A 55282-nucleotide genomic window follows, 5' to 3' on the forward strand; every position below is an offset into this window, starting at 1 on the left:
GCCGCCACCGCCACGCCTTGCCAATGCGCGCGGCGCTTGTCGGCCCGTTCGCCGCTGAGCTTGAGCACCGAGCGGGCGCATTGCAGCGGCTGGATCGCCGCCGCGCCCAGCTCGGTGGCTTTTTCGATCAGCGCGTCCATGCGCTCGTTGGCCGGCATGCCGATGGCCAGCGTCACGCGGCGCGCCAATTCGCGCTGCACCGGGTCGTGCACACCCACGCGCAGGTCCACGTCGTGCCGGCCCATGCGCGTGATCTCGGCGGCCCATTCGCCGCCCTGGCCATTGAAGACGGTCAGCGGGTCACCCGGCTGCAGCCGCAGCACCTGCACATGGCGCGAGGCTTCGGGTGGCAAGGTCAGCTCGGCACTTTCGGCGAGCGGGGCATCGAGGTAGAGACGGAGAACGGCCATGCCGCCAGTGTGCCGCAGCGGCGCAGCGTTTCACCTCGTGTAGGCTTGGCCTGCTCACGGCGCTCAAGGAAACCGCATGTCCCTCAAGACAAAGCCAGGTGCTGTCATCTTCGCCAAGCAGCTCGAACGCATGGCGACCTTTTATTCAGAAGTCCTGCTGTTGCCGGTCACGCATGCAGACGGGGACCACATGGTGCTGGAATCTGATGTGTTCCAGCTGGTGATGCACGCGATCCCCAGGCAGATTGCCGACACCATTGCCATCAGCGATCCGCCCGCCATTCGGGAAGAGACGCCGATCAAGCTGTTCTTCCCGGTGGCCAGCCTGGCGGATGCGCGGGCCAGGGCCGCCTTGCGAGGCGGGCAGCTGAACCCGAGCAGCCATGAGTGGACAGCGCGCGGCTTTCGGGCCTGCGACGGCCACGACCCCGAGGGCAATGTGCTGCAGCTGCGCGAGCCGGCGCCTTGACCGGCGCGGCTCAGTGCCCGAAGTACGCCGGCCGGTCCACGCGCTGGCAGTGCGCGCGGGGGACACGCTGCTGAACACCGGCGGGGCGACCAGCAGGCCAGCGGCCTGACGCCGTTTTCGTCCCAGCCGCGGCAGCAATCTGCTTTGGCGCTCGCCTGAGCCGCCTGCTTCAGGCGCTGCGCAAGGCGCCGTAGAAGCGCTTGACGGCCGCCATGCCGTGGTCGTCGCGCAACTGTTCGGCAAAGCGCAGCGCCAGGGTCTGCAGCTCCGGCAGCCCGCCGCACTTTTCGACTTCCAGCACGAAGCGGTAGCCGCGCATCAGGCCCAGCTGGGCCTTGCCTTGCGAAGTCAGCACGTCATAGAGACCGGTGTAGGTGGCATCCCGGATGGCCTGCTGCACGCGGGCCCAGAAGGCGCTGGCGTTGTCGTCATCAGCGGCCGCTTCGGCAACCGCTGCCGGCGCGGGGGCTGCAGCGCCGGCGTGCGCGCCAGCCTTGGCTGGCGGCGGCGCCACCGCGGCTGCACCGCCGGTCTGGCCCGCCAAAGCAATGAAGCCTGCGGCCAGCAGCTGCGCCAGGTCGGCTTCGCTCACGCCGTTGACGGCCTGCAGCCAATAGCTGTCAGGCTTGCTGTCGTTGATCACCAGCAGCAGGTTGCGCACCGGCCGGCTGAGGCTGGCCGCCTTGGTCTGGATCTCTGCCAGGCCGGCAGGGGTCTTCACATAGTGAATGCTCATCACGGGACCTGCTGCGGGCCCCTGGCCCGCCCAACGACGTTATGGACAGCCTTGCCCGTCTTCAGCGGGCTGTGGCTGGCGTGGGCTTGTCGCGCAATTCGCGGCGCAGCACCTTGCCTACCGGAGTCTTCGGCAGGTCTGTGCGGAATTCAATCACACGTGGCCGTTTGTAACCGGTCAAATTCGCTTCGCACCAGTGGCGCACGTCGGCTTCGGTCAATGCCGGGTCTTTTTTCACGATCACGACCTTCACCGCCTCGCCGGCTTTTTCGTCCGCCACGCCTACCGCAGCGCATTCCAGCACGCCAGCCATCTGGGTGATCACGTCTTCGATCTCGTTCGGGTACACGTTGAAACCCGAGACCAGGATCATGTCCTTCTTGCGGTCGACGATGCGGAAGTAGCCGCGCTCGTCCATCACGCCCACGTCGCCGGTGCGGAAGAAGCCGTCGGCCGTCATGACCTTGGCGGTTTCGTCCGGCCGCTGCCAGTAGCCGGCCATCACCTGCGGGCCACGGATCGCGATCTCGCCGGCCTGGCCATTCGGCACGGTGTTGCCGTCATCGTCCAGCAGCGCCAGCTCGGTGTTGGGCACCGGCAGGCCTATCGTGCCGGTGTAGGCCGCCACGTCCACCGGGTTGCACGAGGCCACCGGCGAGGTTTCCGAAAGGCCGTAGCCCTCGCAGATCGGGCAGCCGGTCTTCTCCAGCCACAGCCGCGCCGTTGCCTGCTGCACCGCCATGCCGCCGCCCACCGAGATCTTCAGGTGGCTCCAGTCCACCTTGTCGAAGTCCGGGTGGTTGGCCAGCGCGTTGAAGAGGGTGTTGACCGCCGGGAAGCTGTGGAAACGCTCGTTCGACAGCTCCTTGAGCACGCTGGGCAGGTCGCGCGGGTTGGCCAGCAGGATGCCGCAGCCGCCCATGCGCAGGCCCAGCATCATGTTCGTGTTGAAGCCGAAGATGTGATAGAGCGGCAGCGCGCAGATGGTGACCAGCTGCTCGCCGGCCGGCACCTTGCCGAGCGCCGGCTGGTACCAGGCTTCGGACTGCAGCACATTGGCCACCAGGTTGCGGTGCAGCAGCACCGCGCCCTTGCTCACGCCGGTGGTGCCGCCGGTGTACTGCAGCACCGCGATGTCGTCCGGCCCGACGGCGGGCGCGGTGAAGGTCTTGTTGCGGCCGGCGGCAATCGCGTCGTTGAAGCGCAGTGCCTTGGGCAGCTCGAACGGCGGCACCAGCTTCTTGGCCTTGCGCACCACGTAGTTGACGATGGCGCCCTTCAGGAAGCCCAGCGTGTCGCCCATCGCGGCCAGGATCACGTGCTGGATCGGCGCGGCGGCCTGCACTGCCTGGTAGGTGTGGGCGAAGTTCTCCAGGATGATCAGGCCCTTGGCGCCCGAGTCCTTCAGCTGGTGCTCCAGCTCGCGTGGCGTGTAGAGCGGGTTGACGTTGACCACCACCATGCCGGCCCGCAGGATGCCGGCCACCGCGACCGGGTACTGCGGCACGTTGGGCATCATCACCGCGATGCGGTCGCCACGCTGCAGGCCGCTGGCCTGCAGGTAGGCCGCAAAGGCACGCGAAAGCTCGTCGATCTGGGAGAAGCTGTAGCTCTTGCCCATGAACTTGTAGGCGGGCAAGCGGCTGTATTTCTGGAAGCTCTCTTCCAGCAGCGCCACCAGCGAAGGATAGACATCCGTCTTGACCTCGGCCGGCACGCCTGCGGGATATTGCTTCAACCAGACTTTTTCCATCCAGAACTCCATGTCCAACCCCCTATTTTGTCCTGCGCCGCTGCGCTGCAGCATCGGTGGATTCGATAGCGCAGGAGAACACGCGGGCCGGGGCTTGCCCGCGGGTCTTGGCAAATGCCTGTCCTGGCTTGCAAGTGCTGTGCGCACTGCGCGGCCCGGTCAGCAAAAAGCCGGGCAATGCCCGGCCGTTGAGGTGAGCGGCCGGGTCTACTCGATGGCCTTCACCATGTCTTCGACGACCTTCTTCGCATCGCCGAACACCATCATCGTCTTGTCCATGTAGAACAGCTCATTGTCCAGCCCTGCGTAGCCGGCCGCCATCGAGCGCTTGTTGACGATGATGGTCTTGGCCTTGTAGGCCTCCAGGATGGGCATGCCGTAGATCGGCGAGCCCTTGGTCAGCGCCGCGGGGTTCACCACGTCGTTGGCGCCCAGGATGATGGCCACGTCGGCCTGGCCGAACTCGCCGTTGATGTCTTCCATCTCGAAGACCTGGTCATACGGCACCTCGGCCTCGGCCAGCAGCACGTTCATGTGGCCCGGCATGCGCCCGGCAACAGGGTGGATGGCGTACTTCACCGTGATGCCCTTCTCGGTCAGCTTCGCGGCCAGTTCCTTCACCGCATGCTGCGCGCGGGCCACCGCCAGGCCGTAGCCCGGCACGATGACCACCGTCTCGGCATTGCCCAGCACAAAGGCCGCGTCGTCGGCGCTGCCGCTCTTCACGCTGCGCTGCACGGCGCTGCCGGCTGCGGCCGCAGTGGCATCGCCCCCAAAGCCGCCCAGGATCACGTTGAAGAACGAGCGGTTCATCGCCTTGCACATGATGTAGCTCAGGATCGCGCCCGAGCTGCCCACCAGCGAGCCGGCAATGATCAACATCGAGTTGTCCAGCGAGAAGCCGATGCCGGCGGCCGCCCAGCCCGAGTAGCTGTTGAGCATCGAGACGACCACCGGCATGTCGGCGCCGCCGATGGGGATGATGATCAGCACGCCCATCAGGATGCCCAGCGCGCAGATCAGCGCGAAGTCCAGCGTGCTCTGCGAGTGCCAGAAGCCGAACATGAAGAACAGCGAGGCCAGGCCCAGCGCCAGGTTCAGCCAGTGCTGGCCGGCAAAGGTCACCGGCGCACCCTGGAACAGGCGGAACTTGTACTTGCCGCTGAGCTTGCCGAACGCGATCACCGAGCCCGAGAAGGTCACCGCGCCGATGAAGGCGCCCAGCGCCAGTTCGATGCGGTTGCCACCAGGGATCGGCGGCACGGTGCCGTCGGCGGCCTTGGCGACGATGCGGAAGGCATACGGCTCGGCGACGACGGTGGCTGCGATGAACACTGCCGCCAGGCCGATCATGCTGTGCATGAAGGCCACCAGCTCCGGCATCTTGGTCATCTCGACCCGCTTGGCCATGATGGACCCGGCGCTGCCGCCGACCACCAGGCCCAGCAGCACCCAGCACAGGCCGGCGGTGGCCGACAGGCCGGCATCGCCCGCCAGCTTGAAGATCAGCGCCGCGGTGGTGAGCACCGCGATCGTCATGCCGGTCATGCCGAACAGGTTGCCGCGGATCGACGTGGTGGGATGGCTCAGGCCTTTCAAGGCCTGGATGAAGCAGACGCTCGCAATGAGGTACAGCAATGTCACCAAGTTCATGCTCATCACGCGCCCTCCTTCGCCGGCGCCTTGCGCTCTTTCTTCTTGAACATCTCCAGCATGCGCCGCGTGACCAGGAAGCCACCGAAGACGTTCACCGCGGCCAGCGCCACGGCGATCACGCCCATCGTCTTGCCGGCCGGGGTTTCGGTGAGCGCCGCGGCCAGCATCGCGCCGACGATGACGATGGCCGAGATCGCGTTGGTCACCGCCATCAGTGGCGTGTGCAGTGCAGGGGTCACGGTCCAGACCACGTGGTAGCCGACATAGATGGCCAGCACAAAGATGATCAGGTTGGTGAGGGTGGGGGAAATGACGTCCATGGGTGTTCTCCTCGCAGGCCGCTCAGACTTTTTTGACTTCGCCGTTCTGGGTCATCAGGCACGCGGCCACGATGTCGTCGTCCAGCGGCACCTGGAAGCCCGCTTCCTTGGTCAGCACCAGCTTCAGGAAGTCCAGCACGTTGCGGGCGTACAGCGCGCTCGCATCGGCCGCCACCAGCGCCGGCAGGTTGGTTTCGCCGATGAGGGTCACGCCGTGTTTCATCACGGTCTTGCCGGCTTCGGTCAGCGGGCAGTTGCCGCCTGCTTCACCATTCGGGCCGTTGGGGCCCTTGCCGGCCGCGATGTCGACGATCACCGAGCCCGGCTTCATCGCCTTGACCATCTCCTCGGTGATCAGCACCGGCGCGGCGCGGCCGGGGATCAGCGCGGTCGAGATCACCACGTCGGCCGCAGCCACGCGCTTGGCCACTTCGACCTGCTGGCGCGCGAGCCACGAAGGCGGCATCGGCCTGGCATAACCGCCCACGCCGACCGCGGCTTCCTTCTCCTCGGCCGTCTCGTAGGCCACATCGATGAACTTGGCGCCCAGCGACTCGACCTGCTCCTTCACCGAAGGCCGCACGTCTGACGCCTCGATCACCGCGCCCAGCCGCTTGGCCGTGGCAATCGCCTGCAGCCCGGCCACACCCACGCCCAGGATGACGACACGCGCGGCCTTCACGGTGCCGGCTGCCGTCATCAGCATCGGGAAGAAGCGCTGGTACTGGTTGGCCGCCATCATCACGGCCTTGTAGCCGGCGATGTTGGCCTGCGAGGACAGCACGTCCATGCTTTGCGCACGTGTCGTGCGCGGCGCGGCTTCCAGCGCGAAGCTGGTCACGCCTGCGGCGGCGATCTGCGCCAGGCCGGCCTTGTCGAAGGGGTTCAGCATGCCAACCAGTGCGGCGCCCGGCTTCATCAGCCCCAGTTCTTCCTGCGAGGGCCGCTGCACCTTGAGCACCAGCTCGGCACCAAAGGCGGCATTGCGGTCGACGATGGTGGCGCCGGCCGCTTCATAAGCCACGTCCGTCACGCTGGCAGCCAGGCCCGCGCCGGACTGCACGTTCACCGCATGGCCCTGGGCCACGAACTTCTTCGTCGTTTCGGGCGTCACGGCGACGCGCGTCTCCCCCGCTGCTGTCTCAAGCGGTACACCAATCAGCATGGATCTCTCCTCTCCAACGCCTGGAATCTGTGCAGCGGCCGAAGTGGGTTCCTTGCCTGCCTGCTGCTTGCTCTGACATTCAGCTTACAGGAGATAAGGAGAGGCGCCGGCATGCGAAAGACGTGGGTGTCGCGCGCTCGCCGCGAGGCCCCCTAGAACCCGTTGCCGCACGTGTCGCGGAGCCGCCGGATACCATCGCGCCATGCCTGAAGACCGCTGGAAACCAAGCGTCACCGTGGCCGCCATCATCGAGCGTGAAGGCCGCTACCTGCTGGTCGAGGAACACACCTCGCAAGGCCTGCAACTGAACAACCCTGCCGGCCACCTGGAGCCCGGCGAATCGCTGCCCGAAGCGGTCGCCCGCGAAGCCCTGGAAGAGACCGCCTGCCCCTTCGTGCCAGAGGCATTGGTGGGCGTCTACCTGGCCCGCCTGGTGCATGCGCGCACTGGCGAAGACATCCACTACCTGCGCTTCGCTTTTTGCGGCGCGGTGGGCGAGCCCGAGCCTGGCCGCGCGCTGGACGAACCGGTCGTGCGCACCCTCTGGTTGACGCTAGAAGAGGTGCGCGAAAGCGCCACCCGCCACCGCAGCCCGCTGGTGCTGCAGTGCATTGAAGAACACGCCGCTGGCCGGCGCTTTCCGATGGACACGCTGGTCACTCATGAAAGCGTGCAGCGGCTGGGGCCATTGCTGCACAAATAAGCACGACCGTTCGATCTTTTTACAATACGAAATATGACGCCACAACGTGTGGTCGTCGGCCTGTCCGGCGGCGTCGATTCCGCGGTCTCCGCCTGGCTTCTGAAACAGCAAGGCCACGAGGTCGTCGGCATCTTCATGAAAAACTGGGAAGACGATGACGACAGCGAATACTGTTCATCCAACATCGACTTCGTCGACGCCGCCGCGGTGGCCGACGTGATCGGCATCGAGATCGAGCACGTCAACTTCGCCGCCGACTACAAGGACCGCGTCTTCGCCGAATTCCTGCGCGAGTACCAGGCCGGCCGCACGCCCAACCCCGACGTGCTCTGCAACGCAGAGATCAAGTTCAAGGCCTTCCTGGACCACGCGATGCGCCTGGGCGCCGAGAAGATCGCCACCGGGCACTACGCGCGGGTTCGCGAGGTCAATGGTCAGCATCAGCTTCTCAAGGGGCTTGACCCGCTGAAGGACCAGAGCTACTTCCTGCACCGCCTGAACCAGGCCCAGCTGTCCAGGACGCTGTTCCCGGTTGGCGAGCTGCCCAAGACCGAGGTGCGCCGCCTGGCCGAGGAAATCGGCCTGCCCAACGCAAAGAAGAAGGACTCCACCGGCATCTGCTTCATCGGTGAGCGCCCCTTCCGCGAGTTCCTGAACCGCTACCTCAACCACGCCCCCGGCCCGATCCTGGACGACCGCGGCCGCAAGCTGGGCGAACACGTGGGCCTGAGCTTCTACACGCTGGGCCAGCGCCAGGGCCTGGGCATCGGCGGGGTGAAGGATGGAAGGAGGCTCGCCACCAGCGAGCACCTGCCCTGGTACGTCGCCCGCAAGGACCTCGAGCGCAACACGCTTTACGTCGTGCAAGGCCACGAACACCCCTGGCTGCAGTACCGCAGCCTGGTGGCCGCCGATACCAGCTGGGTCGCCGGCGCTGCGCCCACCGCCGGCCAGCTAGGCGCCAAGGCCCGCTACCGCCAAGCCGATGCCGCCTGCACCCTGGCCGAAGGCGCCGGCACCGGTTTCGCGCTGAACTTCAGCGAGGCCCAATGGGCCGTCACCCCGGGCCAGTCCGCCGTGCTGTACGACGGCGAGGTTTGCCTGGGGGGCGGGGTGATTGCGAGTGCGGAGTTGATGGCGGGCTGATCCGGTTTGGGGCGTAGCTCGACGAATGCTCGTTAAATCGAGCATTAATGACGTGCAGCTCGATTTAACGAGCAATCTGGTGGAAAAGCCGCCAGCTCGCTATGATGTTCGTCAAATCGAGGATTGATCTCTTAATGCTCGATTTAACGAGCATGAAAGTCGCCCAATCCACTGTTTTATCCGAAAGCCAGTTGGCCCAAAGTGCCGAACTCGGGCAGCGTTTGGCCCGGCTGCGGCTGGCACGTAAGGTCAAGCAGACCGACGCCGCATTGCGCGCTGGTTTGTCTCGCAACACCGTCTACCGGCTCGAAAAAGGCGATCCAGGCCTGGCCATTGGCCAGGTGCTTCGTTACTTGGAAGCCATTGCCCCCGGCAGCACGCTGGCCGATCTGATGACCGAGGCCGATCCCGCGCTGGCTGCGCTGCAGGTGCGCGAACGCTCCAGGCGCGTGCGCGACCTGAGCGCTGCCGAACTGGAAGCGCTGAACTTCTGAACTCTCAGACGATGGCCGCCCGCGAATCCAGACTCACGGCCTTCATGCACCTGGATACCGCTTGGGCGCCGTGCGGTCAACTGCTGCTGACCGAGGAGGGCGACCGTCTGCTTGCGTCCCGCTTTGCTTACGGGTTGAACTACCTCAGACGCAACGATGCCCAGGAAGTCGACCCCGTGAGCCTCGGCATCTCGGACCGGGCGGCGGTGCTGGGCAAGCAGTTGTTGCCGGTCCGGAACCTGTCATTTTTCGGCGGCATCCGGGATGCGGCACCCGACGCATGGGGCCGGCGCGTGATCGAGGCCAAGCTCAAGGTGCCGGCCAACAGCTTGCCCGAGTCGCAGTACCTGCTGCATGCTGGCAGCGAGCGGGTCGGCGCGCTGGACATTCGCAGTGGCCTCGACCAGGGCCCGGCCGCAGGGGTTGGCGGATGGCACACGCTGGCGCACTTGCTGGAGGCGGCTGATCGCATCGAGGAAGGGCAGCCCGTGCCCGCAAACTTGGAAGCCATTTTCATGGCCGGTACAGCGCTTGGCGGCGCGCGGCCCAAGGCTTCCGTGCGGGACGGAGCGGGTGTGCTCTGGCTGGCCAAGTTTGCCAGCACGCACGACAGCTTCGACGTGCCCGGCATCGAATGCGCCGCCCTGCAATTGGCAGGTGCCGCAGGGCTGAATGTGCCCCCGGTGCGGACGCTGATGCTGGGCCAGCGCCGCATCATGCTGATCCGTCGCTTCGACCGCTTCTGGGCCGCGCCGGGTACTGCCGTGGATGCCAAAGACGACCTCCTGGCAACGACTCCCGGCGAAGACCGAGCCGAACATCGCATGGCCTTCGTCAGCGGGCTCACCATGCTGGCCTGCGACGAAACCGAGTCACGCACCAAGGCCTATGCCGACCTGGCCGAGGCGGTGCGGCGCCACTGCCACCCCAGCGTGATCCGCCAGGACAACGAAGAACTGTTCAAGCGCATGGTCTACAACATCCTCGTCAGCAACGACGACGATCATCTGCGCAACCATGGCTTTGTCTGGGACGCACGGCTGCCGGGCTGGCGGCTCAGTCCGCTGTACGACGTGCTGCCACGCGCCAGCCTCTCGACCGAGCGCTTCCTGCACCTCGGCGTTGGCCCGCAAGGCCGCCTTGCCACGCTGGACAACGCGCTCGCTTCGCATCCCAGGTTCACGCTGTCACAGGCCCGGGCAAGTGAATTGATGGCCCAGGTGTGGCGCGCAACCCGCCAGTGGCGCGTCGCCTTTGAGTCCTCGGGCGTCTCGGACCTGGAGCAGAACAAGATCGCCCCGGCCTTTCGCCACATCGACGACGTCTCCGCGCCAGGTTTGCGCAAGCTGCTGCCTTGACCCACGAAACGCGGGCCGATTTCAGCAGGCCTCAGCCCTTGCCGCTTTACAGCCCCACCATGCCTGCCAGCTGCGCCGTCTCCAGCGCCCCCGTCTGGCTGCCGTATTCGCCGGTCTTGCTGTTGCGGAAGACGATCAGCGGCACGCTGTCCACGCCCATTTGATCGAACAAAGCCATGTTGGCCTTGACCTTGGCGAGCACGGCGTCGCCCGCGTTGGGGTTCACTTCGATGCCGCCCTGGCGTGCCATCAGCCGGGTTTCGTTCAGCTCCATCGCGGCGACCGGGTCGGTGGCGGCGAGGATGGTGGCGCCCTGGGTGAGCGACTGCGGGCGCAGGTAGGGCACCGGCACCCAGACCATCTTCAGCTTGCCGTGCAGCGGCTTGGACTGTTCCCACAGGTGGCCGCAGTGCGGGCAGGTGGTGTCGAAGTAGACGTAGACGGTGTTGGCCGCCATCACCGGGCCGACGGTGAAGCCCTGGGCCTTGGCCGACAGCTCGTAGGCCTGCTGCGGGTTGAGCTTGGTGGCCGAAGGCGCTGCGGCCTGGGCCGGCTTCTCGCTGCAGGCGGCCAGGCCGGCGGCCAGCAGCATGCTCGAGGTCTTGAGGGCGAAGTGTCGACGGTTCACTGCGATGTCCTTGGGAAAACGGATGGAAATGGCGCGCTGCCGCGGCTGTGACTGCTGCTGCAAGATTTGGTTTCAACGATTATCCGCAGGCTTTGGCTGACCCGCCGCCGGGCGGCTGCCTCGGGCCGACGAACGGCGCGCATGACGGCGGCGTGACTTTCGCGCTCCCGCTCCCATGGCATGCTCGCAGTTCCGCCTTCGTGGCTGACGCAGCGCATGCTGCCCGTTCCATGGCCGATGCTCAAGCCCCGCTGACGAACGACCCCACGGCTGCCAAGACGCCGACATCCGCGCCCGCCGCGGCACGGCTTGCCGGGCTGAAGATCCAGCGTGGCGGTCCGCAGGGTGGCCGTCGCAGGCGGCGGCGCTGGCCCGCAGCGGTGGCGGTGATCGTTGCGGCCGGCGTGTTCTGGCTGGTGCTGGTGCCGCGGCGGGCCGAAGTGCAGGTCACGCCGGTGCAGACGGCCTATGCCTCGCAGCAATACCAGCAGCTGGCCGCCTCCGGCTACGTGGTGGCGCAGCGCAGGGCCGCGGTCGCCTCCAAGGCCACGGGCCGGCTGATGGAGCTGACGGTGCGCGAAGGCAGCGTGCTGAAGAAGGGCGACCTGATCGCCAGGGTCGACGCCAGCGACGTGGCGGCCAACCTCGTCGTCAGCCAGGCCGGTGCGCGCCAGGCAGAGGCCGCGCACAAGCAGGCCGAGGCCGCGCTCACACTGGCCCAGGTCCAGCAGGCCAATGCCGACGATGACCTCAAGCGCGTGCAGGGCCTGGCTGCGCAGAGCTTCGTCTCGGCCCAGGCCGTGGACGCTGCGCTGACCAAATCCCGCGCCGCCCAGGCCAACACCGCCGCCGCTCGCGCCGCGGTGGAAACCGCCCGCGCCGCCATTGGCCAGGCCCGCGCGCAAGTCCAGGTGCAGCAGGTCAACCGCGACTCCACCGACATCCGCGCCCCGTTCGACGGCGTGGTGCTGGTCAAGAACGCCAACGTCGGCGACCTGATCACGCCCTTCTCCAACGCCTCCGGCACCTCGGCCGCAGTGGTCACCATGGCCGACATGGGCACGCTGGAGGTCGAGGCCGACGTGTCCGAATCCAGCGTCGCCAAGGTCAAGCCGGACCAGCCGGTCGAGATCACGCTGGACGCCATTCCCGACACCCGCTTCCGCGGCAGCGTCGCCCGCATCGTGCCCACGGTGGACCGCGCCAAGGCCACGGTGATGACCAAGATCCGCTTCGAGCAGCTGGACCCGCGCGTGCTGCCCGAGATGAGCGCCAAGGTCACCTTCCTGTCGCAGGCCGTCAGCGCCGAGCAGCAAAAGCCGCTGCAGGCGGTCAACCCCAAGGCCATTGCCGAGCGCGACGGCAAGCAGGTCGTCTTCCGCATTGGCGAGGGCGATCAGGTCGAGGCCGTGCCCGTCACGCCCGGCCGCCAGCTCGGCGAGCTGCGCGAGGTGGGCGGCAGTGGCGGCGCCAGCGGCCTGAAGACCGGTGACAAGCTGGTGCTCTCGCCGCCCGAGAAGCTGCAGGCGGGGCAGAAGGTCAAGCTGGTCACCGCGGCGCCGGGTACGAAGTAAGCCATGAGCGACCCGTCACATGACATCGCAGGCCATGCCGCCGCGCCGCTGATCCGCATCCGCTCGCTGTCCAAGGCCTACCGGCGCGCCGGCCAGGCCATCCCGGTGCTGCTGGACATCCACCTGGACGTGATGGCCGGCGAATTCGTCGCGCTGATGGGCCCTTCGGGCTCGGGCAAGAGCACGCTGCTGAACCTGATCGCCGGCATTGACCAGCCCAGCAGCGGCACCATCGAAATCGGTGGCGTGGACATTGCCACCCTCAGCGAAGGCGAGCTGGCCGACTGGCGCGCCGCCAACGTCGGCTTCATCTTCCAGTTCTACAACCTGCTGCCGGTGCTCACCGCGTTCGAGAACGTCGAGCTGCCGCTGCTGCTCACCTCGCTGTCGGCCCGCGAGCGCGGCGAGCGGGTGGACGCGGTGCTGGACATGGTCGGCCTGACCGACCGCGCCGACCACTACCCCAACGAACTCTCCGGCGGCCAGCAGCAGCGCGTGGCGATTGCCCGCGCGCTGGTGACCGACCCCGCGCTGATCGTCGCCGACGAACCCACCGGTGACCTGGACCGCACGACAGGCGGCGAAGTGCTGGCGCTGATGGACGCGCTGGTGCGCGACCTCGGCAAGACCATCGTGATGGTCACGCACGACCCGAAGGCCGCCGCGCGTGCGCAGCGCATGGTGCACCTTGAAAAGGGTGTGCTGGTCGATGAGGTGACTGAATGACCCACCCCCGAGCGCCTGCGGCGCTCCCCCTCAAGGGGGCGCAACCAGCGGCCCGGCAAAGCCGGATCCGCGGCTGCCGCTGGGTTGAGTCTTCGCATCGCCTGCCGGGCGTCGGCATGCCGCGTGGGACGCATTGAATGTTCTTGCTCAAGCTCCTGTTGCGCAACGCCTTCCGCCACAAGCTGCGAACGGCGCTGACCATCGTCGGCCTGGTCGTTGCCGTCAGCGCGTTCGGCCTGCTGCGCACGCTGATCGGCGCCTGGTATGCCGGCGTGGAGGCCAGCTCCAGCACGCGGCTGGTCTCGCGCAGCGCCATCTCGCTGACCTTCTCGCTGCCCATCAGCTACGCCCAGCGCATGAAGGCCATTGACGGCGTGACGACCATCAGCTGGGCCAACTGGTTCGGCGGCATCTACCAGAGCGAGCGCAACTTCTTCCCGCAGTTCGCGGTGCATGCCGAAACCTACCTGAAGCTCTACCCCGAATACGTGCTCAAGGAAGAAGAGAAGATCGCCTTCCTGAAGGACAGGCAGGGCGCCATCGTCGGCCGCAAGCTGGCCGAGACCTACGGCTGGAAGATCGGCGACCAGATTCCCCTGCGCGGCACCATCTACCCCGGCACCTGGACCTTCACGCTGCGCGGCATCTGGGACGGCGCCGAGAAGAAGACCGACGAAGGCCAGATGCTGTTCCACTACGAGACCATCAACGAGTTCATCCGCAAGCGCGCGCCGCTGCGGGCTGACAACACAGGCGCCTTCATCCTCGGCATCGACCAGCCGCAGAACGCCGCGCTCATCGCCCGCGCGGTCGACGCCGAGTTCAAGAACTCGCTGGCCGAAACCCTCACCGAAACCGAAGCCGCCTTCCAGCTCAGCTTCGTCTCGATGAGCGAAACCATCCTCGCCGCGATCCAGGCCGTCAGCTACATCATCGTCGTCATCATCATGGCGGTGATGGCCAACACCATGACCATGACCGCCCGCGAGCGCCTGGCCGAATACGCCACGCTCAAGGCCCTGGGCTTCTCGCCCGGTTTTGTCGTCAAGCTGCTGTTCGGCGAAAGCCTGGTCATCTGCCTGATCGGCGGCCTGCTGGGCGTGCTCGTCACCTTCCCCGCGGTGCATGCCATTGCCAAGGTGCTCGGCTCCTTCCTGCCCGCCTTCGAGATCACCGCGCTGACCATGGGCCAGCAAATGCTCGCCGCACTGATCGTCGGCGTGGTCGCCGCCGCTTGGCCCGCCTGGCGCATGAGCCGGATCGACATCGTGCAGGGCCTGCGCCATGTGGGGTAACGGCACACCCGGCCGCGGCGTACCGCGTCCACCCTCCGAGAGGGTGCTCAGGCCGCTTGGGAGCGGCCCGGCGCCGGCCTGAGCCCGCCGCCTTCACGGTTGCGATCAAATGAAACAGATACCTCTGAGCTACATTGCCCGGAACCTGTGGGTGCGGCGTGTGACCACGCTGCTCACCGCCGGCGGCATGGCGCTGGTCGTCTACACCTTCGCCACCGTGCTGATGATGAGCGAAGGCATCCGCGCCACGCTGGTCGCCACCGGCCGGCCGGACAACGTCATTGCGCTGCGCCGCGGCGCCGGTGCCGAGATCAACAGCGGCGTGGACCGGGCCCAGGCCAACCTGCTGGCCACGCTGCCGGACCTGGCCATCGGCCTGGACGGCCTGCCCATGATCAGCAAGGAAATGGTGGTGCTCAACTCGCTGCCCAAGCGCGGCAGCGGCACGCCCAGCAACGTCAGCATGCGCGGCACCGGGCCCACTGGCCTCGCGCTGCGCCCGCAGGTCAAGCTGATGGCCGGCCGCTTCTTCCGGCCCGGCACGGCCGAGATCGTCGTCGGCAAGGCCGTCGCCACGGGCTTCGAAGGCACGCAGCTCGGCCAGCGCCTGCGCTTTGGTGGGCGCGACTGGGAGATCGTCGGCGTGATGGACGGCGCCCACACCGCCTTCGACAGCGAGATATGGGGCGATGCCGAACTGATGATGCAGGCCTTCCGCCGTAACGCCTTCTCTATCGTGCTGTTCCGCCTGTCAGACCCGGCCGGCGGCCTGGCCCATGTGCAGTCCCAGCTCACTGGCGACCCCCGTGTCACCGTCGAGCTCAAGCCAGAGATCCGCTTCTACGAGGAGCAGAGCGAAGCCCTGGTCAAGTTCATCACCATCCTCGGCACGGCGCTGTCCATCATCTTCAGCATCGGCGCCATCGTCGGCGCCATGATCACCATGTTCGCCGCCGTCGCCCAGCGCACCGGCGAGATCGGCACTCTGCGCGCACTCGGCTTCCGCCGCGGCACCGTGCTCATCGCCTTCCTGGCTGAGAGCCTGCTGCTCAGCCTGGTCGGCGGCCTCATCGGCCTGGCCGGCGCCAGCCTGATGCAAACCGTCAACATCAGCACCACCAACTTCCAGACCTTCGCCGAACTGGCGTTTCAGTTCAAGCTGACGCCCGGCATCGCCGTGCAGACGCTGGTCTTCGCCCTCTTCATGGGCTTCATCGGCGGGTTCATCCCGGCTTGGCGGGCGGCGAGGTTGAAGATTGTGGATTGCTTGCGGGCGGCGTAATCTGTCTGATCAGCCCACGGGCAGCTTTGCTCGGCGGCCACTTTTCATGAACGCGGGCAAAAGGTTTCTAGTCCAAACAGAATGGGATTTCGAATGGATGTCATTCTTCCGCAGGGTCAATATTTCAAGGGATTTTTGGGACCCTTTTCTTGGAGAGGGGTGCCTAATTTTGCAGTTTTAACTGGCGAAAATGGGGCAGGCAAGACTCAACTGCTTGAAATGATATACCAAGCGACTCAGGGACACATCCCAAGATCAATACTGCCGAATGTGACTATTCCTCGGGATTCTGTGGCGTTCTTCCGACAAAGTTTGCTGTTGAGCCGAGAAGGTGGACCGGTCGAATTGATTGAGGTTCAAAAGAGCGCTGAGAAGTACGCGCGAGCTGTTAAAAGTGGTGACCCTATTGAAGATGTCCCATATTCTGACTATTTTCCAGAAGTGGAGCGCGCGAATCTCTCTGAGCTTCGAGCTATGGATCTTCCAGAACTGTCTAGGCGCTTGCCGTCTACTATGGATATTCCACGTCGAGTGGACTCCGAACGATTTTTTGATCAAATATTTATTTCGATCTCGAAAGCGTGCCTACGGTTTGCCTTGAGAGAGGCAAATGCTGCTCATGTAGCATTGCTTGAAAGTCGGCAAACTACCATTGATATCATTCGGTCGCAAAATCGGGAGCGTCCGCCTTGGGAGGAGATTGGCAGGCTATTTTCATTGGCAAATCTAGGCTACCAGTTTGAGCCACCGGGGCAATTGGATGGTGCTCCTTATACCCCACGGTTGAAAACGCCGTCTGGTGCTCTTATCTCCTTCTTTGATCTTTCAAGAGGAGAACAAAACATTTTAGGGCTTATCCTGCTTTTCTATGCAATGCGCATGAACGGAAGCAGATTGAACTTATTGCTTTTGGATGAGCCGGAGGCGCATCTTCATTCAAGCTTGATCCCGAAGTTCATAGCTATAATTCAAGATATTATCGTGCCGGAATTTGGTTGTCGCGTCATAATGGCTACCCACAGGCTTGAGACAATCGTGCAAGCGCCCGAAGCGGCACTCTATTTCCTTGCTCGAAATCCGCGAGCTGTTTCGAAAACTACCCCGCGTGCCGCTACCGCAGCACTGTCTTCTGCCTTGATTCTCGCGCAGAGATCGAGTGTGTCGGTCCTCGTTGAGGATCAGGATGATGAACTATTCTATAGGACTGTGTTTGAGTCATTGGTTAGGTTAGGTGTTTGGGAATCTGAGCATGCAATTGAGTTTAAGAGTGTCGCGAAGACTGCTGTTGATATAGAGGACGGTGGAGGGGCGACCATGGTCGCCAAGAAGATTGAGGCAATTCATAAAATAGTCGACGTGTTTGACAACATCGCTCCATACCGTCTTTTGTTTGGTCTTATTGACAGAGATGCTGAAAACAAGAAATCCCCTGGTATGGAGGTGCTCCAACGATATAGCATGGAAAACTATGTGTTTGAACCGATGGTAATATATTGCCATTTACTTTCCTCTTCAGCGGCACCATATGTTAAAGGTTTGGATTGGTTGGGGCCGGGCGACCAAGCCAAAGTAAGAGAGTTACCTTGCGGGCAAAAGCAGGCAATTACTGATGCCATCGTTTCCCAGGTTGAAAGTATATGGAAGTCTGGGCCGGTGGCTAACGTCGTGAAGCTTGAAAGCGACGAGCTGGAGAAGGTTTCAGTTTTATATGTAGAAGGCCTGGATGTTTTTACGACACTCCAGCTTCCAAAATGGTTGATTGATCGACGTGGACACGATCTGCAGAAGGTGCTGCAAGAGGTATTTTCTGCGAAAGTAAACGCTGGGGCACTTCGCAAAGTCTTCGGTGAACTTCGTGTTGTGCCTCAGGAACTCCACGAAATTTTTAGTTCCTTTGTTCAGCAGAATACGAAAGAGTCCGCTTGAGGTCTGGAGGTTTGCGGAAATGCATGCGAATGCATAAAATGCATGCACTCAAGGCGCAACAAGGGGACGACGATGGCGATGCTGACTGTCCGCAACATTTCCGACGAGGTGCACCGCGCTTTGCGCGCGCGCGCCGCCCAGCACGGCCACAGCATGGAGGCGGAAGTGCGCGAGATCCTGGAGTCCGCCGTCAGCCCGGAAGGCCGGGTCAAGTTGGGCTCCCTGCTCGTTGACATTGGTCGGCAGGCGAAGCTGACCGACGAAGAATTTGCAGTCTTCGATCAGGTGCGCAACAAGGCGCCGGCCAATCCGCCGAGCTTCGAATGATCCTGCTGGACACCAATGTGGTGTCGGAGCCCATGCGCCCGGCACCCGAGGCTCGCGTGATCGAGTGGATCAACGCCCAGTCGCTGGACACCCTGTTTCTGTCCGCCATCACGGTCGCCGAGTTGCGCGCCGGGTTGGCGCTCCTGCCCGCAGGCAAGCGCCGCACCGGCCTGCAGGGAAACCTGGAGACACGAGTGTTGCCGCTCTTCGCTGGCCGCGTGCTGCCCTTCGATCTGGCTTGCACCCAGGCCTACGCGGCGCTGATGGCCAAGGCGCGCGCGGCGGGGCTGGCCATTGCCAGCGCAGACGGCTACATCGCGGCCATCGCCGCAGCCAACAACTTGGCGGTCGCCACCCGTGACACCCGTCCCTTCGAGGCAGCGGGCGTGGCGGTCATTAACCCTTGGACTGCTTGAAGGCCGGACCATGATGAGCGTGGGCTGGATCGACGACCTCGATTTCGATGCGCCGGCCCAGCGGCAAGGTGGCAGGCCGGCCCCTTTCTACGAGCCGGCAATGGGTTCAAGAGTTCGTCGTCGATCCAGCGCTGGTAGATATCTTCAGTAACGGCGTCTCACCCGGCATGCCCGCGCTGGATTCGAATCAGCCTGGTGGATCCTGGCGGGCGGCGTCCCCTCGAAAGGGGTCAACCCCGGGGTCTCATCCCACGATGTCGTGATGGAATTGGCCGAGCGACGTGACCGGGGTGCTGGTGGCATCCGCAGCCTGCCGCGTTGCACCCAAACTCCGGCGCACCCGTGCCATGACCAGCCCCCGCCCCTTCACCCCCCGCAGCGTGCGCGACGGCATGGCCGCGCTGTATGGCGCCGCTGGCGCCGAAGCGGCGCGCCTGCGCGGTGCGCAGCTCAATGCGGTGGTGCGACTCACGCCGTTCACGATGGTGGCCAACGTGGGCAGTGCCTCGGTGGTGCTGTGGGTCTTTCGCGGCGCCGTCCCGCCGGGCATGTGGCTGTGGTGGCTGGTCATCCTGGCAATGTCGGGGCTGGCCACCTTCCGGTGGTGGCGCATGCGGGGCCAGGTGCTGGAACGGGCCTCGCGGCGGGCGCTGCACCATGCCACCTTGCAGGCCGCCTTGCTGTCGGGCGCCTGGGCGTTCATGCTGATCTGGTTCCCGGCTGCCAGCACGCCGCAGCAGCTGGCGCTGGCCACGCTGGTGACCGGCATGCTGGGCGCCGGCACCTTCGTGCTGGCCAGCCTGCCCTGGGCCTGCATGGCCTACGCCGCGATCTACATGTTCGCCTCGACCTCGGCCCTGTGGCTGGCGGGTGATCCGCTGTATGCCGGCGTGGCGGTGCTGCTGATGCTGTACACGCCGACCGTGGTGCTGGGCGCGCTGTTCAGCTGGCACAAGGGCACCGCGCAGTTCCATGCCGAGGCCCAGGCGGTGCAGCGCGAGCGGCTGCTGGCGGTGTTGCTGCAGGACTTCGAGCAACATGCCGGCGAGGCCCTGTGGGAGTTTGGGCGCGATGGCTGCATCAGCCATCCGTCGTCGCGCTTGGCAGAACTGCTGGAGACGGCCGAGACCGAGTTCCGTGCGCAGCCGCTGGTCAGCCTGATCGCCCGGCGCAGCCCGGCAGCAGCAGTGGCGCTCCAGCGGGCCCTCGACGCCGGCCGGCCGTTTCGCGACCTGCAGCTCACGCTCGACTGTCCCAGCGGGCCGCGCCACCTCAAGCTCAACGGCAAGTGCCTGCTGGACGAAGAAGGCCGGCTGCAGGGCTGGCGCGGTGTGATGGCCGACGCCACCGACTCGGTGGAGGGCGAGCGCCGCCTGCGCGAGCTGGCCAGCACCGACTCGCTGACCGGCCTGGCCAACCGGCTCACGCTGCGCCAGGCCCTGTCCGAGCAGCTGCGCGAGGGCCGCCGCGGCGCCTTGCTGAGCATTGACCTGGACCGCTTCAAGGCCGTCAACGACAGCCTGGGCCACAGCGCGGGTGACGAATTGCTGAAGCTGGTGGCCGAGCGGCTGCGCGCCTGCCTGCGCCCGGGCGACCTGATCGCCCGCCTGGGCGGCGACGAATTCGCGGTGCTGATGGGCCACGCCGAACCGGGCCCGGATGCGGGCGCCCTGGCCGAGCGCCTGATCAAGGCGCTGGCCAGGCCCTTCGAGCTGCAGGAGCGGCATCAGCAGGTGGGCGCCAGCGTGGGCGTGGCGCTGCTGGACGGCTCGGTGGCCGGCGTGGACGAACTGCTGGTGCAGGCCGACACGGCGCTCTACGACGCCAAGGCCGCCGGCCGCGGCCGCCACACCGTCTACTCCGACGCGCTGGGCGAGCGCAGCCGGCGCCGGCTGGACATCGAGCACGGGCTGCGCCATGCCATTGCCCAGGGCGAGCTGGCGCTGCACTGGCAGCCCAAGGTGCACATCCGCGACTGGCAGATCGTCGGTGCCGAAGCCCTGATGCGCTGGCAGCATCCGACGCTGGGCCCGATCTCGCCGCTGGAGTTCATTCCGGTGGCCGAGCAATGTGGGCTGATCGGCGCGCTGGGCCAGTTGGGCCTGCGCGAAGCCTGCCGGGCCGCGGCCGGGCCGCTGGCGGGGCTGCGGGTGTCGGTCAATGTCTCGGCGCTGCAGCTCAAGGAAGAGCGCTTCGTGGACAGTGTGCGCGAGGCGTTGGCGAGCTGCGCGCTGCCGGCCACCATGCTGGAGCTGGAGATCACCGAATCGGTGTTCATCGACAACGCGCAGGGCGCGCTGAGCCAGCTGCACGCGCTGCATGCGCTGGGGGTGCAGATCGCACTGGACGACTTCGGCACTGGCTACTCCTCGCTGGCCTACCTGCGCCGCTTCCCGTTCGACACGCTGAAGATCGACCGCGCCTTTGTCAACGAGGTGCTGCTGCGCGAGGACGCCCGCATCATCGTGCGCACCATCGCCCAGATGGCCACCGCGCTGGGCATGAGCACCGTCTGCGAAGGCGTCGAATCGGCCCAGCAACTGGCTGCGGTGAGCCAGGCCGGCTGCGAGCAGATCCAGGGCTACCTGGTCTCCAAGCCCCGCACGCTGGCCGAGTTCGTGCAGCTGCGCCAGGACTGGCACCGCCTGCCGCCAATCACCGCACAGCTGCACTGAACCGCCGGGTTCGGGCAAACGCAGCGCGCGGGCCGGTGGCCCTGCCTACACTGCTGGCCACCGCCTGCTCGAAGGCGATGACCCCACAGGAGCCTGAATGAACCCGCGTGCCGTGATCGCCTTCCTTGTTGCCGCGGCAGCCTGTGCCTCCGCAGCCCATGCGGCAGAGCTGAAGATCCTGTCGGCCGGCGCCTTCAAGCCGGTGCTGCTCGCGCTGAAGCCCGGCTTCGAACAGCAGACCGGCCACACGCTGAAGATCGAGAACGACACCGCGGGCGCGCTGCAGAAGCGGGTGTTGGCGGACGAGGCGTTTGACCTGCTGTTCTCCAGCCCGGCGTCGATGCAGCCGCTGCAGGCAGCCGGCAAGCTCGCCAGCGAACAGCCCACACCGGTCGCACGCGTGGCCATTGGCGTGGCGGTGCCACGCGGCGCGCCGCTGCCGGACATCGGCACGGTCGAGGCCTTCCGCCAGCTGCTGCTGTCGGCCCGGCACGTGGCCTACATCGACCCGGCTTCGGGCGGCTCCAGCGGCATCTACCTGGACCAGCTGTTCCAGCGGCTGGCCGTGGCACCGCAGGTGCGGGCCAAGGCGGTGCTGGTCAATGGCGGGCTGGTGGCGGCCAGGCTGGTGGACGGCTCGGCCGATGTGGCGATCCACCAGATCAGCGAGATCCTGGCGGTGCCCGAAGCAGTGCTGGTCGGCCCGCTGCCGGCCGAGATCCAGAACTACACGGTGTATGCCGCGGCACTGCCGCCGGCCGCTGCGGCCAGCGCTGCGCACAGCGAGGCCGTCAGGGCCTTGCTCGCGGCGCTGCAGTCGCCCGGCACGGATGCGATCCTCGCGGCCAAAGGCATGGAGCGCGCGCCTTGAGGACCGACAGCCGCCTGTCGCGCATGCTGCACGTGCTGCTGCACATGGCGCGGGACGACCAGCCGATGACCTCGGAGCGCATCGCGCAGATGCTGGGCACCAACGCGGCTGTCGTGCGGCGCACACTGGCCGGCCTGCGCCAGGCCGGTTTCGTCCGCTCGGAGAAGGGCCACCAGGGCGGCTGGATGCTGGCGGCGAACCTGAAGGACATCACCCTGCTGGACGTGCACAACGCGGTGGGTGGCCCCAGGCTGTTCGCCATCGGCGCGGACCACGCCAACCCCAGTTGCGCGGTGGAGCGGGTGGTCAATGGCGCGGTGGCCGGCGCGCTGCAGCAGGCGGAGGCGCTGCTCGTCGAGCGCCTGGGCGCGGTGACGCTGGCCGACCTGGCCGGCGAGTTCGACACGCTATGCCGCGGCCAACCCGCGCCGCACGGCGAGCACGCGGCCAAGGCCACGCCCGCAGCGCCGGCCCGCGCCCGCCGCAAGGCCTGAGACGGTGTGAGCGGCCGGGCCGCCGCCCCGGTCTTCTTTCCGCCAAGCCCTCACGCATCACTTGCTGCGCATCATCAAGTAACATTAAAAGTATCGTGACTTGGCCTCATGGCCCGGAAGGCGCACATGGACTGCGACGTGATCATCATTGGCGGCAGCTATGCCGGCCTGTCTGCCGGGCTGCCACTGGCCCGCGCGCGGCGCTCGGTGCTGGTGGTCGACGCCGGCGAGCGTCGCAACCGCTTTGCACCGCACGCGCACGGCTTCCTGACGCAGGACGGCGTGCCGCCGGCGGACATCGCCGCCGAAGGCCGCGCGCAGCTGATGGACTACACCACGGTGGACTGGCTCAACACCGAGGTGAGCGCGGTGCGCACCCTGCCCGAAGGCTTCGAGGTGGCGCTGCGCCACGGCGCCCCGCGCCGCGCGCGCCGGCTGATCCTCGCGGCGGGCGTGCGCGACGAACTGCCAGCTTTGCCCGGTCTCGCCGAGCGCTGGGGCCTGCAGGTCTTCCACTGCCCGTATTGCCACGGCTACGAGCTGCACGAGGGGGCGGTGGGCGTGCTGGCCGTCTCCGAGCTGTCGCTGCACCAGGCGCTGATGCTGCCGGATTGGGGCGCCACCTGCCTGTTCCTGAACGACAGCTTCGAGCCCACGGCCGAGCAGCTGGCACAGCTGCAGGCGCGCCGCGTGGACCTGGTGCGCGGGCCGGTGGCCCGCCTGGCCGGCGAGCGGCTGACGGTGGTGATGCGGGACGGCCGCAGCTTCGCGCTGGACGGCCTGTTCATTGCCACGCGCACGCACCCTTCGCCGCTGGCCGCGCAGCTCGGCTGTGAGATGGCCGAAGGCCCGATGGGCCGCTTCGTGAAGACCGACGAGATGAAGGCCACTTCGGTGCCCGGCGTGTTCGCCTGCGGCGACCTCGCGCGGCCCACCGGTTCGCTGCCGCTGGCCGTGGGCGACGGCGCGATGGCCGGCGTGGCGGCGCACCGCTCGCTGATGTTCGGGCTGGGCTGACGGATCAGGCGCTGGCCTGCCTGCGCAGCGACAGCGCCAGCCCTGCGGCCACCAGCCCGGCGGCGACCGCGAACGTGACCCGCATGCCATGCGCCACGGCGTCGGGCGTGGCCGTGCCCAGGTCCTCCGCGCCCGCGGCCCACGCGAACACCGCGCCCATCAGAGAAGCGCCGGTGATCAGGCCCAGGTTGCGCGCCAGGTTCAGCAGGCCGGAAATCACGCCGCGCTGGTCGGCGGCGACCTGGGCCATGACGGCGGTGTTGTTGGCGGCCTGGAACAGCGCGTAGCCGACGGTGAGCAAGGCCAGCGGCGCGACGTAGCCGGCCACGCCGAAGGCAGCCGGCGCCAGGCACAGCGCGAGGCAGCCGGCCACCATCGCAGCCAGGCCGACACTGCACATGCGCGTAGCGCCGAAGCGGTCCACGCTGCGGCCGGCCGGCACGCCGGTGAAAGCGGAGACGACCGGGCCGGCTGCCAGCACCAGGCCGACCAGGGCGGCGCCCAGGTGCATGCTGCGGGTCAGGTAGAACGGGCCGACGACAAAGGTCGTCATCATCACGGTCGACACCAGCGCACTCATCGCCAGGCTGGCACGCAGCGCAGGCTCGCGGAACTTCGCGAGGCGGATCAGCGGCGACGCGGCACGGCGCTCGGCCGCGACGAACAGTGCAGCGCCGAGTGCAGCGGCCAGCAGCAGCGCCAGGTTCAGCGCGCCGAAATGGCCGCGGCCCAGCGTCATCGCCAGCGCATAGGCGGCCAATGTGAGTGCCAGCAGCAGCGTGCCAGCGTGGTCAAAACCCGGGCGGTTCGTGGCCGGCCGGTCCGCCGGCAGGTGGCGCTGCACCAGCCACAGCGCCAATGCGCCCAGCGGCAGGTTGACGAAGAAGATGGCCTGCCAACCGAAGTGCGCGATCAGCACGCCGCCCAGCGACGGGCCCAGCGCGGTGCCCACGGCGGACATCGTGCCCAGCAGCCCCATCGCCGCGCCGGTGCGCGACTTGGGCACGGCTTCGCCAACCAGCGCCATCGTCAGCGCCAGCATCACCGCTGCACCCAGCCCTTGCGCGGCGCGCGCGGCCAGCAGCAGCCCCAGGTCTTGCGCCAGGCCGCACAGGCCGGAAGCCACGGTGAACAGCGCGATGCCGGCCATCAGCAGCCGGCGCCGGCCCAGCAGGTCGCCCAGCCGGCCCACGCTGACCAGCAGCGTGGTGCTGGCCAGCAGGTAGGCCAGCACGACCCACTGCAGCTGCTGGAACGCCGCGTGGAAGGCCTCGGCGAGCGTGGGCAGCGCGACGCTGGCGATGCTGGTGCCCAGCGAGGGCAGCAGCATGCCCAGCGCGAGGCTGGCCAGCACCCAGCGCAGGGAAGCGGGCGGCGCAGCTTGAGGGGTTGCGACGGTGGGGGTGGACAGGTTCATCGGCATGTCCTGAAGATAGGCCGGTCGCTGGCATGGCGGAAGGCGCAGCAGTTGCACTTCATTGATGCACGACGCGCCCTATCATGGCTGGCACGCTGCAAACCTCCCATGGCCCGACCCGACCTGAACCTGCTCGTCACGCTGGACGTGCTGCTCACCGAAGGCAGCGTGGCCGCCGCCGCGCGCCGGCTGCGGCTCAGCCCTTCGGCAATGAGCCGGGCGCTGGCGCGGCTGCGCGAAGCCACCGGCGACCCGCTGCTGGTGCGCGCCGGGCGGGGGCTGGTGGCCTCGCCGCGGGCGCTCGAGCTGCGCGAGCAGCTGGGCCCGCTGGTGCAGGCGGCCGAGGCCGCGCTGCGGCCGCAGAAGCCGCTGCAACTGGACCAACTGCAGAAGACCTTCACGCTGCGCAGCCGCGAAGGCTTTGTCGAGGGCTTCGGCCCTGCGCTGCTGGCCCGCATCGCCCGCGAGGCGCCCGGCGTGCGCCTGCATTTCCTGCCCAAGCCGGACAAGGACAGCGCGCCGCTGCGCGATGGCAGCGTCGATTTGGAGACCGGCGTGGTGGGCGACAGCACCGGCCCGGAGGTGCGGGCGCAGGCGCTGTTCCGGGACCGCTTCGTTGGCGTGGTGCGCGCCGGGCATGCGCTGGCCGAAGGTGGCGAGGTCACGCTGGCGCGTTACCTGGCTTGCCGGCACATCGAGGTCGCTCGCCGCGCCGGCCCGGTCGGCCGGCATGGGCCGGTGGACGAGGCGCTGGCCGCGTCAGGCCAGGCGCGCGACATCGCCACCACGGTGGCCGGCTTCTCAGCCGCGCTGGCGCTGGCCCAGGCCACCGAGCTGGTGGCCAGCGTGCCCGAGCGCCACGCCACAGGGCTGCACGGCGGCATGCACCGCTTCGCGCTGCCGTTCACCGTGCCGCCGCTGACGGTCTCGCTGCTCTGGCATCCGCGCCTGGAGGCCGACCCGGCACAGCGGTGGCTGCGCGGCTGCGTGCGGGAAGTGGTGGCCGAGGTGCTGGGCGGCGACCCGCTCAGCTTTCCCGGTTGAACCTTCAGCGCGCTGCGCTGGTCCGCCAGATCACGTTGCCCACGTCGTCGGCCACCAGCAGCGCACCCTTGCTGTCGATGGCCACGCCCACCGGCCGGCCGTGCGCGTCGCCCTGGTCGTCGACGAAGCGGGTCAGCACATCGATGGGCTGGCCCGAAGGCTTGCCATCCGTGAACGGCACGAACACCACCTTGTAGCCCACCGGCGGCTTGCGGTTCCACGAGCCGTGTTCGCCAATGAACATGCCGCCGGCAAACGGCGCCGGCAGCGCAGTCTTGTCGGCCGCGGCCAGGCCCAGCGCGGCGACGTGCGCGCCCAGCGCGTAGTCCGGTGGGATGGCCTTGGCGACCAGCGCCGGGTTCTGCGGCTTGGCGCGCTCGTCCACGTGCTGGCCGTAGTAGCTGAAGGGCCAGCCGTAGAAAGCGCCCTGCTTGACGGAGGTCAGGTAGTCGGGCACCAGGTCGTTGCCGAGCTCGTCGCGCTCATTGGCCACGGTCCACAGCACCTTGCCCTGCCAGGCCATGCCGTTGGGGTTGCGCAGGCCGGTGGCGAACAGGCGCTTGCTGCCGCTGGCGCGGTCCACTTCCCAGATCGCCGCGCGGCCCTCTTCGGCGGCCAGGCCGTTCTCTGCCACGTTGCTGTTCGAGCCCACGGTCGCGTAGAGCTTGGTGCCATCTGCCGAGGCGATGATGTTCTTGGTCCAGTGGTGGTTGATCGTGCCGGCGGGCAGGTCGGTCAGCTTCTGGCCTTTTTCGCTGATGCCGGTGGCCCCTGGCGTGTACGGGAAACGCACGATGGCATCGGTGTCGGCGATGTAGAGCTCGTTGCCCACCAGCGCCATGCCAAACGGCGAATTCAGGCCCTGCAGGAACACCGTCCTGGTCTCGGCCACGCCGTCGCCATCGGCGTCGCGCAGCAGCGTGATGCGGTTGGGCGACTGCACGCCGGCGCCGGCCTTGGCCTGCACCTTTTTCTGCACCGCGCCCCGGATGCCCTTGCCGTCGTCCGGCTTGGGTGGCGCGTCGGTCTCGGCCACCAGCACGTCGCCGTTGGGCAGCACGTACAGCCAGCGCGGATGGTCCAGCCCGGTGGCGTAGGCGTTCACCGCCAGGCCGGCGGCGGCCGTGGGCTTTTCGCCTGCGGCCCAGCCCTTGGCCGGCGCGATCTGCATGGTCGGCAGCAGGCTTTTGTCGACCGGCTTGATGACCGGATTCGGGCCAACCGTGTCCGCCGGCGAAGGCACCGGGCTGCGGCCCGCTTCGACGATGCCGGCGCAGGCGGCAACGCCTGCCAGCGAAGCCGCGAGGGCCGAGAGTTTGAGGAGTGTGGAACGGAGCATGGGTGGTGCGTCGCATCGGGTGCGGCAAAGCCGCGATCCCCAATGCTTGCCCCCGGCCCGCGCCGTGGCTGTCAGCCAGCCGACCCATCCCGTGTGGGACTGGGCCTGCAGAGCTTCTCAGCTCACAACCTCAGGTCACAACAACAGCCACGCCAGCAGCACGCCCACCGGCAGCGTCAGGTAGGGCGGCTGCTTCAGCCGCCAGACCAGCAGCCAGGCCACCGCCACCATCAGCCCGCCCTGCCACGACAGGCCGTGCCCCGGCAGCTTCAGCAGCAGCGAGATTGCGCCGCCGGCGATCAGGCCGACCACCGCGCTGCGCACACCCAGCATGGCGTGCTGGAAGCGGCGCGAGCCTTTGAGCTGCTCGGTCATGCTGTTCACGCCCACGGAAATCACCGCGGTGGGCAGGTAGATGCCCAGCGTGGCGATCAGCGCGCCACCCAGGCCGGCCACCTGCATGCCGGTGAAGGTGGCGATGCTGAGGATGGGGCCCGGCGTGACCTGGCTGGCCGCGAGGCCGGCGCTGAAGCTGGCATGGTCCAGCCAGCCCAGGTGGTCCACGATCAGGCCTTCGAGCATCGGCACCATGACCAGCCCGCCGCCGAAGAGCGTGGTACTCAGCCCGCCAAAGACCAGGCCGACCTTGGCCAGCAGCACCTCGGGCAGCAGCGCCGGCACCACCTGGAACAGCGCCAGGCCCGCAGGGGCGATGCACAAGGCCAGTGCCAGAGGATGCAGGCGGCGCTGCGCGGCCTCGGGTGCCACCACCTTGGGCGCAGGCCAGGTGAACAGCGCCACCAGCGCCGCCATGGCCAGCACGTAGATGGCCGCGCCCCAGTACGGCACCGCCAGCAGCAACACGCCGCAGACAACCGCCAGCCCCCGCTCCTTCAGGCCTGGCGTGGCCTTCTTGGCCTGGTTGAAGGCGGCCTGCCCCAGGATCATGGCCAGCGGTGGCAGCACGCCCGCCATCAGCGCGCGCTGCAGGTCGGGATGCTGCGCCAGCAGCGCGTAGCCGCCCCACAGCATCAACGTGATCACGAAGCCCGGCAGCACGATGCCGGCCAGCGCCGCGGCAAAGCCGCCCCAGCCGGCCAGTCGGTAGCCCATCACCGCCAGCGCGTTGACGGCCTGGGGGCCCGGTAGCATCACGACCAGGGCGATCAGGTCACCGAAGTCCTGCTCGGACAGCCATTGGCGCTGCTTGACGAAGCGTGTCTGCGCCTGCGCCAGCAGCGCCATGAAGCCGCCCCAGGCGGTCAGCCCCAGCACCACGCAGTCGGCGAACAGCAGGGCCTTGCGGGGGCCCGGCAATGCTTCATCGGGAGGCGAGGGCGGGGTCAACGTGGTGGTGTTCATGGCGGCGCCTCGTTCAGGCCGCCACGCCACGGGCGCGGATGGCGGCCAGCAGGTCTTCCTGCGGCTTGCGGGCAGCGGCGTCTTCGGGGGAGAGTTCCTCCCGCACCGCGGACTTGCGGCGGCGGTTTTCTGCACCCAGGGCCATCATCATGGCCTCATCGTAGCTGCGCGGCAGTTCCTGCGTGCCGACCAGTTCCAGCTCGTAGTCCAGCGCCACCAGTGCGTCGCCGGCCACCGACTCGAAGTCGATGATCTCGTCGCGGGTCAGGCCTTTGAGCCACTTCTTGCTGTTGCCGGCCATCACCGGTTGCTTCACGTTGGCCCACATCTGGCCCGAGGCTGCGGTCTTGCTGGCTTCTTCGGACTGGTGGAAGTCCAGCATCGCCGGATGGAAGTCGATGCCCAGCCAGCGACACAGCAGCTGCAGCGTGGACTCCGAGTTGCGGGTCAGTTCCTCGTAGGACAGCGCCAGGTACTGGGTGGCCGGCACGCGGCGGCCGCATTCCAGCGCCAGCATCTGCTCGCGCTGCCACTGCTGGGCCACGTGGAAGGCGGTCTTCTCGCCGACCACCGCCTTCAGGAAGGACAGGCAGACATCGCGTCCGTCGCGGTACAGGTACAGGTAGCGGGCTTCGCTGCCGAAGTAGCGCTCGATCTCGGGCAGGAAGTGCACGTTGGCCAGCGACTTGCACATCCAGTGCGGCTTGCCGTTGGCCTCGGCCATGGAGTCCATCACCGCGCCGAAGATGGCCACCAGGCTGTTCTCCCTGCAGCGAGCGCGGATCTCGGCGCGGTCGAACGCCACGCCCCAGGGCACTGGGTTACGCTCGATCATCGTCACGGCGTCGTCGATCAGCTGCTCGAAGTTCGCCTCGTCCCGCAGATCGCCGTAGGCCGGCAGCAGCGGGGTGAAGCGCTCAAGCAGGTGAGGCGGGTGCGGCGCCGCAATGGACTCGGCCTGGTTGACCATCAGGCGCAGAAGGTTGGAACCCGAACGCTGGGTTCCGATCATGAAGACTTTCACTGGAAACACTCCTTGAGTGGGGCCATCGAAGGCCTCTTCTTGTGGGGCTGGGGGGGTGGATGGCAAGCAGGTGCTGATTTCTGCCCTATGCGGAAGAAACCTTCCTTAAGAGGCATCCAAGCACTGTTTGCGCATAAGAAGTGTCCGAAACTGCACCCTGAATCAATTCGATGAACTGCCCGCGGAAAGCCCCCGCTTTTCCGCGGATTGCGACTCTTGACAGGAGGGCGTGCCGCGTGCTCGAGTCGGCCGCCCTTCTGGGTGACTTTCTGCGCGACCTTCCGTGTGACCTTCCGCTTGAGGCTGCCCAGCCCGGCCGTCAGGCCGCGACCTTGCGGGCGCGGATGGCGGCCAGCAGGTCTTCCTGGGGCTTGCGGGCGGCCGCGTCTTCCGGCGACAGCTCTTCCTTGACGGCGGCCTTGCGGCGGCGGTTTTCGGCGTCCAGCGCGTCCAGCGCCGAGGCGTCGTAGCTGCGCACCGGTTCTTGCTTGCCGGCCACTTCGAGGTCGTAGCCCAGCTCGGTCAGCGAGCGGCCGGCGACCGACTCGAAGTCGATGATCTCGTCGCGCGACATGCTCTTGAGCCACTTCTTGGTATTGCTGGCCATCACCGGCTTGCGCACGTTGGCCCACATCTGGCCGGAGGCGGCCGTCTTGCTGGCTTCTTCGGACTGGTGGAAGTCCAGCATGCCGGGGTGGAACTCGATGCCCAGCCAGCGGCACAGCAGCTTCAACGTCGATTCCGAGTTGCTGGTCAGCTCTTCATATGAAAGCGCCAAATACTGCGAGGCCGGCACGCGGCGGCCACATTCCAGTGCCAGCTGCTGCTCCAGGTCCCACTGCCTGGCGACGTGGAAGGCGGTCTTCTCGCCGACCACAGCCTTCAGGAACGACAGGCACACATCGCGCCCGTCGCGGTACAGGTAGAGGTAACGGGCTTCGGCGCCGAAGTAGCGCTCGATCTCGGGCAGGAAGTGCACATTGGCCAGCGACTTGCACATCCAGTGCGGCTTGCCATTGGCCTCGGCCATGCGGTCCATCACCGCGCCGAAGATGGCGACCAGGCTGTTGTCGCGGCAGCGCGCGCGGATCTCGGTGCGGTCGAAGCTCACGCCCCAGGGCACCGGGTTGCGCTCGACCATGGTCACTGCATCGTCCACCAGGCGCGCGAAATTGGCCTCGTCGCGCAGGTCGCCGTAGGCCGGCAGCAGCGGCGTGAAACGCTCCATGAAATGCGGCGGGTGCGGGGCGGCGATCGAGGGCGCCTGGTTGACCATCAGGCGCAGCAGGTTGGAACCCGAACGCTGGGTGCCAATCATGAAAATCTTCATCGAGAAACTCCTTTGGGGGACGGTCCGCACCGTGTGTTCGGTATGCAGTGGGGGTGAGACGGTGCCGGGGCGATGACAGCCGGCGGCGTGAGGACTCCCCCGCTATCGGCCGCGCCAACGGCCCGTTGAGCGCAGGGGCAGCTGATGCGCGTGAAAAAACGCAAACGCTGCGGTGTGGCGTGAAGGACCGCCCCAGCTCTGCGGCGTGGCGGTCATGAAGGGTCGGAATCCCGACACATTCGCCAAATGGGGGCTTCACATCCGCCGCGCGGGACCGAAGACCCGGACAAGGCGCCGCATCAGGGGGCGCAAACGTTCTTCACCACGGCCCGCCATGAATCGCACCACTCTTGCTACCCGGCTCTATGCCGCCTTCGGCCTGCTGGCCGCGCTCCTCCTGCTGTGCGCCGGGCTGTCCTGGCGGCTGGCGTCCACCGCGTCGACCGCGCTGGCGGTCGAGCAAGAGGCCACGCTGGGCACCACGGCCATTGCCGACGCGCAGGCCGCCATCTGGGCCATGCGTCATGGCGTGGCGTACTACATGTCACCGATCGACGCCGAGACCCGCGCCAAGGTGGCTGCGGCCAGTCCCAAGCTGCGCACTGATTTCGAGCAGGCGATGGACGCGTTTGCCAGCAAGCCGCACAGCCCCGCGGTGCAGGCCAAGGTCAGCGAGCTGCGCGAGGCCTTCCCGCGTTATGCCGAGGCCCGCGTGGACCTGTTCAAGCTGCTGGAAGCTGACAAGATCGACGAGGCCACCGAGCTGCGCAAGACCCGCGCAAACCCGGCCGGCACGGCGGTCACCAAGGCCTTTGCCGAATTGATCGACCTGCAGCGCGAGGAGGTGAAAGACCGCAGCGGCGAAGGCGCAGGTGCGCTGGCCGCCGCGCGCACGCTGGCGCTGGCGCTTTGCGCGGCCGGCCTGGTGGCGGCGGTCATCGCCTCGTGGTGGGTGGTGCGCAGCACCATGCGCCAGCTGGGCGGCGACCCGGGCGACGTGACGCGTATCGTGCGCCGCATTGCCGACGGTGACCTGGACTCGCCAATGCCCGCCAATGTGCAGGCCGACAGCCTGCTGGGCGCGATGGGCGACATGCAGACGCGCCTGCGCCAGCTGGTCGGCCAGATCGAGCAGGCCAGTTCGTCCATCGCCACCGGCTCATCCGAGATTGCCAGCGGCAATGCGGACCTCAGCCAGCGCACCGAAGCCCAGGCCGGCCATGTGCAGCAGACGGCCAGCGCCATGTCGCAGCTGACCACCTCGGTGCAGACCAATGCCGACGCCGCGCGCCAGGCCACCGAGCTGGCCGGCGATGCCCGCGCCGTGGCAGAGCGCGGCGGCACCGCGGTCAACCAGGTCGTTGCGACCATGGGCGAGATCAGCAGCGCCAGCAAGCGCATTGCCGACATCACCGGCGTGATCGACGGCATTGCCTTCCAGACCAACATCCTGGCGCTGAACGCTGCCGTCGAAGCAGCGCGGGCCGGCGAGCAAGGCCGCGGCTTTGCGGTCGTCGCCACCGAGGTGCGCAGCCTGGCGCAGCGCAGCGCGGCGGCGGCCAAGGAGATCAAGAGCCTGATCGGCGCCAGCGTCGAACGCGTCGAGGCCGGCTCGGCCCAGGTCGACGCGGCCGGCCGGACGATGCAGGAAATCGTCACCCGCATCCAGCGCGTCAACGACCTGGCTTCGGAGATCAGCCACGCCACGTCCGAACAGCGCCACGACATTGAACGGGTCAGCAGCGCCATGATCCAGATCGACCAGACGACGCAGCAGAACAGCGCGCTGGTCGAGCAGTCCGCCGCGGCGGCCGAGAGCCTGAGGTGCCAGACCGAATCATTGGTCGGCGCGCTGGCTGGGTTCAAGAGGCAGCCAGCGCTGGCCTGAGGCTCACTTGCCGGTCACTGCACGATCTTCAGCCAGTTCAGGTTGAAGCCACCGGCCAGCGCCTTCACGGCGATCTGCTGCTGGCCCGCAGGCAGCTGCACCTGGTGCTGCACCGTGGTCCAGTTCTGCCAGCCGCCGGTGGCCGGCACCGCCACGCTGCCATAGACCGGCGCGCCGCCGGCCTTCTCCAGCTGGATCACGCCGCCGCCGCCGGGGCTGGCCACGCGGTACTGCAGCGTGTAGGTCCCGGCGCTGGGCACATTGACGTTCCAGACCATCCAGTCGTTGGCATCGATCCAGCCCACGTTCTGGCCGCCTTCCGAGCAGGCTTCGGTCTGCACCCCCGCCATGTTGGCGAAGTTCTCGGCTTCGACCTGCTGGCTGAAGCCGCCGGCCCCGGCCTGGTAGACGCGCACATAGTCCACGTACATCCTGGCCGGCATCGCGCCCTCGTCGATGTTGAAGCCCGGCCAGTTGCCGCCCACAGCGAGGTTCAGCAGCAGGAAGAAATCCTTCTGGAATTCCTCGGTGCCGTTCACCCCGTTGGTGATGTCGATCACGTGGTACTGCGTGCCGTCGACGAACCACTTGATGGTCTTCGCGTCCCACTCCACTGCGTAGACGTGATACCCCGTCACGTTCGCGCCGGTGTGGCCGCCGTACTGCGCGTGCCCGCCGCTCAGGTCCTGCCAGTGCACCGTGCCGTAGACGTCCGACTCGGCGTTGACGTGCTCCATGATGTCGATCTCGCCCGAGGCCGGCCAACCCACCGTGTTGATGTTGCTGCCCAGCGCCCAGAAGGCCGGCCACATGCCCAGCGACGAAGGCGCCTTGATGCGCGCCTCGATGCGCCCGAACTTGAAGCTCTTCTTGCCCTGCGTCTTCATGCGCGCCGAGGTGTAGCGGTAGCCGCCGTAGTCCTCGCGCTTGGCCGTGATCACCAGGTTGCCGTTTTCGATGGTGGCGTTTTCCTTGCGGTAGTACTCCAGCTCGTTGTTGCCCCAGCCCCCGCCACCGGTCTCGAACACCCAGTCCGGCCCGATGCTGCCGTTGAACTCGTCCTGCCATACCAGTTGCCAGTTCTGCGCCCAGGCCGCCTGGCCCAGCATCAGTCCCAGCGCTACACCCGCGACGCCTCGAAAGCTTTTGTTCATGTCTCGCCCCTCTGGTTTCAGCCCGCCGAAAAGCGGCCCGGCCCTGGGGTAGGAGGCATCTTCGCCCCGTGCCCCAGCGCTGCCGGCGATGCTATGCACTCAGCCGCCGTCAAGGGTTGATTCAGGATGCAAGAGCTGTCAGCTGGTCTGCAAAAGGTATTCGATTGGTTTTGTTGGGCTGCTACCGGGGTTCACCAGGCCCCCAGCCGGTTGTAGTCCAGCATGCCGGCGCCCAGCGGGTCGTCGTGGGCGTAGCGGCGGTGCAGGGTGTCGCTGAAGGCCCAGAAGTCGGGGTGGGTGCGGCGCACGGCCCAGCGGCGGGCGAGGCTGTCGAAGTCGGCCTTGGCGCGCAGTTGCTGCAGCGCGGTGGTCAGCGCGGGCAGGTCCGAGGCCTTCACGCGCAGCAAGACGTTGGGGTAGCTGCCGATCACGCCGGGGGCCAGGGTCAGCGTGTTCTCGGCCGGCAGCAGTTCCTTCTGCTCGCCCAGCAGGTGCGAGACGCTGGCGTGCGCGGTGTTGCGCAGCAGGGTCCAGGTGCTGGCGCTGCCGTCGGGCTGGTCGATCTGCAGCAGCGTCATCTCGGGCAACCACTGCAGCGACGCGCCTTGCAGCGTGGCCAGCGCTTGCAGCGGGGCACGCAGCGCGGCGGGGCTGTGGCGGGTCCAGTCGAAGCGGTGGTCCAGCACCGGTGCGAGGCGCTTCTTCAGCAGGTCGTAGAGCTCCTGCTGCGGGTTGGCGCTGGTGTAGTGGATGCCGCTTTCGAGCGGCAGCGTGGTGCCGGGCCCGCCGTAGACCTGCTCGCGCCCGCCCTCGCCCACGCCGCGGTACCAGTGGTTGCGCGTGGGGATGCGCTGGGCCTGGGGCAGCAGCGCGAGGAAGTTGAACTCGCCCTCGGCGCGCAGGTAGTCCATGTAGAGCCGCGAGTTCAGCTGGTGGCCCAGGTTGCCGTAGACGTCGTAGTTGGCCACCAGCAGGTAGTGGATGCGCTCCAGCAGCGGGTAGCCGATGACCCAGGCGGTCTTGGGCGATTCGCCGACAAAGCCTTTGACCACGCTGGCGCTGTCGAAGTGGCGGAAGACGGTCAGCGCGGCGTTGTCGTTGTGGCCCTCGCCGTCCCAGATCAGCTGCTCGGTGAGGTTCTCGGGCTTTTGCAGGGCCTCGGTGTATTGCGCGGTGCGGGCCTTCAGGTAGCCGCTTTCCAGCCGGCCGTAAGCCAGCCAGGCGACCAGCACATCGGTGTTGCTGCGGCCGGTGGGCAGGCTCATCAGCTTGACGTCCTGCTGCAGCAGCTTGGCCATCGCGTTGTCGTAGGCCTCGGACGGCGCCAGGAAGCTGACCCAGAACTGGTCCTCGATCACGTCCAGCGCGATCTGGCCGCGGCACACCGGGCCCTTGATGAAGCCCATGATGGTGAACTCGGCCTCGTCCAGCATGAAGCGGTAGCGCGCGCCCACCGGCAGCGCTGCGAAGGTGGCAAACGGGTTGGCCGCCGTGTCGGCGCTGTAGCCCGGCAACCGGTCCACCGTGTAGGGGGCGTCCAGGAACAGCGTGCGCCAGCGGGCCATGCGTTGCGCGTCCAGCCGGTACGGCATGTGGGTCTTCGCGACGAGGGTCTCGCGCTCCAGGTCCAGCCGGTAATAGACGCGCCCGACAGCCGGGTCGTCCACCGGCCGCGCCGTGGGGATCACCTTCAACGGCTGGCCCGGCGGCGTGGCCGAGCGCACCAGCTTGAAGAAGCGCTGCGGTGCTGCGCCATCGCCGTCGAAATACAGGTGGGCCAGGAACAGGTGCTCGTAGGCATAACGCGCGAAAAGCTGCGTCTTCAGCGCGTCGCCGTTGAAGAACTGCTCCCAGCGGGCGACCTGCTGCTGCGTGGCCGCTGGCAGCGGCGCCGGCGCTTCGGCTGGCGCGCCCTGTTCGATCCAGCGGGTCAGCACCCGGTGCTCGGCAGCCGGCAGGCCGGGCAGGCCATAAGGCATGCCGCCTTGCGGCAGGCTGCGTTCGTAGCCGTCCATCTCGGTGCCGGCGGGGCACATTGCGGCCCGGTCGGCCGACACGTCCAGCGCCGCCTGCTGGGCGGTTTCATCGGCTGATTCGGCCGGCCACGGGTGCTGCTGCTTGAGCATCAGCATGCGGTGCACCAGGCCCACGCTGCGGTTGGCCTCGGGCGTGCGGTCCTGCTCGTTGAGCACCGGGAAAAAGCCGCGCGTGCGCCACTCGGAGCTGAGCTGCGCGTCCACGTAGAGCCGCGAAGGTGGCGCGGCCAGCAGCCGCGTCGCGTCGTACACCGGGGTCTTGTTCGCGCCACGCGTCATGCCTTCCCAGCTGGTCGTCTTCAGCTGGCAGGGCGCGTCATAGCAGGCATGGCAGACCACGCAGCGCCGGTCCAGGATGGGCTGGACGGTCAGCGCATACGACTCGCCAGCGGGCGGCGGCGCCGGATGGTCGAAGCGGGTCGGGTCGGCGGGCCCGAAGCGCGGGTCCAGTGCGGGGGCGACCAGGGTGGCGCAGGCGGCGAGCAGGCTGATGGCGACCAGCAGGAAGACAAAACGGCGCATCGGGACCACAAGGCAAGGAGAAGGACGACGGGCCGCATCGTACAAAGCCCGGCGGCGGCTTCAGCGCCTGGGGTTGCGGGCTGGCGGCGGCCTGTCGCCAAGCAAATAGCGCGCCCCCTGGCCCTTGGCCGCAGCCTGGTCGCCCTGGTTGTACAGCCCGCAGGTCTTCAGCGACAGGCAGCCGCAGCCGATGCAGGAGGTGAGCTGGTCGCGCAGCCGGGTCATTTCGGCAATGCGGGCGTCCAGCAGCGTGCGCCAGTCGCGGCTGAGCTTTTCCCAGTCGGCCTTGGTGGGCGTGCGGTGCTCGGGCAGCGTGGCCAGCGCGGCGCGGATCTGCTCCAGCGTCAGGCCGATGCTTTGCGCCGCGCGGATGAAGGCAATGCGGCGCAGCTCGCTGCGCGGGTAACGCCGGTGGCCGGCGGCGCTGCGCTGGCTGCGCATCAAGCCCTCGGCCTCGTAGAAGCGCACGGCGCTGGGAGCGACGCCAGCGCGTTGCGCCAGCTCGCCGATGGTCAGCGGCGAACTGGCACTGAGGCGGATCGATTCGGGCATGCGCGTCATCCTCCGGATCAAAAAAGCTATTGACTTCAAGTTCACTTTAACTCCGAGCATGGCGACCATCGCATCAACAGGACGCCTCGCCATGCCGCTGCTCTCCTTCGCCGACCTGCCCGCCCGCCAAGCCCTGGCCACGCCCGCGCCTGTTCGCCGCCAGCGCCGCCCAGCCTTGCGCGAGCTGCTGGACCAAAGCCTGGCGCTGCCACCCGAAACCCGCAACGAGCTGAGCAGCCACATGCCGATGGCGCTGCATGCGCTCAGCGAGCTTGGCGCCAGCGATGCGCGTCTGCATGCCTTCTACGCGCACTACCTGCGTCGCTTCGAAGGTGCGCCGCCCGCACAGGCCTGGGTGCCCGCGCCAGTGGACTGGCCCGTCAGGCTGGGCGACTTCAGCGCCTTCGCCGGCCTGCGCACTGCGTTCACCGAGGCGCTGGCCGAACAGCGGCGGGACGCGGTGCTGAAGGCCGTGCTGCCGCGGCTGTGGCCTGGCGTTGCGGCGGCGGCCTTCCATGGGCCCATCCGCGTGGCGCACGCGGTCGAAGCTGCGCACGAAGGCGAGCTGGCCGCGGCGCTGGCGTATTGGGCCGCGCGCTGGCAGCCGCTGGCGCCGCCGGAGCCAGCGCCGCTGCACCTGCCGCTGCGCGACTGGTCGCGCCAACTGGCCGAGTCCGCGGCCGACTGGCGCAGCAGCGCGCCGCTGATCTCGCTGCGCATGGGCGCGGCCAGCGCCACGCCGGTCTATCGCCGCCTGGCCGGCGCGCTGGCACCGGCCGGGTCATTGACGGCGCGCTGGCAGCAACTGGTGACGCTGGCGCTGAACACCTACGCCGACAGCGGCAACTTCACCGTGCTGCACATGGTCACCGGGTTGCGCGCGGTGGACCTGCTGTCGCCCTGGCTGGCGGGCGCGGCCTCCGGGCGCCCCCAGGGCCGGGCGATGCCCAGCCCGCCCCCCGAGGGGGTCAAGGAAACTTGGGACGGCCCTGCGTTGCCTTGCGATGAAGCGGTGCTGGACCACGCCTTCACCGCCGCCTGGATGGCCGCGCGCCTGCCGGCGATGGATCCGCTGGGCTCGCGCAGCGTCCCTCGGCCGGCGGCCGAGTGGCCGGCACTGGTCGCGGCGGCCATCGCGTCGGATGACGACCATGTGATCAAGCTGGTGCACGCCTGTGTGCGCCTGTCGCCGCTGGTGGGCGACGACCGGCTGTGCCGCGAGGCGGCCACGCGGGCGACGCGTGCGGCCTGACCCGGGTTCAACTGCCGCTCAACTCCCCATCAGCAGCTGCATCTTGCCGTTGTGCAGGAAGCAGGCCTTGCTGAACAGCGACAGGTCCACCGGGTTGGGCAGGCGCACGTCGTCCAGGTCCGGGCAAGGCCGGCCGGCGGCTTCGTAGTCGCGGCGGATCTGCGACAGGCAAACGACGATGGCCTGGCGCGCCTGCGCAAAGGCCTTCAGCGTGCGCACCTGCTGGTCCAGCGGCGGGTGCTCGCGCGGCTGGTCCAGCAACTGCAGGTAGTCGATCACCGCCAGCGTGCGCGGTGGTGCGTCGGCCAGGCGCGTGGCGATGTGCTCGGCCGAAATCCGCTCGGACAGGTCGAGCACGAAGCGCGCGCCGAAGTCGGCCAGTTCATGGCCCAGCTGGCCGAAGCAGCGGGCCACGTCGGCCGCGGTGAATTCCATGGTGAACAGCGCCGCGTGTTGCCGCTGCTGCATGGCCTCTATCGCCAGGCCGATGGCCAGCAGCGTCTTGCCCTGGCCGGGGCGGGAACCGACCAGCACCAGGTCGCCGGGCTGCAGCTGCGCGAACAGCGCGGCACCGGGCGACTCGGGTTGCCAGCGCGCCGCCAGGTGGCTCCAGGCCTTGAAACCTTCGCGCGCCGCGATGCGGTCCAGCGCGGCATGCAGGCGGATGTTTTCCTGGCGAGACAAGGCCTTGGCCTGCTGCTTCAGGACGTGGATGGGCGCTGAGAGCTTCATGAGGGATCACCTTCGATGGGCGGCCGTCTTCGCGTCCCTCCTTGCGCGACCGGCCGGATCAAAGGCCATGGGTGTGCGCCAGCCCTGCATGTGAAATGCTGCCCCGTCTGGAGGGTGGGAGGCACGGGCGGTGTGCCTGGGGTGGAATGGTAGCGCGGCGGTCGCCGTAGCATCGGGCCCCCGAATTGCTTTGCGGTCCCCATGTCCTCGCCGTCCCGCCCTCGCCTGCTCATCGTGCAACCCATGGCCGACGACGGACCTGCCTACCTCGCCCGGTGGTTGCAGCAGTCGGGCCTCTCGTTTGACTTGGCCAGCGTGGCTGCAGGCGACGAAGTGCCGGCCTCGGCCGAACCGTATGACGCGATCGCGATGCTGGGCGGCGCGATGAGCGTCAACGACAACCTGCCTTTCCTCGCGCGCGCCGAAGCGCTGCTGCGCGATGCCGTGGCGCGCGGCCGACCGGTGCTGGGCCATTGCCTGGGCGGCCAGATGCTGGCCAAGGCACTTGGCGCGCCAACGACCGACAACCTGGTGCCCGAATTCGGCTGGACGCACATCACGCCAACCGGGACGCCGCTGGCGCAGGGCTGGTTCGGCCGCGGCACGCCGCTGCCGGTCTACCAGTGGCACTTCCAGACCTTTGCCCTGCCCGCAGGCGCCACGCTGCTGGCCGGCAATGCCGCCTGCCCGCACCAGGCCTTCGCTTTCGGCCCGCACCTGGGCATGCAGTTCCACATCGAGGTGGACGCCGAGAAGCTGAACCGCTGGTGCAGCGAAGCGCCGAAAGATGGCGACCCGCTGCGGCAGCACGCGACGGTGCAGGGCGAAGCAGCGATGCGGGCCGACACCACGCGCTTCCTGGCCGACAGCCAGGCTACCGCCGCGCACATTTATGCACGCTGGCTGGCGCTGGCGGGTCTGTCGAGCTGAGCCCGGCGCCGCTTCGTCGCGCGCACCGGCCAGTCCGTCGGACCCTGCCGCCATCGGTCACATCCGGCGGACACCGGCAGCGCCGAAGCCTAAGCTTCAGTCATTCCCTCTCCACGGCCCAGGAGGCTGACATGACTGAAAGCGAACAACTGAACCAGCTTGGCGAACTGCACCGCAGCGGGGTGCTGAGCGACGAGGAATTTGCCCGCGCCAAGGCCCGTGTGCTGGCCGGCAACGCGCAGCACACGCCCAGTGGCTCGCCCATCGTCGACGCGGTCAACGGCCTGCGCCGCAGCCGCGATGACCGTTGGGTTGGCGGCGTCTGCGGTGGCCTGGCGATGTCCACCGGCCTGGCCGCCTGGGCCTGGCGCCTGCTGTTCGTGCTGCTGTTCGTCTGCGGCGGCACCGGCCTGCTGGTCTACCTGCTGATGTGGTGGCTGGTGCCGCTGGCGCCGTCCATGTACATGAGCTCAGGCAGCGGTGGCAACTTCACGATGCGGAGTTGAGTGGGCGGGGAAAAAGAGGTTTCTCTTTTCCCATTCGCCCTGAGCACCCCCAACCCGTTCGCCCTGAGCCTGTCGAAGGGCCTGTGCGGCGCCAGGTTGGATGCCAATCAAAGAAGGCTTCGACAGGCTCAGCCCGAACGGGGAGAGGTGTCGTGTTTTCCGTTCACCCTGAGCTTGTCGAAGGGCCAGGGCTTCGACAAGCTCAGCCCGAACGGTGTAGATGCTCAGCCCGAACGGCAAATCGGTTCAATCGTGCAACGAAGACAGGAACTGCTGCAGTTCCGGCGTCTTCGGGCTGCCGAACAAATCCGCCGGCGGGCCCATCTCGTGCACCCGCCCCTGGTGCATGAAGATCACGCGGTCGCTGACCTTGCGGGCGAAGCTCATTTCGTGCGTGACCATCAGCAGCGTCATGCCCTCGTCGGCCAGGCTCTCGACCACGCGCAGCACCTCGCCCACCAGCTCAGGGTCCAGTGCCGAGGTGATCTCGTCGCACAGCAGCACGGCCGGCTCCATCGCCAGCGCACGGGCAATCGCCACGCGCTGCTGCTGGCCGCCGGAGAGCTGCTCGGGCATTGCGTCGAACTTCTCGGCCAGGCCCACGCGGGTCAGCAGCTTCTTCGCCTGCGCTTCGGCGTCCGCGCCGCTGCGCTTTTTCACCAGCGTGGGCGCCAGCATCACGTTGCGGCCCACGCTGAGGTGCGGGAACAGGTTGAAGCCCTGGAAGATCATGCCCACGCGCTGGCGCAGCGCGCGCATGGCCATCGCGCTTTCGTGCAGCAGCGGCTTGCCGTCCACCGTCAGCGAGCCGTCCTGGAATTCCTCCAGGCCATTGATGCACCTCAAAAGCGTGCTCTTTCCCGAGCCGCTCTTGCCGATGATGCAGACCACCTCGCCGCGCAGCACGTCCAGGTCAATGCCCTTGAGCACCTCGTTCGTGCCGAAGGACTTGCGCAGCGCGGTGATGCGCACCACGGGCGCGCCCACGGCAGTGGTCGTCTCGGTCGTCTCAAGCACGGCTGACATTCGTCTTCCTTTCGAGGTTTTTCGCGAACAGGCTGATCGGGAAGCACAGCGCGAAATAGAACAGCGCCACGCAGGCAAACACGGTGAACGGGCGGAAGGTGACGTTGGCGATCATCGAGCCGGCCTTGGTCAGCTCCACGAAGCCGATCACCGAGGCCAGCGCCGTGCCCTTGATGACCTGCACCAGGAAACCGACGGTGGGCGCGGTGGCGATCTTCACCGCCTGCGGCAGGATCACGTGGCGCATCTGCTCGCCAAACGACAAGGCCAGGCTGGTCGACGCTTCCCACTGGCCCTTGGGAATGGACGCTACACAGCCGCGCCAGATCTCCGTCAGGTAGGCGCTGGTGTAGAGCGTGAGGGCCAGCGCGGCAGCGGTCCATGGCGACACGTCCAGCCCCAGCAGCCCGAGGCCGAAGTAGCCGAGGAAGAGCTGCATCAGCAGCGGTGTGCCCTGGAAGACCTGCACATAGCCGGCGATGAAGTGCTGCGCCACCTTGCCGCCGCGCAACCGCAGCGCCAGCAACGCCGCGCCGACCACGCTGCCGCCGACAAAGGCGATCAGCGACAGCACCACGGTCCAGCGCACCGCCAGCAGCAGGTTGCGCACGATGTCCCAGGAAGTGAATTCGGTCATGCGGATATGTCCTTCTTCTTCACTTGCCGAACAGGAAGCGCGGGCCAAGCCAGTTGAACAAACGCCGCGCCAGGATGGCCAGTGCCAGGTAGGCCAGCGTGGCGATGATGTAGGCCTCGAAGGCGCGGAAGTTGCGGCTCTGGATCAGGTTGGCCGCGTAGCTCAGCTCCTCGACCGAGATCTGCCCGCAAACGGCCGAGCCCAGCATCACGATGATGATCTGGCTCACCATCGCCGGCCAGACCTTCTTCAGCGCCGGCGGCAGCACCACGCGCCAGAAGACCTGCGCCGGGCTGAGCGCCAGGCTCACCGCGGCTTCCATCTGCCCGCGCGGCGTGGCCTGCAGCCCGGCGCGGATGATCTCGGTCGCATAGGCACCGAGGTTCAGCACCATCGCGATCAGCGAGGCGGTGATCGGCGTCAGCATCACGCCCGCGGCCGGCAGGCCGAAGAAGATGAAGAACAGCTGCACGATGAAGGGCGTGTTGCGGATCAGCTCCACGTACACGCCCACGGCCCAGCGCAGCGGCGCCGGCCCCCAGGCACGGGCCCAGGCGCCGCCAATGCCTACCGCCATGCCGACGAGGGTGGCGACGACGGTGAGGCCCAGCGTCCAGGCCAGGCCCTGGAGCAGCAGCGGCCATTCGGCCAGCACGGCCCAGAAGTCGAAGGTCATGCGAAAACTCCGGTGAAGGAACGCAGGGCCGGAAGGTGATAAAGAAGTGCCTGTTTACAGAGGCAAGTCACCCGCGGTCTTGCCGAGCCACTTCTTGGACATCGCGTCCAGCGTGCCGTCCTTCTTCGCGGCGGCGATGATCTCGTTGACCTTGGCCTTCAGCGCGTCTTCGCCCTTGGCGATGCCGACGAAGCACGGACTGTCCTTGAGCAGCAGCTTGAACTCGGCGCCGGCCTGCGGGTTGCGGCGGATCATCTCGGCGGCCACCGCACCGCTCATTGCGATGGTCTGCGTCTGGCCGGCGATGAAGGCGGCCATGGTGGCGTTGTTGTCCTCGAAGCGGCGGAAGTCCACGTTGGACGGCGCAACCTTGTTCAGCTCCTGGTCCTCCATCGCGCCGCGGGTCACGGCCACGGTCTTGCCCGAAAGGTCGGCGAAGGAGGTGAGCTTGAGCTTCTTCGGTGCGAACACGCCCTGGAAGAACGGCGCGTAGGCGGCGGTGAAGTCGATCACCTTCTCGCGCTCGGCGTTCTTGCCCAGCGTGGAGATCACCAGGTCGGCCTTCTTGGTCTGCAGGTAGGGGATGCGGTTGGCGCTGGTCACCGGCACCAGCTCGACCTTCACGCCCAGCTTGGTGGCGATCAGCCGTGCCATGTCCACGTCCAGGCCCTGCGGCGCCATGTCGGGGCCGACAAAGCCGTAGGGCGGGTAGTCGGTCGGGATCGCGACCTTCAGCGTCTTGGACTTCTGGATGTTCTCCAGCGCGCTCTGGGCCTGGGCGGCACCGGCGGCGGCCAGCAGGGCGGCCGCGGTCAGGGCGGTGGTGAACAGGCGCTTGGACAGCGAATGAGTCATAACAGGGCTCCGAGGTAAGGGGAGGGATCGTCGGTGGGGGTGTCGGTTGATGCGTTCGCTGCGGGCTTGGCCTTGCGACGGCGCGGGGCCGGGGCGGGCTGGGTCTGTTGCAGTGGGGCCAGGGCCTGGCGCAGCTGGGCCAGCGGGTCGTGTTCGTCGTCGCTGGCGCGCAAGGCGTCCTGCACGGTGCCGATGTGCGCGGCCATCAGGGTTTCGGCCTCGGCGGCGTCGCCGCGCGCCAGCGCCTCGACGATGCGCACATGGTCCTCGCAGGACTCGGCTGCGTCGTGCTGCGACTGGTAGAGCATCGCGATCAGCGTGGTGCGGGCGGTGAAGTCGCGCAGCGTGTCGGCCAGCAGCGAGTTGCCCAGGCATTCGGCCAGGCAGACGTGGAAGTCGCCCAGCAGGAAGCTGCGCGCACCGACGTCGTCGCCCTTTAGCGCGGCCTTCTCGCGCTGCACGTGGGCGCGCAGCTTGCGCAGCGCCGCGGCGTCCATGCGGCCGGTGCTGCTGCGGATCAGGCCGACCTCGATCACCCGCCGCGCCTCGAAGGCCTCGCGCGCCTCGTCCTGCGAGGGTTCGATGACGTACCAGCCGCGCCGCGCGCTCACCGTCACGATGCCGCGCGCGGCCAGCCGCGTCAGCGCCTCGCGCACCACGGTGCGGCTGCAGTCGAACAGCAGGGCCAGCTGCTGCTCGCCCAGCCGCGAACCGGGCGCCAGCTTCTGCGCCATCACCGCTTCGACGATGCGTGCACTGATTTCGGACGGGGAGATGGCCATGCCAGGCTTGTATGCACACCCCGTGCCAACTTGTATGCAAGCTTTGCGCACGGGTTTGGTGTGGCCGGCGCCACCTCGGCGTGCGCAGGCCCGGCGACGGTGCGCTGCGGCGGGCCGGGCGGATCAGGCAGCGCTAGCGCTGGGGGCAGTGCGCAGCGGGCGCAGCAGCCGAAGCACGTCGGCAGTGAAGCGCAGGAAGTCCAGCGGCTTGGTCCAGTAGTCCGTTGCGCCGCCCGCCAGCGCCGCGGCCACTTCGTCGGGCATGGCGCTGGCGGACAGCGCCACCACCGGCAGCTGGCAGGTCTCGGCGCTGCTGCGCAGCGTGTGCAGCAGTGCCAGGCCATCCATGTCGGGCAGGTGCATGTCCAGCAACACCAGGTCCGGCTGCAGCGTGCGTGCCATGGCCAGGCCGCTGGCACCGTCTTCGGCCTGCACCAGCCGCACCTGGGGCCAGCGGGCCAGCATCTGCTCGACGAGCTGGCCGTTGACCGGGTTGTCCTCGATGTAAAGCACCACGCCGGCTGGCTGGTGGGCGCTTGCGGGCTGCTCCGCAACCGCGTCTTCGACGCGGCCAGGCTCGGCTTCGGGGCCGGAGGCGGCGGCAGGCCGCCAGGGCAGCGTCAGGCAGGCTCGGGTGCCCACGCCGGCCTCGCTGTCCAGCGACAGCTGCCCCTGCATCAGCTGCACGAGCTGGCGCGTCAGGGCCAGGCCGATGCCGGCGCCTTCGATGCCGCCGCGCTCGCGGCCCAGGCGATTGAAAGGCTCGTAGAGGTGGGCCAGCTGGTCGCGCGTCATGCCCAGCCCGGTGTCGATGACCTCGACGATCACCTGGCCGTCCTCGGCCCTTGCGCTGAGCTGCACCGTGCCGGCGGGGCGGTTGTACTTGAAGGCATTGGACAGCAGGTTGATCAGCACCTGGCGCAGCCGGATAGGGTCGGCCTGCACCCATAGCGGGGCCTGGTCCTTGTACGGCGTGGCGATGCTCACGGCCAGCGTGCCGGCCTGCGGCGAGGTCATGCGCAAGGCGTCGTCGAGCAAGGGCTGCAGCGCCGTCGGCCGGGCGTCCACGCGCAAGTGGCCGGTCTCGATGCGGGAGACGTCCAGCACGTCGTTGATCAGCGCCAGCAAGTGCCAGCCGGCGTCACAGATGTGGGACACCTGCGTTTGCTGGCGCGGCGAGAGCTGCTCGGGCGCGTCGGCCTGCAGCAGCTGGGCAAAGCCGAGCACCGCGTGCAGCGGCGTGCGCAGCTCGTGGCTCATGCGCGAGAGGAATTCGGTCTTGGCGCGGCTGGCGGCCCTGGCCTGGTCGAGTGCGTCGCGTGCCTGCTCGGCCTCGCGCAGGGCGCTCAGGTCCAGGCTCATCGTGATGTGGCAGGGCTCACCCATGAACTCGATGGCCTCGGCATTGATCAGCTCCGGCAGCACCGTTCCGGCGCGGTCCAGCGAGGTGGTGATCAGGTTGCGCACACGGCCTTGCTGGCGCATCTCTTCGTAGAAGCGCGCGCGGCCCTCGGCCACCACGCCAATGCCGAGCGAGGAAAAGGTGCGCCCCATCAGCTCTTCGCGCGTCACCCCGTAGCGCTGGAAACAAGCCTCGTTGGCGTCCATCACCCGCCGGTCGATCATCGAGAGGATGGCGCCCGGCAGCGGTGCCAGGTGGAACAGCCGGCTGAAACGCTCGAAGCCTTCCTCGGCCTGGCGCAGCGCCGCCACCAGCGCGGCTTCGCGGTCGATGTGCTCCAGCGCAAACGCCACGCCGCCGACCATCTCGGTCAGCAGCTGCATCAAGGCCTCGGTGAAAAAACCGGTCTCGTCGGCCGACAGCATCAGCACGCCAATCACCTTGCCGCCGCGCCGCACCGGCACCCAGGCCATCGCCCGCACGCCATGGCGCAGTGCCAGCTCGCGCCATGCGGCGGCACGCGGGTCGTTGGCATAGTCATGGCTGACCAGCGGCAGGCCGTCGCGCATGGCCGCAACCGTGTACGACTGTTGCGCCGCCGGGGTGCTCATGTCCCAGGGCTGCGGCACATCGGCCAGGAATTCGTCGGCCGGGCCGGCCGAGGCGGCACGCACGGCATGGTGGCCTTCGCGCAGGTACAGGCAGGCCATCTGCGCATGGCCGGTGTCCACGCAGGCACGGCACATCTCGGTGAACAGCGTCTGCGCATCCCGCTCGCGCACCATCAGCTGGCTGATGCGAGACAGCGCAAGGTAGAAGCGGTACAGGCGTTCCATGCAGGCTCGAAGAGGCCCGGCCAAGGCTCGTGCCGGGCCGGGGCCGCGGCGCCGTGCCATCTTGCCCCAGCGGCGGGTGGGCCGCAATGCGGAAAGAGCGCCCCCCAGCCGTGCCGGTCAGCCCTTGGCGCTGGCCATGCGGATCGCATCAAACGGACAGCGCCGCTGGCAGATTGCGCAGCCGGTGCAGCCGGCTGCGTCGTGCAGCACCGCATGCTTCGGGCCGAAGCCGCGTGGGTCGGGCGTGTCCAGCCACAGCACCTTGGGCGGGCAGGCGGCAATGCAGCGGCCGCAGCCGGTGCAGGCGGTGGGGTCGATGGCGGGCAGGGGCGGGGCTGGGCGTGGCATGGGCGGCGGCGTGGCCTCTTGCGTGGCCTCTTTGTACCGCGTTCGGCTCAGGGCGGTGAGGCGGGCCCGCGCAGCGGGCGGGCCTGGTCTGCGCGGCAGCCGTGCCGCAGCGAGAGGAAGACGACCGCTGCCGTCAGCAGCGTGATGCTTGAGAGCCCCAGCAGCAGCCAGGAAAAGGCCTGTTCGTAGGCCCGGGCCAGCGCCTGGGCGGACAGGCCCGGCGCGAGCGCGGCGGCGGCCTGCAGCCGGCCCCCGGCGAGCTGCTGGGCGACCGCAGCCATGGGTTCGCCTGCCGGCAACTGCATGCGGACCAGCCCGGCCAGCGCCGTGCCCACCAGCGCCAGCGCCACGCCTTCGCCGGCCACCCGCGTGGTGCTGAAGATGCCGGCCGCCATGCCGGCCCGCTCGCGCGGCACCACGCTGAGCGCCAGCCCGTCCATCAGGCCCCAGGGCAGGCTGATGCCGGCGCCGATCAACGCCATCGCGACCAGGGCCTGTGCGCCTGTCGCATGCGCCAGCCAGAACAGCCCGCCGGCCGCGCCGAGCAAGCCGGCGCCGCACAGCGTGGCCGGCGCGAACCACCGCGTCAGCGCACCGGCGGCGATGGGCAGCACCATCAGCGGGGCGGACAGCGCCGCCATGCGCCAGCCGGCTACGGCGGGCGAGGCGCCTTCGATGCCGGCAAAGCGCGCCGGCAACAGCACCAGCAGCACCACGTAGGCATAGGCTGGCGCGGCGGCCAGGCATTGCACGCCGATGAAACGCCGGTAGCGCAGCAGCGACAGGTCGAGCATCGGCTGCGGGGCGCGGTGCTCGGTGCGCACGAACGCGGCGAACAGCAGCGCTGCAGTGAGCAGCCCGAGGGCGACCGGCGCATTGGCCCAGCCCCGTGCGGCGGCCTGCAGCACGGCGCAGGTCAGCGCCGTGAGCGCCAGTGTGAAGCTGGTGGCACCGCGCCAGTCGAAGGCACCGGCCTGCGGCGTGCGCGACTCGCGCAAGGTGCCGGCACCCAGCCCGGCGGCCAGCGCGGCCATCGCGATCACCAGCGCGAAAATGGCACGCCAGCCGAAGGCCGTGGCCAGTTGGCCTGCCGCCACCGGGCCCAGCACCAGGCCCAGGCCGAAGCTGGTGCCCAGCCAGCTGAAGGCGCGGGTGTGCGCAGGCCCGTCGAAGGCCTGTGCCAGCAGCGCGGCGCCGCCGGCGAAGATCGCCGCGCTGGCCAGCCCCTGCAGCGCGCGCAGCAGATCGAAGCACCACAGCGACGGCGCTGCGGCCAGCGCAGCCGAGCTGCCGACGAACAGTGCCAGCCCGGAGCGGAAGACCCGCCGCCGGCCGAGCCGGTCGGCCAGTGCACCGGCCGCCATCAGGCTGCTGCCGAAGGCCAGCATGAAGGCATTCGTGACCCAGGCCAGTGCGATGGGGCTGGCGGCAAAGCTGTCGGCAATGTCGCCGAGCGCCACGGCCGGGCCGGTGAACGTCATCGGCATGGCCGCGCAGGCCAGGCATACGGCGGCCAGCGTGCGGGCCTGGCGGCGGGGCTCGGCGCGGGCGTCGGGATGAGCGGCGGTGCAAGCATGGGAGGGCGACATGGGAATGGGGTGAAACGAAGTTCAGGCTGGTTTCACGATAGAACTTCACGCCCAGCCGATAAACAGGCCGAAAATCCATTCATTCAGGAAAAATTGGCCGCAATCGGCTGCCCGCATGGACAAACTCACCGGCCTGATCGCCTTCGTCCGCACCGCCGATCTCGGCAGCTTCGTTGCCGCCGGCAGGGCGCTGGAGGTGTCCGCCTCGGCGGTCGGCAAGGCGGTGGTCCGGCTGGAGCAGGAGCTGGGCGTCCGGCTCCTGCAGCGCAGCACCCGTCGCGTGTCGCTGACCGAGGAGGGTCGGCTGTTCCACGAGCGCTGCCGCCGCATCCTGGACGACCTGGAAGACGCGCAGGCCATGCTGTCGGCCGCCATGCAGCAGCCGCGGGGCCGCCTGCGCGTCAGCGCACCGGTGGTCACCTACCACTTGCTGCTGCCCTTGTTGCCCGAGTTCCTGGCGCAGCATCCGGCGGTGGAGCTGGAGGTGGACTTCAACGACCGCCTGGTGGACCTGATCGATGACGGTGTGGACGTGGCGTTGCGCAGCGGCGTGCTGCCCGATTCGCGGCTGGTCAGCCGGCCGTTGCGGCCCTACCGCCCGCTGCTGTGCGCCTCGCCGGCCTACCTGGCGCAGCGCGGCGTGCCGGGCAGCGTGCAGGCGCTGGCCGAGCACGACGGCATCCGTTTTCGCGAGCCGAACGCCGGCAAGCTGCAGGAGTGGACGCTGGGGGATGGCACGGCGGACGCCGGCGTGCATCTGCGCCGCACCCTGGTGTTCAACAACATGGAGGCGGTGCGCGGCGCGGCGCTGGGTGGCCTGGGCATTGGCCACATGCCGGACTTCCTGATCCGCGAGCCGCTGGCGCATGGCGCGCTGCTCACCGTGCTTGAACACGAGACGCCACCCGGCGGTCGCTTCCATGCCGTGTGGCCCAGCAGCCGCCACCTGTCGCCCAAGGTCCGTGCCTTCGTGGATTTCCTGGGTCAGCGGCTGGCGGGCGACTGAGCCGCTTCAGCGGGCCGCGAACATCTGCGCCGGCGTCACGCCGAATTCGGCGCTGAAGGCGGTGATGAAGGCCGAGGCCGAGGCGTAGCCGCTGTCCAGCGCCACGCCGGCCACCTTGTCGCCTGCGGCCAGCGGCGAGAGCGCCAGCAGCAGGCGCAGCCGGCGGCGCCAGGCGCCGGGCGCAAGCCCGGTCTGCTGCTGGAACAGCCGCACCAGCGAGCGCTCGCTGATGCCGATCTCCTGCGCCCATCCGGCCCAGGTGCGCAGGTCGGCCGGCTGGGCCTGCAGCGCGGCGCACAGGCGCAAGAGGCGCTTGTCGGTCGGCAGCGGCAAGGCCATCACCGCCGGGCGGGCCTGGGCCAGCTGGTCCAGCAGCACCTGCACCAGCCGGCCCTCGGCGCCGGCTTCGTCGTACAGCTCGGGCAGTGCGCAGACGGCCAGGATCAGCTCGCGCAGCAGCGGGTCGATTTCCAGCACGCGGCAATCGCCTGGCATGCCGTGGCCTGGGCTGGCCACGTACAGGCTGCGCATCTCGGCCGGCCCGGTGTTGACGACGGTGTGCGGCAGGCCGGCCGGCACCCACACCGCGCGCTCCGGCGGCGCGATGAAGTGGCCCGCCGCGGTGTGCACCTGCAGCACGCCCTGGCTGGCATAGGAGAGCTGGCCCCAGGGGTGGCTGTGCTCGGCCGACCAGGCGCCGGCCGGCAGCGTCTCGACACGCGCCAGCACCGCGCGCGGCAGCCTGGGCAGGCGCGGCACGCTGCGCTCGGCCTGCGGGCGGCCGGTGGGCAGCGTGGCGGAGAAAGAGGGGGCAGTTTGGCGGTTCGGCGGCATGGCTTGGCGGAGGAGCGGCAGTTGCCCGTGCCTTTGGCGCCTAGCCTAACCGGTCTCGCAGACCGACTGTTCCACCGCATGACCGCTTCCCGCCCGCTTCCCCGCCGCCCTCGTTTCGCCGCCCAGCGCGGCAAGGTCGATGGCTTCATGCTCGGCATGCTGGCCGCCGTGCTGCTGGCTTCGGCCTGGCCGGACCTGGGCCGCAGCGGCGGGCTCGTGCATGCCGACCAGCTGGGCAACATCGGCATCTTCGTGATCTTCTTCCTGCACGGCACCGGCCTGTCCAGCGAGAGCCTGCTGCATGGCGCCTCGCGCTGGCGGCTGCACCTGCTGGTGCAGCTGTGCACCTTCGCGCTGTTCCCGCTGTGGTGGCTGCTGCTGAAGACGCTGCTAGGCAGCATGGTGCCGCCCGAGCTGGTGCTGGGCTTTTTCTACCTTGCGGTGCTGCCGTCCACCGTGTCCTCGTCGGTGGCGATGACCGCGCTGGCGCGCGGCAACGTGGCCGCGGCGGTGCTGAACGCCAGCTTGTCCACCTTGATCGGCGCGGTGCTCACGCCGCTGCTGGCCAGCCTGGTGTTCACCGGTGCCAACGGGCAGGGCATGGCGCTCGGCCACACGATGCTGAAGATCGCCCAGATGCTGCTGCTGCCGTTTGCGCTGGGCCAGATCGCGCGGCTGTTCGCCGCGGCCTTCTTCAAGAAGATCAAACCCATCACCACGCTGGTGGACCGCGGCGTGATCCTGCTCTTGGTCTGGTGCTCGTTCAGCGACTCGGTTGCCGATGGCCTGTGGCGCAACCACGGCTGGGGCCTGCTGGCGATGACGCTGGTCGGCGCCGCGCTGTTCCTGTTCCCCATGCTGTGGTTCACCCGGCGCGTGGCCCGGGCCATGGGCTTTCCGGTGGCGGACGAAATCGTCGCCGTCTTCTGCGGCTCGAAGAAGACGCTGGCCTCCGGCGTGCCCATGGCCCGCCTGCTGTTCGCCGGCAGCCCCGCGCTGGGCATCGTCGTGCTGCCCATCATGGCCTACCACCAGCTGCAGCTCTTCGTCTGCTCGTGGCTGGCCCGGCGTTATGCGGCGCGGCCGCAGCCCAGCGAACTGCCCAGCGAGCTGGCCGCCGAGACCCAGCCCGGGGCGGCGCAGCCGGGCTGACCCGGCCCGGTGCCGCCACCGCCTCGCCGGGGAGGCGGCAAAACTCGGCGCTGCCGGGTGCGACATCCTCAAGCTTGAGGAGATGCGATGCGCTTCGCAGCAACAATCGGCCCGCAATCGCCTTGCAGGCCAGCGCGCCGCTGGCAGGATGGCGATGGGCGAGGCAACTCGCGGCCCCCGGTGGCCCGCAGCAGCTTGCTGCGCCCAGGCCAGTTTGTGCGGTTGTTGTTTGTCCGGAAGGTGCCGTGTCGCAGTTGGGTCACATCGAGCACTGGGAAACCGAGGGCGGCTACGGCTTCGTCCTGGCCGAGCAGACGCGCTATTTCTTCCACATCACCGACTTCGAGCCGGCCACGCCCGGTGCGGTGCCGGCCATCGGCCAGGCGGTGTGTTTCGAGCTCTCACACGACAGCGGCCCCGGACGGCGCGCAGTGCTGGTGCGGCCGGTGGCCGGTGCCACGTGGCGCTCGCCCTCGCGCCGTCCGCGCTGGGGTGACGCGCCGCTCACCGCTGCCGACGAAGTCAGCCGCGCCTGGTCCAACGCGCCGCCCGCCGGCCGCCGCGTCAGGCCGCATGCAGGGCGTGCCGCGCCGGCCAGCATGCTGCTGCTGGCGTTCACCGTGGTCTGGCTGCTGCTGCTGGCCCGCGGCATTTCCGAGGGCCGGCTGCCCGGCGCCACCTGGCCGGCGCTGGCCGCGCTGAACCTGCTGACCTTCCTGGTCTACGCCTGGGACAAGCAGGCCGCGCGCAAGGGCCGCTGGCGCATCCCGGAGAAGCTGCTGCACACGCTGGCCTTGCTGGGCGGCTGGCCTGCCGGCTGGGCGGCCCGCCTGCTGCTGCACCACAAGACGCTGAAGCCCGGTTTCCGCGAGGCCTACTGGGGCACGGTGCTGCTGCATTGCGGCACGGTCGCCGTGATGGTCTTGCACGGCTGAAGCGCCGCTGCGACCATCGGCCTGCCCCGGCGTTCGGTGGCGAAGGAGTGTTGCGATGCAGCTCGGTGCGTTTTCGATCAGCCTGGCCGTCAAGGACCTGGTGGCCTCGCGGGCCTTTTACGAAGCCCTGGGCTTTCGCGAGTTCGGCGGCAACGCCGGCCAGGGCTGGCTGATCCTGAAGAACGGCGAGCACCTCGTCGGCCTGTTCCAGGGCATGTTCGAGAAGAACATGCTGACTTTCAACCCCGGCTGGGACCAGCACGCCAAGCCGCTGGCCGAGTTCACCGATGTGCGCGAACTGCAGCGCCAGCTGAAGGCCCAAGGCATCACGCTGGCCACCGAGGCCGACGAAACCACCGTCGGCCCGGCCAGCTTTGTCGCCATCGACCCGGACGGCAATCCGGTGCTGGTGGACCAGCACCGATGAAACTGCGCCGCCTGATCCTCAGCCTGGCGACCAGCGTGGTGCTGGTGACATTGACCTGCCTGGGCGCCGGCGAGGCCTTGAGCCGTCCCGCTTCGCGACTGATCGGCGAGGCACCACCGGACCTGCAGGCGCGGCTGTGACCTTGCCGCTGGCCGGTGGCGGGCAGGTGGTGGGCTGGGCGGTGCAGGGGCAGACCGGACACGGCACGGTGCTGCTGCTGCACGGCGTGCGTTCGGACCGGCGGCAGATGATGGAGCGGGCGCGGCTGTTGCGCCGCGAAGGCTATTCGACGCTGCTGATCGACCTGCCGGCGCATGGCGAGAGCAGCGGTGAGCGCATCTCGTTTGGCCTGCGCGAGGCCGAAGGCGTGAAAGCCGCGCTGGCCTGGTTGCGGCGCGCGCGGCCGGGCGAGCCGGTGGGCGTGATCGGTGTGTCATTGGGCGCGGCCTCGCTGGTGCTGGCCCATGCCGAGCCCGCGCCCGACGCGGTGGTGCTGGAGTCCATGTACCCGACGATTGCCGATGCGGTGACCGACCGGCTGGCGCGCCAGCTCGGCGCCACCTCGGCCCAGGCGTTGGCGCCGATGCTGCTGTGGCAGTTGCCGCTGCGGCTGGGCATCAGCGCCGACGAGCTGCGCCCGGTCGAGGCCATTCGTTCGCTGCACTCGCCGGTGTTGATCGCCGCGGGCACGCAGGACCTGCACACCACGCTGGCCGAGAGCCGCCGCATCTTCGACGCCGCGCCCGAACCGAAGCGCTTCTGGCCGGTCGAAGGCGCAGCGCATGTGGACCTCTATGTCCACGCGCCCAAGGCCTACGAGGCCCAGCTGCTGCCCTTCCTGGCGCAGTACATGGCGCCGCGCAGCTGAACCCACGCTTGTCCGCTGTCATTTCAGCAACCATTGCTGGAACCAGCCGACGATCTGCTGGTCGACCGCGCGCATCTGCCCGCGGTCGAAGCCCGGCGGGTCGTTCAGCAGCGAGCCTTCCAGGCCGGTGAGCCCAGGCGGCAATGGCGAGAGCAGCGAGCCGTGGCCGGCGCCGGGCGGGTTGGCCAGGTGCACGCAGGCACCGGCACAGGCCTGCAGCACGCGGTCGCTGTGGAAGCGCGGATGCAGCCATTGGTCGCCCGGCGCGGTGACCAGCGCCAGCGGCACCACCGGGTGCGCCAGCGTGGCCATGTCGAAATCGGCCGCAGCCGGCACGCCTGCGACGATGGCGGCGATGCGCGGATCGGTGTGGCCGTACCAGGCGGTGTCGCTGCCGAAGTACCGGCGCAGCACGGCCTGGGCCACCCAGCGCTTCAGGCCGTCCAGCCAGTTGCCGTGCAGCGAGGTGATCAGGCCGACGCAGGACTGGAAGTCCTGGTCCAGGTGGGCGGCGCACTGGCGCTGGAACTCGGCCGGTGACCAGTGGCCGCCGGCCAGCGTGAGCGCGGTGTGGCCGCCGGCGGACATGCCGTAGACGCCGACCCGGTCGACCTGCAGCAACGGGCCGAAGCGTGCATCGGCCGCCACGGCGTCGATCGCGCGGGACACCTCCTGCGGCCGCCGCTTCCAGCTTTCGGGCCCGGCGTCACGGGTGTCGCCGAAGTGGTCGCCGCGATGTTCGGGCAGGGCCACCACGAAGCCGGCCTGCACCAGCGCTCGCGCCAGGTCCGAATGCACCACCGGCGAGCCGCCGGAGCCGTGCGAGATCACCACCAGCCGGCCGTTGCCGGGCTGCGGCGGCGCGTCCGGCGCCAGCGCCAGCGTGAACGCGCCCAGCTGGACCGGCCGCTCCGGCGCGGCACTCGGGTAGTAGAGCGTGACCGGCCCGTCTTCTCCTCGCGGCGGCAACTCGGTCATGCCGACGGCCGCGTGGGCCCCGCAGGCGGCCAGCAGGCCGAACACCAGGGCACCGGCGGCCTTGTGCCAGCCGGACTTCTTCTTCGCAAGGTCAATGTGCATCGTGAACCCTTTTCGGCGGCCCCCAGGCCACCAGGGCTTGCACGATGCGGTGTTCGGTTGCGGGCGTCTCGCCGCGAGTTGGAATGCCCATCCGGCGGCAGCTTTCGGCTGGCCGGAAGCTGCGATTTCAGGTTTCGGCCAGTCGCTGGCGGCGGAATTCGCTGGGCGTGAGGCCTTGTGCCGCCTTGAAGGCCCGATTGAACGGGCCGATGGACTGGAAACCCGCGGCCATCGCGATGTGCAGCACCGACTGCTCGCGGCAGGCCGGGTCGGCCAGCGCCTGGCTGGCCGCCCGCAGCC

At 68.3% G+C, this 55282-nt stretch carries 54 protein-coding genes (2 of these 54 cut by a window edge); 27 read left to right on the forward strand and 27 right to left on the reverse strand.

From position 1 onward, the window contains the following. Nucleotides 1-410: the 5' portion of a 16S rRNA (uracil(1498)-N(3))-methyltransferase gene (locus tag LRH25_RS07735; RefSeq protein WP_231010608.1), read on the reverse strand. Its footprint begins 328 nt before the window's first position; 410 of the gene's 738 nt are visible here — the first part of the coding sequence; its start codon is at nt 408-410; the stop codon falls past the left edge of the window. 76 nt (nt 411-486) lie between these two features. On the opposite strand from LRH25_RS07735, the gene LRH25_RS07740 reads away from it, so the two are divergent. Beyond that, the gene (locus LRH25_RS07740; protein WP_141291909.1) at nt 487-879 is read left to right on the forward strand and encodes a VOC family protein; all 393 of its coding nucleotides are present in this window, start codon (nt 487-489) and stop codon (nt 877-879) included. Nucleotides 880-1048: 169 nt separating this feature from the next. Here the strand turns inward: LRH25_RS07740 and LRH25_RS07745 are convergent, their stop codons facing one another. The 5 genes from LRH25_RS07745 to LRH25_RS07765 all read right to left on the reverse strand — a co-directional run bounded on the left by LRH25_RS07745 (nt 1049) and on the right by LRH25_RS07765 (nt 6509). Continuing rightward, nucleotides 1049-1615 carry a hypothetical protein gene (locus LRH25_RS07745; protein WP_231010609.1) on the reverse strand — a complete coding sequence of 189 codons (567 nt, stop codon included), beginning with the start codon at nt 1613-1615 and terminating at the stop codon, nt 1049-1051. A 61-nt stretch (nt 1616-1676) separates the two neighbouring features. Continuing rightward, on the reverse strand, nt 1677-3368 hold the full coding sequence (locus tag LRH25_RS07750; RefSeq protein ID WP_141287713.1) for a long-chain-fatty-acid--CoA ligase: 1692 nt from the start codon (nt 3366-3368) through the stop codon (nt 1677-1679). Between the two features lie 207 nt (nt 3369-3575). Then, a complete protein-coding gene (locus LRH25_RS07755) occupies nt 3576-5027 on the reverse strand; it encodes an NAD(P)(+) transhydrogenase (Re/Si-specific) subunit beta (protein WP_141287714.1) in 1452 nt (483 codons plus the stop codon). Continuing rightward, a complete protein-coding gene (locus tag LRH25_RS07760; RefSeq protein ID WP_141287715.1) occupies nt 5027-5344 on the reverse strand; it encodes an NAD(P) transhydrogenase subunit alpha part 2 in 318 nt (105 codons plus the stop codon). The genes LRH25_RS07755 and LRH25_RS07760 overlap by 1 nt, the downstream gene beginning before the upstream one ends. A 22-nt stretch (nt 5345-5366) precedes the next feature. Beyond that, nucleotides 5367-6509 (reverse strand): NAD(P) transhydrogenase subunit alpha, encoded by a 1143-nt coding sequence (locus LRH25_RS07765; RefSeq protein ID WP_141287716.1) that lies wholly within the window; start codon nt 6507-6509, stop codon nt 5367-5369. Between the two features lie 202 nt (nt 6510-6711). On the opposite strand from LRH25_RS07765, the gene LRH25_RS07770 reads away from it, so the two are divergent. The 4 genes from LRH25_RS07770 to LRH25_RS07785 all read left to right on the forward strand — a co-directional run bounded on the left by LRH25_RS07770 (nt 6712) and on the right by LRH25_RS07785 (nt 10210). After that, on the forward strand, nt 6712-7212 hold the full coding sequence (locus LRH25_RS07770; RefSeq protein WP_141287717.1) for an NUDIX hydrolase: 501 nt from the start codon (nt 6712-6714) through the stop codon (nt 7210-7212). A 33-nt stretch (nt 7213-7245) separates the two neighbouring features. Beyond that, entirely contained in the window at nt 7246-8358 is a 1113-nt protein-coding gene (gene mnmA, locus LRH25_RS07775) for a tRNA 2-thiouridine(34) synthase MnmA (protein ID WP_141287718.1), read from the forward strand. 101 nt (nt 8359-8459) lie between these two features. Then, nucleotides 8460-8852 (forward strand): helix-turn-helix domain-containing protein, encoded by a 393-nt coding sequence (locus LRH25_RS07780; RefSeq protein ID WP_231010610.1) that lies wholly within the window; start codon nt 8460-8462, stop codon nt 8850-8852. Nucleotides 8853-9028: 176 nt separating this feature from the next. Next, nucleotides 9029-10210 carry a type II toxin-antitoxin system HipA family toxin gene (locus LRH25_RS07785; RefSeq protein WP_231010611.1) on the forward strand — a complete coding sequence of 394 codons (1182 nt, stop codon included), beginning with the start codon at nt 9029-9031 and terminating at the stop codon, nt 10208-10210. A gap of 46 nt (nt 10211-10256) precedes the next feature. Here the strand turns inward: LRH25_RS07785 and LRH25_RS07790 are convergent, their stop codons facing one another. Beyond that, entirely contained in the window at nt 10257-10838 is a 582-nt protein-coding gene (locus tag LRH25_RS07790; protein ID WP_141287720.1) for a thioredoxin fold domain-containing protein, read from the reverse strand. 230 nt (nt 10839-11068) lie between these two features. On the opposite strand from LRH25_RS07790, the gene LRH25_RS07795 reads away from it, so the two are divergent. From LRH25_RS07795 to LRH25_RS07845, 11 genes are all read left to right on the forward strand, one after another. Then, nucleotides 11069-12412 carry an efflux RND transporter periplasmic adaptor subunit gene (locus LRH25_RS07795; protein WP_231010612.1) on the forward strand — a complete coding sequence of 448 codons (1344 nt, stop codon included), beginning with the start codon at nt 11069-11071 and terminating at the stop codon, nt 12410-12412. Nucleotides 12413-12415: 3 nt separating this feature from the next. Then, complete coding sequence (locus LRH25_RS07800; RefSeq protein ID WP_141288234.1) at nt 12416-13138, forward strand: ABC transporter ATP-binding protein; 723 nt, start codon at nt 12416-12418, stop codon at nt 13136-13138. 137 nt (nt 13139-13275) lie between these two features. Continuing rightward, nucleotides 13276-14433, forward strand: coding sequence for an ABC transporter permease (locus LRH25_RS07805; protein ID WP_141288235.1), 1158 nt, complete (start codon nt 13276-13278; stop codon nt 14431-14433). 109 nt (nt 14434-14542) lie between these two features. Then, nucleotides 14543-15715 (forward strand): ABC transporter permease, encoded by a 1173-nt coding sequence (locus LRH25_RS07810; RefSeq protein ID WP_141288236.1) that lies wholly within the window; start codon nt 14543-14545, stop codon nt 15713-15715. A gap of 93 nt (nt 15716-15808) precedes the next feature. Beyond that, nucleotides 15809-17641, forward strand: a complete 1833-nt coding sequence (locus LRH25_RS07815; RefSeq protein ID WP_170200911.1) for an AAA family ATPase — start codon at nt 15809-15811, stop codon at nt 17639-17641. A gap of 72 nt (nt 17642-17713) precedes the next feature. After that, nucleotides 17714-17968 (forward strand): FitA-like ribbon-helix-helix domain-containing protein, encoded by a 255-nt coding sequence (locus LRH25_RS07820; RefSeq protein ID WP_141288238.1) that lies wholly within the window; start codon nt 17714-17716, stop codon nt 17966-17968. After that, nucleotides 17965-18384, forward strand: a complete 420-nt coding sequence (locus tag LRH25_RS07825; protein WP_141288239.1) for a type II toxin-antitoxin system VapC family toxin — start codon at nt 17965-17967, stop codon at nt 18382-18384. The genes LRH25_RS07820 and LRH25_RS07825 overlap by 4 nt, the downstream gene beginning before the upstream one ends. A gap of 347 nt (nt 18385-18731) precedes the next feature. Beyond that, entirely contained in the window at nt 18732-21059 is a 2328-nt protein-coding gene (locus LRH25_RS07830) for a putative bifunctional diguanylate cyclase/phosphodiesterase (protein ID WP_231010613.1), read from the forward strand. 97 nt (nt 21060-21156) lie between these two features. Next, a complete protein-coding gene (locus LRH25_RS07835) occupies nt 21157-21930 on the forward strand; it encodes a molybdate ABC transporter substrate-binding protein (protein ID WP_141291639.1) in 774 nt (257 codons plus the stop codon). Beyond that, nucleotides 21927-22424, forward strand: a complete 498-nt coding sequence (locus LRH25_RS07840; RefSeq protein ID WP_231010614.1) for an Rrf2 family transcriptional regulator — start codon at nt 21927-21929, stop codon at nt 22422-22424. The genes LRH25_RS07835 and LRH25_RS07840 overlap by 4 nt, the downstream gene beginning before the upstream one ends. 126 nt (nt 22425-22550) lie before the next feature. Next, the gene (locus LRH25_RS07845) at nt 22551-23441 is read left to right on the forward strand and encodes an NAD(P)/FAD-dependent oxidoreductase (protein ID WP_231010615.1); all 891 of its coding nucleotides are present in this window, start codon (nt 22551-22553) and stop codon (nt 23439-23441) included. A 4-nt stretch (nt 23442-23445) separates the two neighbouring features. Here the strand turns inward: LRH25_RS07845 and LRH25_RS07850 are convergent, their stop codons facing one another. After that, nucleotides 23446-24858 carry an MFS transporter gene (locus LRH25_RS07850; protein WP_231010616.1) on the reverse strand — a complete coding sequence of 471 codons (1413 nt, stop codon included), beginning with the start codon at nt 24856-24858 and terminating at the stop codon, nt 23446-23448. A gap of 108 nt (nt 24859-24966) precedes the next feature. On the opposite strand from LRH25_RS07850, the gene LRH25_RS07855 reads away from it, so the two are divergent. After that, a complete protein-coding gene (locus tag LRH25_RS07855) occupies nt 24967-25902 on the forward strand; it encodes a LysR family transcriptional regulator (protein WP_231010622.1) in 936 nt (311 codons plus the stop codon). Between the two features lie 4 nt (nt 25903-25906). Here LRH25_RS07855 and LRH25_RS07860 read toward each other — a convergent pair whose 3' ends face one another. From LRH25_RS07860 to LRH25_RS07875, 4 genes are all read right to left on the reverse strand, one after another. Further along, nucleotides 25907-27241 (reverse strand): PQQ-dependent sugar dehydrogenase, encoded by a 1335-nt coding sequence (locus LRH25_RS07860; RefSeq protein ID WP_141289066.1) that lies wholly within the window; start codon nt 27239-27241, stop codon nt 25907-25909. A 135-nt stretch (nt 27242-27376) separates the two neighbouring features. After that, complete coding sequence (chrA, locus tag LRH25_RS07865; protein ID WP_141289064.1) at nt 27377-28603, reverse strand: chromate efflux transporter; 1227 nt, start codon at nt 28601-28603, stop codon at nt 27377-27379. A 13-nt stretch (nt 28604-28616) separates the two neighbouring features. Next, nucleotides 28617-29627, reverse strand: a complete 1011-nt coding sequence (locus tag LRH25_RS07870; RefSeq protein ID WP_141289062.1) for a sulfotransferase family protein — start codon at nt 29625-29627, stop codon at nt 28617-28619. A 319-nt stretch (nt 29628-29946) separates the two neighbouring features. Further along, complete coding sequence (locus LRH25_RS07875; RefSeq protein WP_141289060.1) at nt 29947-30957, reverse strand: sulfotransferase family protein; 1011 nt, start codon at nt 30955-30957, stop codon at nt 29947-29949. 334 nt (nt 30958-31291) lie between these two features. Between LRH25_RS07875 and LRH25_RS33025 the strand changes: the two genes are divergently transcribed. Further along, entirely contained in the window at nt 31292-32845 is a 1554-nt protein-coding gene (locus LRH25_RS33025) for a methyl-accepting chemotaxis protein (protein WP_310742416.1), read from the forward strand. 14 nt (nt 32846-32859) lie between these two features. On the opposite strand, the gene LRH25_RS07890 is transcribed toward LRH25_RS33025, so the two are convergent. From LRH25_RS07890 to soxR, 3 genes are all read right to left on the reverse strand, one after another. Continuing rightward, a complete protein-coding gene (locus LRH25_RS07890) occupies nt 32860-33999 on the reverse strand; it encodes a carbohydrate-binding protein (protein WP_141289621.1) in 1140 nt (379 codons plus the stop codon). Between the two features lie 191 nt (nt 34000-34190). After that, entirely contained in the window at nt 34191-36557 is a 2367-nt protein-coding gene (locus LRH25_RS07895) for a fatty acid cis/trans isomerase (protein ID WP_141289620.1), read from the reverse strand. A 60-nt stretch (nt 36558-36617) separates the two neighbouring features. Then, entirely contained in the window at nt 36618-37109 is a 492-nt protein-coding gene (gene soxR / locus LRH25_RS07900) for a redox-sensitive transcriptional activator SoxR (RefSeq protein ID WP_141289619.1), read from the reverse strand. 91 nt (nt 37110-37200) lie between these two features. Here soxR and LRH25_RS07905 point away from each other — a divergent pair, with 91 nt between their 5' ends. Next, nucleotides 37201-38361: a questin oxidase family protein gene (locus LRH25_RS07905; protein ID WP_231010625.1), complete on the forward strand. Its 1161-nt coding sequence runs from the start codon at nt 37201-37203 to the stop codon at nt 38359-38361. An 18-nt stretch (nt 38362-38379) separates the two neighbouring features. Here the strand turns inward: LRH25_RS07905 and LRH25_RS07910 are convergent, their stop codons facing one another. Further along, nucleotides 38380-39093: a DNA helicase gene (locus tag LRH25_RS07910; protein WP_141289163.1), complete on the reverse strand. Its 714-nt coding sequence runs from the start codon at nt 39091-39093 to the stop codon at nt 38380-38382. 201 nt (nt 39094-39294) lie between these two features. Between LRH25_RS07910 and LRH25_RS07915 the strand changes: the two genes are divergently transcribed. Continuing rightward, nucleotides 39295-40023 (forward strand): type 1 glutamine amidotransferase, encoded by a 729-nt coding sequence (locus tag LRH25_RS07915; RefSeq protein WP_141289161.1) that lies wholly within the window; start codon nt 39295-39297, stop codon nt 40021-40023. Between the two features lie 131 nt (nt 40024-40154). Further along, nucleotides 40155-40529 (forward strand): PspC domain-containing protein, encoded by a 375-nt coding sequence (locus LRH25_RS07920; protein ID WP_141289159.1) that lies wholly within the window; start codon nt 40155-40157, stop codon nt 40527-40529. 246 nt (nt 40530-40775) lie between these two features. Here the strand turns inward: LRH25_RS07920 and LRH25_RS07925 are convergent, their stop codons facing one another. The 8 genes from LRH25_RS07925 to LRH25_RS07960 form a co-directional block, all read right to left on the reverse strand. After that, on the reverse strand, nt 40776-41555 hold the full coding sequence (locus tag LRH25_RS07925; RefSeq protein ID WP_141289157.1) for an amino acid ABC transporter ATP-binding protein: 780 nt from the start codon (nt 41553-41555) through the stop codon (nt 40776-40778). Beyond that, nucleotides 41539-42192: an amino acid ABC transporter permease gene (locus tag LRH25_RS07930; RefSeq protein WP_141289155.1), complete on the reverse strand. Its 654-nt coding sequence runs from the start codon at nt 42190-42192 to the stop codon at nt 41539-41541. The genes LRH25_RS07925 and LRH25_RS07930 overlap by 17 nt, the downstream gene beginning before the upstream one ends. Nucleotides 42193-42211: 19 nt before the next feature. Then, nucleotides 42212-42868: an amino acid ABC transporter permease gene (locus LRH25_RS07935; RefSeq protein ID WP_141289153.1), complete on the reverse strand. Its 657-nt coding sequence runs from the start codon at nt 42866-42868 to the stop codon at nt 42212-42214. A gap of 54 nt (nt 42869-42922) precedes the next feature. After that, nucleotides 42923-43723, reverse strand: coding sequence for a transporter substrate-binding domain-containing protein (locus LRH25_RS07940; RefSeq protein ID WP_141289151.1), 801 nt, complete (start codon nt 43721-43723; stop codon nt 42923-42925). Continuing rightward, entirely contained in the window at nt 43720-44505 is a 786-nt protein-coding gene (locus tag LRH25_RS07945) for a GntR family transcriptional regulator (protein WP_231010627.1), read from the reverse strand. The genes LRH25_RS07940 and LRH25_RS07945 overlap by 4 nt, the downstream gene beginning before the upstream one ends. Before the next feature lie 123 nt (nt 44506-44628). Continuing rightward, complete coding sequence (locus LRH25_RS07950; RefSeq protein WP_231010637.1) at nt 44629-46743, reverse strand: hybrid sensor histidine kinase/response regulator; 2115 nt, start codon at nt 46741-46743, stop codon at nt 44629-44631. 117 nt (nt 46744-46860) lie between these two features. Beyond that, nucleotides 46861-47091 (reverse strand): ATP-binding protein, encoded by a 231-nt coding sequence (locus tag LRH25_RS07955; RefSeq protein ID WP_231010639.1) that lies wholly within the window; start codon nt 47089-47091, stop codon nt 46861-46863. A gap of 47 nt (nt 47092-47138) precedes the next feature. Further along, on the reverse strand, nt 47139-48680 hold the full coding sequence (locus tag LRH25_RS07960) for an MFS transporter (protein ID WP_231010642.1): 1542 nt from the start codon (nt 48678-48680) through the stop codon (nt 47139-47141). A gap of 115 nt (nt 48681-48795) precedes the next feature. Here LRH25_RS07960 and LRH25_RS07965 point away from each other — a divergent pair, with 115 nt between their 5' ends. Continuing rightward, nucleotides 48796-49686 (forward strand): LysR family transcriptional regulator, encoded by an 891-nt coding sequence (locus LRH25_RS07965; RefSeq protein WP_231010644.1) that lies wholly within the window; start codon nt 48796-48798, stop codon nt 49684-49686. Between the two features lie 6 nt (nt 49687-49692). Here the strand turns inward: LRH25_RS07965 and LRH25_RS07970 are convergent, their stop codons facing one another. Next, a complete protein-coding gene (locus LRH25_RS07970; RefSeq protein ID WP_231010646.1) occupies nt 49693-50520 on the reverse strand; it encodes an AraC family transcriptional regulator in 828 nt (275 codons plus the stop codon). A 78-nt stretch (nt 50521-50598) separates the two neighbouring features. Between LRH25_RS07970 and LRH25_RS07975 the strand changes: the two genes are divergently transcribed. The 5 genes from LRH25_RS07975 to LRH25_RS07995 all read left to right on the forward strand — a co-directional run bounded on the left by LRH25_RS07975 (nt 50599) and on the right by LRH25_RS07995 (nt 53902). Next, nucleotides 50599-51672, forward strand: coding sequence for a bile acid:sodium symporter family protein (locus LRH25_RS07975; protein WP_231010648.1), 1074 nt, complete (start codon nt 50599-50601; stop codon nt 51670-51672). Between the two features lie 245 nt (nt 51673-51917). Next, nucleotides 51918-52607, forward strand: a complete 690-nt coding sequence (locus LRH25_RS07980) for a DUF1294 domain-containing protein (RefSeq protein ID WP_231010650.1) — start codon at nt 51918-51920, stop codon at nt 52605-52607. Nucleotides 52608-52662: 55 nt separating this feature from the next. Further along, nucleotides 52663-53034, forward strand: coding sequence for a VOC family protein (locus tag LRH25_RS07985; RefSeq protein ID WP_141292074.1), 372 nt, complete (start codon nt 52663-52665; stop codon nt 53032-53034). Then, nucleotides 53031-53174: a hypothetical protein gene (locus LRH25_RS07990; RefSeq protein WP_170201210.1), complete on the forward strand. Its 144-nt coding sequence runs from the start codon at nt 53031-53033 to the stop codon at nt 53172-53174. Before LRH25_RS07985 ends, LRH25_RS07990 begins: the two co-directional genes overlap by 4 nt. Then, nucleotides 53171-53902: an alpha/beta hydrolase gene (locus LRH25_RS07995; RefSeq protein ID WP_231010652.1), complete on the forward strand. Its 732-nt coding sequence runs from the start codon at nt 53171-53173 to the stop codon at nt 53900-53902. Before LRH25_RS07990 ends, LRH25_RS07995 begins: the two co-directional genes overlap by 4 nt. An 18-nt stretch (nt 53903-53920) precedes the next feature. Here the strand turns inward: LRH25_RS07995 and LRH25_RS08000 are convergent, their stop codons facing one another. Then, the gene (locus LRH25_RS08000) at nt 53921-54982 is read right to left on the reverse strand and encodes an alpha/beta hydrolase family protein (protein WP_231010661.1); all 1062 of its coding nucleotides are present in this window, start codon (nt 54980-54982) and stop codon (nt 53921-53923) included. A 127-nt stretch (nt 54983-55109) separates the two neighbouring features. Further along, nucleotides 55110-55282, reverse strand: the 3' end of a protein-coding gene (locus LRH25_RS08005; RefSeq protein ID WP_231010683.1) for a helix-turn-helix domain-containing protein. 910 nt of this gene lie beyond the right edge of the window; 173 of the gene's 1083 nt are visible here — the last part of the coding sequence; the start codon falls outside the window, past its right edge; the stop codon is at nt 55110-55112.

The organism is Ideonella azotifigens, assembly GCF_021043325.1.
Taxonomy (GTDB): domain Bacteria; phylum Pseudomonadota; class Gammaproteobacteria; order Burkholderiales; family Burkholderiaceae_C; genus Ideonella; species Ideonella azotifigens.

Bases quoted from the DNA above. Each gene is read 5' to 3' on its own strand.
- LRH25_RS08000 (WP_231010661.1), bottom strand. From the start codon at position 54,982: ATGCACATTGACCTTGCGAAGAAGAAGTCCGGCTGGCACAAGGCCGCC.
- LRH25_RS07975 (WP_231010648.1), top strand. From the start codon at position 50,599: ATGACCGCTTCCCGCCCGCTTCCCCGCCGCCCTCGTTTCGCCGCCCAG.
- LRH25_RS07915 (WP_141289161.1), top strand. From the start codon at position 39,295: ATGTCCTCGCCGTCCCGCCCTCGCCTGCTCATCGTGCAACCCATGGCC.
- LRH25_RS07850 (WP_231010616.1), bottom strand. From the start codon at position 24,858: ATGAACCTGTCCACCCCCACCGTCGCAACCCCTCAAGCTGCGCCGCCC.
- LRH25_RS07945 (WP_231010627.1), bottom strand. From the start codon at position 44,505: ATGGCCATCTCCCCGTCCGAAATCAGTGCACGCATCGTCGAAGCGGTG.
- LRH25_RS07950 (WP_231010637.1), bottom strand. From the start codon at position 46,743: ATGGAACGCCTGTACCGCTTCTACCTTGCGCTGTCTCGCATCAGCCAG.
- LRH25_RS07795 (WP_231010612.1), top strand. From the start codon at position 11,069: ATGGCCGATGCTCAAGCCCCGCTGACGAACGACCCCACGGCTGCCAAG.
- LRH25_RS07770 (WP_141287717.1), top strand. From the start codon at position 6,712: ATGCCTGAAGACCGCTGGAAACCAAGCGTCACCGTGGCCGCCATCATC.
- LRH25_RS07875 (WP_141289060.1), bottom strand. From the start codon at position 30,957: ATGAAGATTTTCATGATTGGCACCCAGCGTTCGGGTTCCAACCTGCTG.
- LRH25_RS07965 (WP_231010644.1), top strand. From the start codon at position 48,796: ATGGACAAACTCACCGGCCTGATCGCCTTCGTCCGCACCGCCGATCTC.
- LRH25_RS07805 (WP_141288235.1), top strand. From the start codon at position 13,276: ATGTTCTTGCTCAAGCTCCTGTTGCGCAACGCCTTCCGCCACAAGCTG.
- chrA (WP_141289064.1), bottom strand. From the start codon at position 28,603: ATGAACACCACCACGTTGACCCCGCCCTCGCCTCCCGATGAAGCATTG.
- LRH25_RS07740 (WP_141291909.1), top strand. From the start codon at position 487: ATGTCCCTCAAGACAAAGCCAGGTGCTGTCATCTTCGCCAAGCAGCTC.
- LRH25_RS07845 (WP_231010615.1), top strand. From the start codon at position 22,551: ATGGACTGCGACGTGATCATCATTGGCGGCAGCTATGCCGGCCTGTCT.
- LRH25_RS07765 (WP_141287716.1), bottom strand. From the start codon at position 6,509: ATGCTGATTGGTGTACCGCTTGAGACAGCAGCGGGGGAGACGCGCGTC.
- LRH25_RS07925 (WP_141289157.1), bottom strand. From the start codon at position 41,555: ATGTCAGCCGTGCTTGAGACGACCGAGACGACCACTGCCGTGGGCGCG.
- LRH25_RS33025 (WP_310742416.1), top strand. From the start codon at position 31,292: ATGAATCGCACCACTCTTGCTACCCGGCTCTATGCCGCCTTCGGCCTG.
- LRH25_RS07910 (WP_141289163.1), bottom strand. From the start codon at position 39,093: ATGAAGCTCTCAGCGCCCATCCACGTCCTGAAGCAGCAGGCCAAGGCC.
- LRH25_RS07855 (WP_231010622.1), top strand. From the start codon at position 24,967: ATGGCCCGACCCGACCTGAACCTGCTCGTCACGCTGGACGTGCTGCTC.
- LRH25_RS07940 (WP_141289151.1), bottom strand. From the start codon at position 43,723: ATGACTCATTCGCTGTCCAAGCGCCTGTTCACCACCGCCCTGACCGCG.
- LRH25_RS07985 (WP_141292074.1), top strand. From the start codon at position 52,663: ATGCAGCTCGGTGCGTTTTCGATCAGCCTGGCCGTCAAGGACCTGGTG.
- LRH25_RS07970 (WP_231010646.1), bottom strand. From the start codon at position 50,520: ATGCCGCCGAACCGCCAAACTGCCCCCTCTTTCTCCGCCACGCTGCCC.
- LRH25_RS07750 (WP_141287713.1), bottom strand. From the start codon at position 3,368: ATGGAAAAAGTCTGGTTGAAGCAATATCCCGCAGGCGTGCCGGCCGAG.
- soxR (WP_141289619.1), bottom strand. From the start codon at position 37,109: ATGCCCGAATCGATCCGCCTCAGTGCCAGTTCGCCGCTGACCATCGGC.
- LRH25_RS07755 (WP_141287714.1), bottom strand. From the start codon at position 5,027: ATGAGCATGAACTTGGTGACATTGCTGTACCTCATTGCGAGCGTCTGC.
- mnmA (WP_141287718.1), top strand. From the start codon at position 7,246: ATGACGCCACAACGTGTGGTCGTCGGCCTGTCCGGCGGCGTCGATTCC.
- LRH25_RS07890 (WP_141289621.1), bottom strand. From the start codon at position 33,999: ATGAACAAAAGCTTTCGAGGCGTCGCGGGTGTAGCGCTGGGACTGATG.
- LRH25_RS07800 (WP_141288234.1), top strand. From the start codon at position 12,416: ATGAGCGACCCGTCACATGACATCGCAGGCCATGCCGCCGCGCCGCTG.
- LRH25_RS07860 (WP_141289066.1), bottom strand. From the start codon at position 27,241: ATGCTCCGTTCCACACTCCTCAAACTCTCGGCCCTCGCGGCTTCGCTG.
- LRH25_RS07905 (WP_231010625.1), top strand. From the start codon at position 37,201: ATGCCGCTGCTCTCCTTCGCCGACCTGCCCGCCCGCCAAGCCCTGGCC.
- LRH25_RS07935 (WP_141289153.1), bottom strand. From the start codon at position 42,868: ATGACCTTCGACTTCTGGGCCGTGCTGGCCGAATGGCCGCTGCTGCTC.
- LRH25_RS07930 (WP_141289155.1), bottom strand. From the start codon at position 42,192: ATGACCGAATTCACTTCCTGGGACATCGTGCGCAACCTGCTGCTGGCG.
- LRH25_RS07825 (WP_141288239.1), top strand. From the start codon at position 17,965: ATGATCCTGCTGGACACCAATGTGGTGTCGGAGCCCATGCGCCCGGCA.
- LRH25_RS07745 (WP_231010609.1), bottom strand. From the start codon at position 1,615: ATGAGCATTCACTATGTGAAGACCCCTGCCGGCCTGGCAGAGATCCAG.
- LRH25_RS07820 (WP_141288238.1), top strand. From the start codon at position 17,714: ATGGCGATGCTGACTGTCCGCAACATTTCCGACGAGGTGCACCGCGCT.
- LRH25_RS07780 (WP_231010610.1), top strand. From the start codon at position 8,460: ATGATGTTCGTCAAATCGAGGATTGATCTCTTAATGCTCGATTTAACG.
- LRH25_RS07920 (WP_141289159.1), top strand. From the start codon at position 40,155: ATGACTGAAAGCGAACAACTGAACCAGCTTGGCGAACTGCACCGCAGC.
- LRH25_RS07835 (WP_141291639.1), top strand. From the start codon at position 21,157: ATGAACCCGCGTGCCGTGATCGCCTTCCTTGTTGCCGCGGCAGCCTGT.
- LRH25_RS07960 (WP_231010642.1), bottom strand. From the start codon at position 48,680: ATGTCGCCCTCCCATGCTTGCACCGCCGCTCATCCCGACGCCCGCGCC.
- LRH25_RS07760 (WP_141287715.1), bottom strand. From the start codon at position 5,344: ATGGACGTCATTTCCCCCACCCTCACCAACCTGATCATCTTTGTGCTG.
- LRH25_RS07895 (WP_141289620.1), bottom strand. From the start codon at position 36,557: ATGCGCCGTTTTGTCTTCCTGCTGGTCGCCATCAGCCTGCTCGCCGCC.
- LRH25_RS07830 (WP_231010613.1), top strand. From the start codon at position 18,732: ATGACCAGCCCCCGCCCCTTCACCCCCCGCAGCGTGCGCGACGGCATG.
- LRH25_RS07810 (WP_141288236.1), top strand. From the start codon at position 14,543: ATGAAACAGATACCTCTGAGCTACATTGCCCGGAACCTGTGGGTGCGG.
- LRH25_RS07815 (WP_170200911.1), top strand. From the start codon at position 15,809: ATGGATGTCATTCTTCCGCAGGGTCAATATTTCAAGGGATTTTTGGGA.
- LRH25_RS07990 (WP_170201210.1), top strand. From the start codon at position 53,031: ATGAAACTGCGCCGCCTGATCCTCAGCCTGGCGACCAGCGTGGTGCTG.
- LRH25_RS07955 (WP_231010639.1), bottom strand. From the start codon at position 47,091: ATGCCACGCCCAGCCCCGCCCCTGCCCGCCATCGACCCCACCGCCTGC.